The sequence below is a fragment of the Arthrobacter sp. BI5 genome (genome assembly GCF_056680065.1).
This window is the reverse complement of sequence record NZ_CM155264.1, coordinates 1362220-1418083: the sequence shown is the minus strand read 5'-3', so window position 1 is coordinate 1418083 and position 55864 is coordinate 1362220. Positions and strand designations below refer to the sequence as shown.

50 protein-coding genes, 3 tRNA genes and 2 riboswitches (2 of these 55 running past the window's edge) are annotated in these 55864 nt (G+C 67.8%); of the genes, 16 read left to right on the top strand and 37 right to left on the bottom strand.

What is annotated here, in order from left to right:
- A protein-coding gene (locus AC1MED_RS06400; protein ID WP_479786079.1) for a M23 family metallopeptidase crosses the window boundary here: on the top strand, nt 1-121 show its 3' end. Its footprint begins 410 nt before the window's first position; the window shows 121 of its 531 coding nt (coding positions 411-531); its start codon lies off the left edge, out of view; it ends in the stop codon at nt 119-121.
- Nucleotides 122-179: 58 nt separating this feature from the next.
- Here the strand turns inward: AC1MED_RS06400 and AC1MED_RS06395 are convergent, their stop codons facing one another.
- The 6 genes from AC1MED_RS06395 to AC1MED_RS06370 form a co-directional block, all read right to left on the bottom strand.
- Nucleotides 180-1370 (bottom strand): acyl-CoA dehydrogenase family protein, encoded by a 1191-nt coding sequence (locus AC1MED_RS06395; protein ID WP_479786077.1) that lies wholly within the window; start codon nt 1368-1370, stop codon nt 180-182.
- Nucleotides 1371-1808: 438 nt separating this feature from the next.
- Nucleotides 1809-1882 (bottom strand) — tRNA-Ile (locus AC1MED_RS06390).
- A gap of 103 nt (nt 1883-1985) precedes the next feature.
- Entirely contained in the window at nt 1986-3185 is a 1200-nt protein-coding gene (locus tag AC1MED_RS06385; protein ID WP_479786579.1) for a glycosyltransferase, read from the bottom strand.
- A gap of 108 nt (nt 3186-3293) precedes the next feature.
- Nucleotides 3294-4199: a DMT family transporter gene (locus AC1MED_RS06380; protein ID WP_479786076.1), complete on the bottom strand. Its 906-nt coding sequence runs from the start codon at nt 4197-4199 to the stop codon at nt 3294-3296.
- The gene (locus AC1MED_RS06375) at nt 4199-4906 is read right to left on the bottom strand and encodes a CDP-alcohol phosphatidyltransferase family protein (RefSeq protein WP_479786075.1); all 708 of its coding nucleotides are present in this window, start codon (nt 4904-4906) and stop codon (nt 4199-4201) included. Before AC1MED_RS06375 ends, AC1MED_RS06380 begins: the two co-directional genes overlap by 1 nt.
- A gap of 55 nt (nt 4907-4961) precedes the next feature.
- A complete protein-coding gene (locus tag AC1MED_RS06370; protein ID WP_479786073.1) occupies nt 4962-5885 on the bottom strand; it encodes a phage holin family protein in 924 nt (307 codons plus the stop codon).
- A gap of 342 nt (nt 5886-6227) precedes the next feature.
- On the opposite strand from AC1MED_RS06370, the gene AC1MED_RS06365 reads away from it, so the two are divergent.
- Complete coding sequence (locus AC1MED_RS06365) at nt 6228-7451, top strand: multidrug effflux MFS transporter (RefSeq protein WP_346959252.1); 1224 nt, start codon at nt 6228-6230, stop codon at nt 7449-7451.
- 163 nt (nt 7452-7614) lie between these two features.
- Nucleotides 7615-8022 carry a hypothetical protein gene (locus tag AC1MED_RS06360; RefSeq protein ID WP_479786071.1) on the top strand — a complete coding sequence of 136 codons (408 nt, stop codon included), beginning with the start codon at nt 7615-7617 and terminating at the stop codon, nt 8020-8022.
- Nucleotides 8023-8111: 89 nt separating this feature from the next.
- Here the strand turns inward: AC1MED_RS06360 and AC1MED_RS06355 are convergent.
- From AC1MED_RS06355 to AC1MED_RS06325, 7 genes are all read right to left on the bottom strand, one after another.
- A tRNA-Asn gene (locus AC1MED_RS06355) sits at nt 8112-8184 on the bottom strand.
- 136 nt (nt 8185-8320) lie between these two features.
- Nucleotides 8321-8393 (bottom strand) — tRNA-Asn (locus tag AC1MED_RS06350).
- 75 nt (nt 8394-8468) lie between these two features.
- On the bottom strand, nt 8469-10442 hold the full coding sequence (gene dnaG / locus AC1MED_RS06345; protein ID WP_479786070.1) for a DNA primase: 1974 nt from the start codon (nt 10440-10442) through the stop codon (nt 8469-8471).
- 52 nt (nt 10443-10494) lie between these two features.
- Complete coding sequence (locus AC1MED_RS06340) at nt 10495-11784, bottom strand: deoxyguanosinetriphosphate triphosphohydrolase (RefSeq protein WP_479786068.1); 1290 nt, start codon at nt 11782-11784, stop codon at nt 10495-10497.
- A complete protein-coding gene (gene dusB / locus AC1MED_RS06335) occupies nt 11777-12955 on the bottom strand; it encodes a tRNA dihydrouridine synthase DusB (RefSeq protein ID WP_479786066.1) in 1179 nt (392 codons plus the stop codon). The genes AC1MED_RS06340 and dusB overlap by 8 nt, the downstream gene beginning before the upstream one ends.
- Nucleotides 12956-13048: 93 nt before the next feature.
- On the bottom strand, nt 13049-14410 hold the full coding sequence (locus tag AC1MED_RS06330; protein ID WP_479786065.1) for a YibE/F family protein: 1362 nt from the start codon (nt 14408-14410) through the stop codon (nt 13049-13051).
- A gap of 66 nt (nt 14411-14476) precedes the next feature.
- The gene (locus AC1MED_RS06325) at nt 14477-15850 is read right to left on the bottom strand and encodes an FAD-binding oxidoreductase (protein ID WP_346959246.1); all 1374 of its coding nucleotides are present in this window, start codon (nt 15848-15850) and stop codon (nt 14477-14479) included.
- 329 nt (nt 15851-16179) lie between these two features.
- Between AC1MED_RS06325 and AC1MED_RS06320 the strand changes: the two genes are divergently transcribed.
- The 4 genes from AC1MED_RS06320 (at nt 16180) to AC1MED_RS06305 (ending at nt 20119) form a co-directional block, all read left to right on the top strand.
- Complete coding sequence (locus AC1MED_RS06320; protein WP_479786578.1) at nt 16180-16920, top strand: alpha/beta hydrolase; 741 nt, start codon at nt 16180-16182, stop codon at nt 16918-16920.
- Nucleotides 16920-17762: a DUF1295 domain-containing protein gene (locus tag AC1MED_RS06315; RefSeq protein WP_479786063.1), complete on the top strand. Its 843-nt coding sequence runs from the start codon at nt 16920-16922 to the stop codon at nt 17760-17762. Before AC1MED_RS06320 ends, AC1MED_RS06315 begins: the two co-directional genes overlap by 1 nt.
- A gap of 55 nt (nt 17763-17817) precedes the next feature.
- Nucleotides 17818-18606 carry a lysophospholipid acyltransferase family protein gene (locus AC1MED_RS06310; RefSeq protein ID WP_479786576.1) on the top strand — a complete coding sequence of 263 codons (789 nt, stop codon included), beginning with the start codon at nt 17818-17820 and terminating at the stop codon, nt 18604-18606.
- Nucleotides 18607-18679: 73 nt separating this feature from the next.
- On the top strand, nt 18680-20119 hold the full coding sequence (locus AC1MED_RS06305; RefSeq protein WP_479786062.1) for a short-chain fatty acid transporter: 1440 nt from the start codon (nt 18680-18682) through the stop codon (nt 20117-20119).
- Nucleotides 20120-20197: 78 nt separating this feature from the next.
- Here the strand turns inward: AC1MED_RS06305 and AC1MED_RS06300 are convergent, their stop codons facing one another.
- The 3 genes from AC1MED_RS06300 to AC1MED_RS06290 form a co-directional block, all read right to left on the bottom strand.
- Entirely contained in the window at nt 20198-21205 is a 1008-nt protein-coding gene (locus AC1MED_RS06300; RefSeq protein ID WP_479786059.1) for a GNAT family N-acetyltransferase, read from the bottom strand.
- Between the two features lie 2 nt (nt 21206-21207).
- Complete coding sequence (locus tag AC1MED_RS06295; RefSeq protein ID WP_479786057.1) at nt 21208-22593, bottom strand: glycine--tRNA ligase; 1386 nt, start codon at nt 22591-22593, stop codon at nt 21208-21210.
- Nucleotides 22594-22715: 122 nt separating this feature from the next.
- Nucleotides 22716-23717, bottom strand: coding sequence for a DMT family transporter (locus AC1MED_RS06290; protein WP_479786056.1), 1002 nt, complete (start codon nt 23715-23717; stop codon nt 22716-22718).
- A gap of 33 nt (nt 23718-23750) precedes the next feature.
- Here AC1MED_RS06290 and AC1MED_RS06285 point away from each other — a divergent pair, with 33 nt between their 5' ends.
- Nucleotides 23751-23987: an RNA-binding S4 domain-containing protein gene (locus AC1MED_RS06285; protein ID WP_479786054.1), complete on the top strand. Its 237-nt coding sequence runs from the start codon at nt 23751-23753 to the stop codon at nt 23985-23987.
- Nucleotides 23988-24047: 60 nt separating this feature from the next.
- Here AC1MED_RS06285 and AC1MED_RS06280 read toward each other — a convergent pair whose 3' ends face one another.
- Entirely contained in the window at nt 24048-24710 is a 663-nt protein-coding gene (locus tag AC1MED_RS06280) for an alpha/beta hydrolase (protein ID WP_479786052.1), read from the bottom strand.
- Between the two features lie 70 nt (nt 24711-24780).
- Here AC1MED_RS06280 and AC1MED_RS06275 point away from each other — a divergent pair, with 70 nt between their 5' ends.
- Together AC1MED_RS06275 and AC1MED_RS06270 are read left to right on the top strand one after the other, a co-directional pair.
- On the top strand, nt 24781-25656 hold the full coding sequence (locus tag AC1MED_RS06275) for an SGNH/GDSL hydrolase family protein (RefSeq protein WP_479786051.1): 876 nt from the start codon (nt 24781-24783) through the stop codon (nt 25654-25656).
- 117 nt (nt 25657-25773) lie between these two features.
- On the top strand, nt 25774-26295 hold the full coding sequence (locus AC1MED_RS06270; RefSeq protein WP_479786050.1) for a hypothetical protein: 522 nt from the start codon (nt 25774-25776) through the stop codon (nt 26293-26295).
- 12 nt (nt 26296-26307) lie between these two features.
- Here AC1MED_RS06270 and AC1MED_RS06265 read toward each other — a convergent pair whose 3' ends face one another.
- Together AC1MED_RS06265 and mmsB are read right to left on the bottom strand one after the other, a co-directional pair.
- Nucleotides 26308-27792: a CoA-acylating methylmalonate-semialdehyde dehydrogenase gene (locus AC1MED_RS06265; RefSeq protein WP_479786048.1), complete on the bottom strand. Its 1485-nt coding sequence runs from the start codon at nt 27790-27792 to the stop codon at nt 26308-26310.
- Nucleotides 27793-27823: 31 nt separating this feature from the next.
- Nucleotides 27824-28726 (bottom strand): 3-hydroxyisobutyrate dehydrogenase, encoded by a 903-nt coding sequence (gene mmsB / locus AC1MED_RS06260; protein WP_479786046.1) that lies wholly within the window; start codon nt 28724-28726, stop codon nt 27824-27826.
- A 168-nt stretch (nt 28727-28894) separates the two neighbouring features.
- Between mmsB and AC1MED_RS06255 the strand changes: the two genes are divergently transcribed.
- Complete coding sequence (locus AC1MED_RS06255; protein WP_479786045.1) at nt 28895-29794, top strand: LysR family transcriptional regulator; 900 nt, start codon at nt 28895-28897, stop codon at nt 29792-29794.
- A 53-nt stretch (nt 29795-29847) separates the two neighbouring features.
- Here AC1MED_RS06255 and AC1MED_RS06250 read toward each other — a convergent pair whose 3' ends face one another.
- From AC1MED_RS06250 to AC1MED_RS06230, 5 genes are all read right to left on the bottom strand, one after another.
- Nucleotides 29848-30900, bottom strand: a complete 1053-nt coding sequence (locus AC1MED_RS06250; protein ID WP_479786043.1) for a S66 family peptidase — start codon at nt 30898-30900, stop codon at nt 29848-29850.
- An 865-nt stretch (nt 30901-31765) separates the two neighbouring features.
- A complete protein-coding gene (locus AC1MED_RS06245) occupies nt 31766-32320 on the bottom strand; it encodes a GNAT family N-acetyltransferase (protein ID WP_479786042.1) in 555 nt (184 codons plus the stop codon).
- A 165-nt stretch (nt 32321-32485) separates the two neighbouring features.
- The gene (locus tag AC1MED_RS06240) at nt 32486-33526 is read right to left on the bottom strand and encodes a DNA polymerase III subunit beta family protein (protein WP_479786040.1); all 1041 of its coding nucleotides are present in this window, start codon (nt 33524-33526) and stop codon (nt 32486-32488) included.
- Between the two features lie 425 nt (nt 33527-33951).
- On the bottom strand, nt 33952-34257 hold the full coding sequence (locus AC1MED_RS06235) for a hypothetical protein (protein WP_479786038.1): 306 nt from the start codon (nt 34255-34257) through the stop codon (nt 33952-33954).
- Between the two features lie 643 nt (nt 34258-34900).
- Complete coding sequence (locus AC1MED_RS06230; protein WP_479786037.1) at nt 34901-35497, bottom strand: SGNH/GDSL hydrolase family protein; 597 nt, start codon at nt 35495-35497, stop codon at nt 34901-34903.
- A 148-nt stretch (nt 35498-35645) separates the two neighbouring features.
- Here AC1MED_RS06230 and AC1MED_RS06225 point away from each other — a divergent pair, with 148 nt between their 5' ends.
- Nucleotides 35646-36533, top strand: coding sequence for a hypothetical protein (locus AC1MED_RS06225; RefSeq protein ID WP_479786036.1), 888 nt, complete (start codon nt 35646-35648; stop codon nt 36531-36533).
- 33 nt (nt 36534-36566) lie between these two features.
- Nucleotides 36567-37253 carry a hypothetical protein gene (locus AC1MED_RS06220; RefSeq protein ID WP_479786035.1) on the top strand — a complete coding sequence of 229 codons (687 nt, stop codon included), beginning with the start codon at nt 36567-36569 and terminating at the stop codon, nt 37251-37253.
- Between the two features lie 139 nt (nt 37254-37392).
- Here the strand turns inward: AC1MED_RS06220 and AC1MED_RS06215 are convergent, their stop codons facing one another.
- The 3 genes from AC1MED_RS06215 to AC1MED_RS06205 form a co-directional block, all read right to left on the bottom strand.
- Nucleotides 37393-38775, bottom strand: a complete 1383-nt coding sequence (locus AC1MED_RS06215) for an MFS transporter (RefSeq protein ID WP_479786034.1) — start codon at nt 38773-38775, stop codon at nt 37393-37395.
- Nucleotides 38776-38947: 172 nt separating this feature from the next.
- Nucleotides 38948-40084, bottom strand: coding sequence for a homoserine O-acetyltransferase MetX (metX, locus tag AC1MED_RS06210; protein ID WP_479786033.1), 1137 nt, complete (start codon nt 40082-40084; stop codon nt 38948-38950).
- An 11-nt stretch (nt 40085-40095) separates the two neighbouring features.
- A riboswitch (SAM riboswitch) is annotated at nt 40096-40211 on the bottom strand.
- 84 nt (nt 40212-40295) lie between these two features.
- The gene (locus tag AC1MED_RS06205) at nt 40296-41612 is read right to left on the bottom strand and encodes a bifunctional o-acetylhomoserine/o-acetylserine sulfhydrylase (protein ID WP_479786032.1); all 1317 of its coding nucleotides are present in this window, start codon (nt 41610-41612) and stop codon (nt 40296-40298) included.
- A gap of 63 nt (nt 41613-41675) precedes the next feature.
- Nucleotides 41676-41791, bottom strand: a riboswitch (SAM riboswitch).
- A gap of 157 nt (nt 41792-41948) precedes the next feature.
- On the opposite strand from AC1MED_RS06205, the gene AC1MED_RS06200 reads away from it, so the two are divergent.
- Nucleotides 41949-42587: a VOC family protein gene (locus AC1MED_RS06200; RefSeq protein WP_346960144.1), complete on the top strand. Its 639-nt coding sequence runs from the start codon at nt 41949-41951 to the stop codon at nt 42585-42587.
- Nucleotides 42588-42679: 92 nt separating this feature from the next.
- Here AC1MED_RS06200 and AC1MED_RS06195 read toward each other — a convergent pair whose 3' ends face one another.
- Nucleotides 42680-43456 carry a CPBP family intramembrane glutamic endopeptidase gene (locus AC1MED_RS06195; protein ID WP_479786031.1) on the bottom strand — a complete coding sequence of 259 codons (777 nt, stop codon included), beginning with the start codon at nt 43454-43456 and terminating at the stop codon, nt 42680-42682.
- An 80-nt stretch (nt 43457-43536) separates the two neighbouring features.
- On the opposite strand from AC1MED_RS06195, the gene AC1MED_RS06190 reads away from it, so the two are divergent.
- Complete coding sequence (locus AC1MED_RS06190) at nt 43537-44193, top strand: histidine phosphatase family protein (RefSeq protein WP_479786029.1); 657 nt, start codon at nt 43537-43539, stop codon at nt 44191-44193.
- A gap of 33 nt (nt 44194-44226) precedes the next feature.
- Here the strand turns inward: AC1MED_RS06190 and AC1MED_RS06185 are convergent, their stop codons facing one another.
- From AC1MED_RS06185 to tdh, 5 genes are all read right to left on the bottom strand, one after another.
- Complete coding sequence (locus tag AC1MED_RS06185) at nt 44227-45633, bottom strand: phenylacetate--CoA ligase family protein (protein WP_479786028.1); 1407 nt, start codon at nt 45631-45633, stop codon at nt 44227-44229.
- A gap of 23 nt (nt 45634-45656) precedes the next feature.
- Nucleotides 45657-46868: an amidohydrolase family protein gene (locus tag AC1MED_RS06180; protein ID WP_479786027.1), complete on the bottom strand. Its 1212-nt coding sequence runs from the start codon at nt 46866-46868 to the stop codon at nt 45657-45659.
- An 11-nt stretch (nt 46869-46879) separates the two neighbouring features.
- Nucleotides 46880-47995, bottom strand: coding sequence for an NAD(P)/FAD-dependent oxidoreductase (locus AC1MED_RS06175; RefSeq protein ID WP_479786026.1), 1116 nt, complete (start codon nt 47993-47995; stop codon nt 46880-46882).
- A 104-nt stretch (nt 47996-48099) separates the two neighbouring features.
- On the bottom strand, nt 48100-49314 hold the full coding sequence (locus AC1MED_RS06170; protein ID WP_479786025.1) for a glycine C-acetyltransferase: 1215 nt from the start codon (nt 49312-49314) through the stop codon (nt 48100-48102).
- A 58-nt stretch (nt 49315-49372) separates the two neighbouring features.
- On the bottom strand, nt 49373-50419 hold the full coding sequence (tdh, locus tag AC1MED_RS06165) for an L-threonine 3-dehydrogenase (protein ID WP_479786024.1): 1047 nt from the start codon (nt 50417-50419) through the stop codon (nt 49373-49375).
- A gap of 147 nt (nt 50420-50566) precedes the next feature.
- Here tdh and AC1MED_RS06160 point away from each other — a divergent pair, with 147 nt between their 5' ends.
- Nucleotides 50567-51475, top strand: coding sequence for a LysR family transcriptional regulator (locus AC1MED_RS06160; protein WP_479786023.1), 909 nt, complete (start codon nt 50567-50569; stop codon nt 51473-51475).
- 3 nt (nt 51476-51478) lie between these two features.
- Here the strand turns inward: AC1MED_RS06160 and gatB are convergent, their stop codons facing one another.
- From gatB to AC1MED_RS06140, 4 genes are all read right to left on the bottom strand, one after another.
- Nucleotides 51479-52984 carry an Asp-tRNA(Asn)/Glu-tRNA(Gln) amidotransferase subunit GatB gene (gene gatB, locus AC1MED_RS06155; RefSeq protein WP_479786022.1) on the bottom strand — a complete coding sequence of 502 codons (1506 nt, stop codon included), beginning with the start codon at nt 52982-52984 and terminating at the stop codon, nt 51479-51481.
- The gene (gene gatA / locus AC1MED_RS06150; RefSeq protein WP_479786020.1) at nt 52984-54576 is read right to left on the bottom strand and encodes an Asp-tRNA(Asn)/Glu-tRNA(Gln) amidotransferase subunit GatA; all 1593 of its coding nucleotides are present in this window, start codon (nt 54574-54576) and stop codon (nt 52984-52986) included. The genes gatB and gatA overlap by 1 nt, the downstream gene beginning before the upstream one ends.
- A 4-nt stretch (nt 54577-54580) precedes the next feature.
- Nucleotides 54581-54877 (bottom strand): Asp-tRNA(Asn)/Glu-tRNA(Gln) amidotransferase subunit GatC, encoded by a 297-nt coding sequence (gatC, locus tag AC1MED_RS06145; protein WP_138769869.1) that lies wholly within the window; start codon nt 54875-54877, stop codon nt 54581-54583.
- A 138-nt stretch (nt 54878-55015) separates the two neighbouring features.
- Nucleotides 55016-55864 carry the 3' portion of a CitMHS family transporter gene (locus tag AC1MED_RS06140; protein WP_479786019.1) on the bottom strand. Its footprint extends 618 nt past the window's final position, so only the last 849 of its 1467 coding nucleotides appear in the window; the start codon falls outside the window, past its right edge; the stop codon is at nt 55016-55018.

Sequence of the window (55864 nt, the reverse complement as noted above, 5' to 3'; positions counted from 1 at the left end):
CCACTGGGGTGTGCGGCGCGGCGATGAGTACCTGAATCCGCTGGCTTTCGTGATGGACCTGCGGCCCTCCATCCTGCTTCCGCCCGTGAATCCCGGTTCGGGACTGGGCGGCTCCGGATGAAGGGCCGCAAGGGTGCGGCGCGGGACGTCCCTGATGTGCAGGGCCTACCCCGGAGCGGCTAGACGATGGCCGAGATCCCGGTGATCGCCCGGCCGGTCACGAGGGTGTTGATCTCGTGGGTGCCTTCGTAGGAGTAGATCGCCTCGGCGTCGGAGAAGATCTTGGCCATCTCGTAGTCCGTGACGATGCCGTTGCCGCCCAGCAGGCTGCGGCCAATGGCGACACTTTCGCGCATCCGGGCCGTAGTGAATGCCTTGGCGAGGGCCGACTGCTCGTCCTTGGCCTCGCCGGCATCCTCGAGCTGGGACAGGCGGACCATCATGCCCATGGAGCTGACAGCGTTGCCGAGGATCTGCACGAGCTGGTGCTGGACCAGCTGGAAGGAGGCGATCGGGCGGCCGAACTGGCTGCGCTCGACCGCATAGCGGCGGGCGACGTCGAACGCGGCCAGCTGCTGGCCGACGGCCTGCCAGGCGACGGCCAGGCGGGTGACCTTAAGGACCTTGTTGGTATCCCGGAAGCTGTTGGCGTTGGCCAGCTTGAAGAAGTCCGGCACCACGACGTTCTCAAGGGTGATGTCGGCGTTCTGGACGGTGCGCAACGAGATTTTGTTCTCGATCTTGGTCGCGGTGTAGCCCTCGGTCTTGGTATCCACGAGGAAGCCCTTGACCTGGTTGTCGGCCAGGTCCCGGGCGTAGATGACAACCCAGTCGGAAAAGGTGGCGTTGCCGATCCAGCGCTTGGCTCCGTTGAGGACCCAGCTGTCGCCCTCGCGCCCGGCTGTGGTGCGCGTGCCGCCGGCGACGTCGGAGCCGCCCAGCGGCTCGGTCAGGCCGAAGGCGCCGATCTTCTTCAGTGAGTAGATGTCCGGCAGCCAGGCGTCCTGCTGCTCCTGCGACGCAAGCGCCTCGATCGAGCCGGTGAAAAGCCCGTCGTGCACGCCCAGGAAGGTGGCGATGGAGGTGTCCGCGCGGGTCGCCTCGGCGTGCAGGATGCCGGCGAAGAGGTTGGAGTAGCCCTGGCGCTTGACCGGGCTGACCAGGTCGATCTCCGCCAGTTTGGGGATCAGCTCCATCGGGAATTCGCCGCGGTTCCAGCAATCCACCGCGATCGGCTTGACCTCGCGGGTGAGGAACTCGCGGACCTCCGCCAGCCGGTCCCGCTCCTTGCCGCTGAGCAGCTGCTCAAAGGCGAAGAAGTCACCGTCGGCGTAGGGGAGGTTGTTGATGTCGATTGCAGCTTTGGACATGTTGTTCCTTCACTTGTGATCAGCAGCGACCAAAAGGGCGCGGGCGTCGCGCCGCGGATATGTTACTCACCAGTAACATATCCCAGGATTCGGCCGGGTGGCAAGTGACGCGGCACACGCCCGGCAGTGGATCCGCTCCGCGCGGGCGCTGATGCACGCGGGTGCGCGGGCGCCGATGCAAGCGGGGTGCGGGCCGGGCGGGAACGCTCGCGGGGTGCCGGCCGGCGCGGGAATGCTAGCGGGTGCGCGGGCGCCGATGCAGGCCGGGCGGGAACGCCCGCGGGGTGCCGGGCGGCGCGGGAATGCTCGCGGGTGCGGGCGCCGATGCAGGCGGGGTGCGGGCCGGGCGGGAACGCAAAAGGGGCCGCCGCCGGCGTCGTACGCGCCTGCTGCGGCCCCGGAGACACCGCGGGTGTCCAGGTCATTCCACTTGCGATGTAGGGCTACTCGGACTTGAACCGAGGACCTTAGGATTATGAGTCCCGCGCTCTAACCAGCTGAGCTATAGCCCCAAGGGCCGGGACGACCGGCCCGGGCGGGCCGGACCGTTCCGGGCAAAAACACTCTAACAATAGTAGTCGCCCTGGCCCGGGCAACTCTCGCAGCCGGGGTGCCCTAGACGACGAGGTCGTCGTAGCTGGCGCCCCGGTAGATGTCCTCAAAGGTCTGGAGCGTGCGCTCAATGCTGTGGCTTTCCACCATGCTCCGGCTGGCCTTGCCCATGGCAGCCCGCTCGTCCGCGGGCAGCGACAGCACGCGTTCGATCTTGGCAGCCAGGTCGCCGCTGTCGTTCGGCGTAAACAGGTAGCCGTTCTCGCCGTCGTGCACCAGGTGCGGCAGGGCCATGGCGTCGGCCAGCACCACCGGTGTGGACGCGGACATCGCTTCCAGCGTCACGAGGGACTGCAATTCGGCCGTGCCGGGCATGCAGAACAGGTCGGCGCTCAAGTAAGCCCGGCGCAGCTCCTCGTCACTGGCCAGGCCAAGGAACTTCACCCTGTCCTGCAGGCCGAGGCGCTGCACCTGCGCCTCCAAAGCGGGCCGCACCTCTCCGCCGCCGACGATTTCCAGGTGGACGTCCAGCGCGGCCGGGGTCTTGGAAACGGCGTCGATCAGCACGTCAATGTGCTTTTCCTCCGCGAGGCGGCCCACGAACAGCACGGTGGGGCTGGCATGGTGCACCGCTTCCTCGCCAGGCTTCAGTTCGTAGGCGGCGGCATCAATGCCGTTGGACAGGGGCAGCACCTTGCGCAGGAAGGCGTGCTGGTGCATGGCCTTGGCGGCGAGCGGGGTCGGCGTCGTGACGACATCGGCCTGGCCCATCACCTTGCCCATGTCGCGCCAGGACACGCGGCCCACGATGTCCTTGAACCACTGCGGGAAGGGCAGGAACGGGTTCAGGTTCTCCGGCATGAAGTGGTTGGTTGCGACGATTCTGATGCCGCGTTTTACCGCCTCGTAGAGGACGTGTTCGCCGATCATGTAGTGGCTCTGGATGTGCACGACGTCCGGCTGGATCCGGTCGAACAGCAGGCTGATTTCCTTCTTGATCTCCCACGGAAAGGTGATCCTAAAGTACTCGTGGGTGGGTACCGAGTGTGAGCGCAGGCGGTGCACGGTGGCCTCGTCACGGAACTCGCTGAAGCTCTTGCCCTTCCCGGGCCGGCACGCCAGGACGTGGACGTCGTGGCCGCGCCTCGTCATGCCCTTCGCCAGGCGGTAGCCGAACTGCGCAGCACCGTTGACGTGCGGGGGGTACGTATCCGCCGCGATCAGGATGGTCAGCTTTTTGTCGGGTTGGTCGTTCTGGGGCATGGTCACGGGGATAGCTCCTGGTGGTCACGGTGCGGTCAGCGGGGCTGTGGTGGCCGGCTGGCCGTGGGCGCTGGCGAGGTGCCTGCGCCTGAAGTCTGCGGCGCCGCCCTAGGACAGCCGTCCCGCGGCCTTCCGCGCGTCCTTCTTGCGCTTGGTGACCTCGGGGTGGTGCCGGGAAAGAGCGATCACTCCCACGATAGCAAGGAGTGCCGCCGTGCCCATGGCAATTGCCGTCACGGCGTGGACGTCGGGCCGCAGTTCCCCCAGGATCACGATGCCGATCGCGATGCCGATGATCGGGTCGATGACCGTCAGGCCGGCGATCACGAGGTCAGGCGGCCCCCCGGAGTAGGCGCTCTGGACAAACCAGGAGCCCAGTCCGCCGGCGGCCACGATCGCGACCAGCGTGTACCACTGCACGTTGAGCAGGAACTGCCCGTTCGGGTCGAGCAGGTGCTTGCCAATGATGCGGGTCAGGACGGCCACGAAACCGAACAGCACGCCGGCGCCGAGGATATAGACAAAGGCGCTCATCCGGTGTTTGAAGAGCAGCGCCAGGGTGCCGAAGAGGCCCACGGCCAGGGCCAGCAACAGCACGATGGTCAGTTCGTCCGAGCCGCTGACGTGGTGGTTTTCCTGGGTGACGTTGACGGCGAGCACCACGAAGAGTGCCGATCCGGTGACGCAGGCGGTGATGGCCACGACGGTGGCCCGGTTCATGCTGAGCCCCTGGTCTTTGGCATTGATGATCGTGGTGATAACCAGGGCAATCGCACCGATCGGCTGGACCACGGTGAGGGGCGCCGAGACGAGTGCCACGGCGTTCATCGCCGTGCCGACGCCAAGCAGCAGCAGGCCGAGGACCCAGCGCGGGTTGCGGATCAGGCGGAGCAGCCCATGCGAGCTGAGCGCCAGGCCCCCGGTGTCCGCTTTGACGGCGCTCCCCTGCCGCTGGGCGCCGAAAGCCAGAAAGAAGGCGCCAAGGACCGCCAGGACTACTGCCAACCAGACCATCAGCGCAGGCCGCCGTCGTTCGTGCCGCCGTCGCCGGTGCCGCTTGCGTTACTGCCGCCGTCGCGAGCGGGCTGTCCGCCGGGATTCGCGGTGGCGGCGCTGCGGGACCTGAGTTCTTTGCCCTTGCGGATGATGGCCCAGAAGTAGTTGTAGGCGGCGATCCAGTGCCCCACCAGGCCCAGCCCCAGGAAGATCCAGGCAGCCACGAAGTAGGCATCCGTCCCCGGAATGGGCAGCTTGGACAGCACCAGCAGCGGCGTGCCCACCAGCAGCAGCGCGGTGCGGATTTTGCCGATCCGACTCACGGGCAGGTCGGGGTGGCTGTGGAAATAGAAGAGTGAAATGGAAAGCAGCACCAGGTCCGGAACGAGCAGGGCCGTCAGGTACCACCATTCGACGACGCCGGCGATCACGAGGGTCACGGCGACGGCGATGAGGGAGAGCCGGTCCGCAATTGGATCCATGATGCGGCCCAGCTTGGACATCTGGTTGAAGCGGCGGGCGATGTAGCCGTCCACCCAGTCTGTGCTGCCCATGATGGCCAGCACCAGCGCTGCGGTGCCGTACTCCTGCTTGGCGAGGACCAGCCAAATAAACAACGGGACGCCAAGGAAACGGACCACGGTCAGCAGGTTGGGAACGGTGAAGACCAGGTCGTGATGGATCTGGGGCTGCCCCGGCCGCGTGCCAGCGCCGATGAACCTCATCCGTTCCCCCTTTCCACAGCCGGCAACGAGTTAGCGTCGGAGTTCAGGGTGCGGCCTAGCCCTTGAGCAGTCGGCGCAGCATAACCACGAGGGCCGCCGTCGAGGCAGCGAGGGCCGCCAGCGGCTTCCAGCGCTTGGCGAGCTCGTCCGCCACGGCGGACACGCCAGTGTTCCCGGCGGTAGCGCCAGCGGAACCGGCGGTGCCGGTCGTACTGCCGGGGGTGCTGCCGGCGGCCTTGGCCTGGCTGCGGAACCCGGCGATCTTGTCGTCCACGAGCTCCTTGCCTTCTTCCAGCTTGTGCTGGGTGGCAGCGAGGAGGAGCTGGGCCTGGGTCTTGACGTCGAGTTCCTGCCCAAGCTCGTCGCGGACGCCGGTAAGGTGCTGGCGGCGCTGATCGAGGCGGCGGCGCAGCTCTGCCTCGGTGGGGGCGGGGCCAAGATCCGGCTGTTCGGCTGCTTTCTTGGCTTCCTTCTCGGCCTTGGCCTTGGCCGCGGCTTCATCCTTGGCTGCCTTCGCTGCCTTGGCCTGCGGGGAGTCGGGATCCAGGACGGCGGCGTCGAAGGACGAACCTTCCTTCGCGATGCCGAGATCGTACTTGAGGCCGCGGATGGTCTCCTCGGGGAGCAGCGGCATCGCCTTCTTGAAGCGGCTGTAGCCGATCAGGCCCACGATCAGGGCAACGACCAGGAAGGCGGCGCAGACCAGCAGGGCCGCGAGCCAAGCCGGCATAATCGTGGCCAGGCCCATGATGGCGGCCACGATGAGCCCGATCACCAGGAACACGACGAAGACGAGTGCGACCGCCAAGAAAGCCGCCGCGACGCCGAGCTGGATGCCCTTGCGCTTGAGTTCCGCCTTGGCAAAGGCAATCTCATCATTGAGCTGCCGGGGCGCCAGTTTAAAGATCAGTTTTACGGTCTTGGGCAGCGCGGAAAGGCGCAGTCCCCCGTTTGTCCTGCCGGTGTGCCGTCCGCTCATCGGGTCCGCCTAACTGGTTCCATCTGTGATTCCGCTTCCGCTGGATTGCCGGGGCGGCGCGGTTTCCCGCGCGCCTTGGTGTCAAAACTACCATTCAGGGTCCCGACGGCGACGCGCGGGCGGCCGCAACGGGGTGTGGCGTGCAGGCGCACCGCGGTTGCACGGACCGGCGGTGCGGACCGCCGGGCCCTGCGGGGGTCTTTCGACCGACTCCGCGGCGCGCTCCGGCGGTGTCCGGCGGCGGCCCGCGGCCTTCGCCGCGCGGACCGGGCCGGCTTCGCTTCGCGGACGACGGCGGGTGGGCAGTTTGTCCTGCGCGGCGCGGGCCTAGGATTGACCTCTGTGCATACACCCAGCAATCCCGGCGATTCCCTGACCCGTCGTCGTAAGCTCCTCTACATCCTGATGCTCGGCGCTTTGACGGCGCTTGGGCCGTTCACGGTGGACCTCTACCTCCCGGCGTTTCCCGCCCTGGAGGCGAGCCTTGGCGTCACCGAGGCCGCGGTACAGCTGACGCTGACCGGCACGACCGTCGGCTTCGCCCTGGGCCAGCTGGTGGTGGGGCCGCTGAGCGACAAGTTCGGGCGGCGGTTTCCGCTGATCCTGGCCACGGCGGTTCACATCGGTGCCTCACTCGGCGCCGCCCTGTCCACGGACATCGCCACGCTGGGCCTGTTCCGGGTGCTGATGGGAATCGGAGCCGCCGGTGGAGGCGTGGTGGCGATGGCGATGGTGCGTGACCTCTTCAGCGGCTACGCGATGGTCCGGATGTTTTCCCGGATGGCGCTGGTCAACGGGCTGGCCCCCATTTTGGCGCCGGTGATCGGATCGCAGTTGCTGCTGCTCATGCCGTGGCCGGGCATTTTCTTCTTCCTCGCCGGCTACGGCACCTGCGTGATCATAGCGGCCCTGTTTGTGGTGCGTGAAACCTTGCCGCGGGAACTGCGCGGCACCACCGGCCTGACCGTCCGCCAACGTTACGGCGTCCTCTTCGCCGACCGGATCTTCGTGGGCATGCTGCTGCTGGGCGGCATGAACTTTGGCGGCCTCTTTACGTACCTCTCGGCCTCGCCGTTCCTCTTCCAGGACGTTTACGGCTTCTCGCCGCAGCAGTACGGCCTGCTGTTCGGTGTTAACTCGCTGGGGATCGTGGCGGGCGTCCAGACCAGTTCCCGGCTGATCAAGCGCGTCCCGCCGCAGTGGATCCTGGCCTGCTCGACGGCGTGGATGTTCCTAATGGCGCTGCTGATCGTGGTCTTCGACCAGCTTGGCTTCGGCCTGTGGGGCGTTATGGTGCCGCTCTGGTTCTACATCCTGGGGGCCGGGTTCACCTTCCCGTGCGTTCAGGTGCTGGCCCTCGCCAACCACGGCGCGCAGGCGGGAACCGCGGCTTCCCTGCTCGGTGCCGCGACCTTCCTGATGGCCGGAATCATCTCCCCGGTGGTCGGCTGGCTGGGCCTTGGCTCGGCGACACCGATGGGCGCCGTCCAGGCCGGCTGCATCCTGCTGGCCGCTGCCTCCCTCTGGTTCGTGGTCCGGCCGCGGACGGTGCCCTCGATCCACTAACGAGGCCCACTCCCGGAGGGACATGCCCAGCCTCCGCGGCCAACAATGGACAAAACGGGCATATGCCCAGCCTTTGACTACCGGAAGGGGCATGTCCCCTGGGCAGGAGGCGCGGGACCATGCTGCCCTGTTCGCGGCCGGTGGCTGGGGATAAAGTTGTTGTGTGCCTGACTGGCAGGACCCTCCTCCCCTACCGGCCACGTGGCAGCGGTGCGACGACGGTATTCTGCCCCTGTGGTGGGAGCGACTGTGCTCGCAGACCAGCCCCCAGTCGGCGGCCCTCTATGCGGCCGGGCTGTTCACCGAGGACCGGCGTCGACCGATCGCCCAGTGGTACAACCCCGCCTATGATTCAGCCCTCCTGGTCGCCCCCGAGACCTCCCCCGAGTGGCCCGTGCAGCGTTTCGGCATCTTCTACGCGCCCCCGCGCGGCGGCTTCACCCGCGTGCATTCCTCCGCCCACGAATGGCATCCGCGGAAACCCCGGCAGTCCCCTACCGAAGACGAGGCCTTCCAGGCGGCCGTCACCGAGGCGGAGCGGTTCCTGCAGGTCGAGATGTTTTTTGTTTGATGTGCCGGGTCCGGCCTTGGTGTGGCGGGAATCGAACAGCAAGAAAAAAGGCCCCGCAGCCGGTTATCCACCGGCGCGGGGCCTGTTCGCTCCTCCTGCTGGACTTGAACCAGCAACCCTTCGATTAACAGTCGAATGCTCTGCCAATTGAGCTAAGGAGGAATGAAGCAGGTACGACATTAGCAAAGGTTTTACCGCTAAGGAAATCGGCCGGGCCCCCGCACTCCGAACCCGCAGCATACCCCTGCCGGGTATAGAAAAAGTCCCCGTCCCGGTGACCCGGAACGGGGACTGCGCGCTCCTCCTGCTGGACTTGAACCAGCAACCCTTCGATTAACAGTCGAATGCTCTGCCAATTGAGCTAAGGAGGAATGAAGCGGATATAAGCCTAGCAAACACCGTGCCGGGAAGTGAAATTGGCCCCCGGCGGGACGCTGCCTCCAGACTCAGGAGTCCATGCGGAGCGAACGCCGCTGCATCTCCAGCTCCATGAGCTCCCGGTTCAGCCGCTGGAACTCCTCGGGGTCGGCCGAGGCGTCCAGGCGCTGCAACTGGCCCATTTTGTCGGCCTTGACCCGGGTGATCTGCAGTTCGAACAGCCGCGCCAGAATGTCGCGGCAGTACCGCTGGACGGCTTCGGCGGTGCTCGCCGGCAGCGGCACGACGGCGAGCTCGGACACGAGCGGCCGGAGCGGCTCGGGGACTTCCTGCAGCAGCTGCTCCACCCACCGCGCAGGGTCACCGATGGAACCCTGTCCGGTGGCCCGGATGGCCTCGTGGATGGCCAGGTAGGCCGGGGTGGAGAACCGGGCCTCGGAGAAGCGCTGCCAGGTGGCCCCCTCGAGGATTGCCGGCTCCTGCAGCACGACTTCGAGCGCCTGGCGTTCCATCGCCGCCACCGGATCGCGCGGGTCCGGCCGGTTGAAGGCCGGCAGCGTGGCCGACGGCGGTAACGGCGCCACGCCCGGCGCTCCCCCGTGGCCCGGTCCGCCCCCGTGGCCCGTCCCGGCGGGCCGGGTCTGGTTCTGGCCGGCGTTCTGGCCGGCGTTCTGGCCGTAGCCCTGCCCGGAGCTTCCGGAGGGCCCCTGGGCGGCACGTTTGGCTGCGGCGCCGACCGCCCGGCTGACTTCCTCGACCGGCATGCCGAGCCAGCCGGCCAGTTCGCGCGCATAGGCGGGCCGGATGCCGGCGTCGCGGATCTGCGCCACCACGGGAGCCGATTCCCGCAGTGCGGCGATGCGTCCCTCCACGGTGTCCAGATTGTGCCGCCTCAAGGTTGCACGGATGGCGAACTCGAACAGGGGCCGCCGGGTGGCGATCAGGTCACGGACCGCGGAATCGCCCTTGGCCTGGCGCAGCTCGCAGGGATCGGACCCGCCGGGTTCCACCGCGACATAGGTCTGGGCAACGAAGCGCTGGTCCTCTTCGAAGGCCCGCAGCGCCGCCTTCTGGCCGGCGGCGTCGCCGTCGAAGGTGAAAATGACTTCTCCCCCGCTGCCGTCGTCGGACAGCAGCCGGCGTGCGATCTTGATGTGTTCGGTGCCGAATGCCGTGCCGCAGGTGGCCACCGCCGTCGGGATCCCGGCCAGGTGGCAGGCCATCACGTCGGTGTAGCCCTCCACCACCACCAACTGGCGGTCCTTGGCGATGTTCCGCTTGGCGAGGTCGATCCCGTAGAGGACCTGCGACTTCTTGTAGAGCGCGGTCTCGGGGGTGTTCAGGTACTTGGGCCCCTGGTCGTCCTCGTAGAGCTTGCGCGCACCAAAGCCGATGGTGTCCCCGGCAATGTCGCGGATGGGCCAGATCAACCGGCCGCGGAACCGGTCGTAAATCCCCCGGCCGCCTTCGGAAAACATGCCGGTAAGCCTGAGTTCTGCGTCGGTGTAGCCGCGGCCGCGGAGGTGCTTGAGCAGCGAGTCCCAGCCCTGCGGTGCGTAGCCGACGCCGAACTGTTCCGCAGCGGCCCGGTCGAAGCCGCGGCCGTAGAGGAAATTCCGACCCTCGGTCGCACCGGGGGTCAGCAGTTGAGCGCGGAAGAATTCATCGGCGATCTTGTGCGCGTCGAGGAGGCGCTGGCGGCGGCCGATTTCCTCGCGGTTCGGGCCCGAGCCGCCGTCCTCGTAGCGCAGTTCGTAGCCGATGCGGGCCGCGAGCTTCTCCACTGCCTCGTGGAAGGTGGTGTGGTCCAGCTTCTGGACAAAGGAGATGACATCGCCGTCTTCGCCGCAGCCGAAGCAGTGGTAGCGGCCCACCTGGGGACGCACAGTGAACGAGGGCGAGCGCTCATCGTGGAAGGGACAGAGGCCCTTGTAGGAGCCCAGGCCGGCGCCCTTGAGGGTCACGTAGCCGTCGACGACTTCCTTGATGTCGGTGCGCTGGCGTACTTCGTCGATATCTTCACGTTTGATCAGGCCGGCCACAGTGCCATCCTAGTCCCGGGGTACGACGCCGGGCGGCGGCTTATGGCGCCGGTCACCACAGCGACGGCAGGCTGCCGACGAGGCGTTCGTACATGGCCAGCGCGGAGCCGTCGGTCAGCGAGGCCACCTGGTCGATGACGACGCGCAGCCGGGCGCCGTCGTCTTCCGCGGCCCGCCAGTCGGCGGCGAACATCGGCTCCAGGTTGCGGTCACCGCTGGCGCTGAGCGCGGTCACCAGCGCGTGCAGGACCTCGCGCTGGCGCTCGTAGATGGGCTGCCGGTGCTCGGTGGTCATCACAAACGTGGTGGCCAGGCCCTTCATCACGGCGATCTCCATGACGGTCTCGTCCGGGACGATCAGTTCGGCGTTGTAGCGGGTCAGGTTCTCCGGGCCGTAGACGGCGCGGGTGGTCTCGAGTGCGCTTTGGCAGAACCGGCCGATCAGCTGGCTGGTCATGTCCTTCAGCGCGGCCATGGACTTGCGGCTGCCGTCGGCCTCGCGGACCCACACGCTGGTGGCCTCCAGCCGGGCCAGGGCGGCGTCGATGGCGGCGGGGTCGTTGTGCGGCAGGTACCACTGCTTGGCGTAGCCCACCACCCGGGCCCGGTGGTCCGGGTTGTCCATCCAGCGCAGCTGGAAGTGCCCGGCGACGATCGCGTCCTCGACGTCGTGCACCGAGTAGGAGATGTCGTCCGCGAGGTCCATGACCTGGGCCTCGAGGCAGGAACGGCGCTCGGGCGCGCCCTCGCGGATCCAGTCGAAAATCGGCAGGTCGTCCTCGTAGGCGCCGAACTTGCTGGTCCGCTGGCCGTGGATCACCGGGGCGTTCTCCGCCGACCACGGGTACTTCGCGGCCGCGTCGAGGCTGGCTCGGGTCAGGTTGAGGCCGGCGGGCCGGCCATCCGGGGCCAGGACCTTGGGTTCCAGCCGGGTCAGCAGGCGCAGGGTCTGGGCGTTGCCTTCAAAACCGCCGATCGCGTGCGCGACCTCGTTCAGGGCCGACTCGCCGTTGTGGCCGAACGGCGGGTGGCCGAGGTCGTGGCTCAAGCAGGCCGTGTCCACCACGTCGGGGTCGCAGCCCAGGGCGCGGCCGAGTTCACGGCCCACCTGCGCTACCTCGAGGCTGTGGGTGAGCCGGGTGCGGACGAAGTCGTCCGTGTCCGGGGCGACCACCTGGGTCTTAGCGCCCAGCCGGCGCAGCGCCGAGGAGTGCAGCACCCGGGCGCGGTCCCGTTCGAAGTCAGACCGGTAGGTGCTCTTGGGTGGTTCCTCCACCCAGCGGGCACAGTCTCGGTCCACGTAGCCGTCCAGCACGGGCGCGGACGTCCTGGTTTCAGCCACCGGAGACGTCCAGTTCGGCGAAGGAGATGTCCCGGGACTGCTCCGAGTCCAGGCTGCGGTTGAGCAGCCAGTCCTTGGGCAGTGCGGGCTTCTTGGGTGAACCGGCGCGGCCGCGGGGGCCCTCGGCGTCGGCGCCCGGGTAGGGCGAATCGAGGTCCAGCTCGTCGAGGGTGCCGCGCAGCACTTCGAGGCTGGTCACGAGCGCCAGCCGGTTGCGCAGTTCGCTGCCCACCACGTAGCCCTTGAGGTACCAGGCCATGTGCTTGCGGATCTCGCGGAGGGCCTTGCCCTCGTCGCCGAATGTCTCCACCATCAGCTCGGCGTGGCGGTAGATGCTTTCCGCCACCTGGCGCAGCGCCGGCGTGTGCCGGGCGTCGCTGCCCTCGAAGGCAGCCATGAGGTCCCCGAACAGCCATGGCCGGCCCTGGCAGCCGCGGCCCACCACAACGCCGTCCACGCCGGTTTCGCGCACCATCCGCACCGCGTCTTCGGCGGACCAGATGTCCCCGTTGCCGAGCACGGGGATGTCCGGGAGCGCTTCGCGCAGCCGGGCTATGGCGGACCAGTCGGCCTTGCCGGAGTAGAACTGCGCCGCGGTGCGGCCGTGCAGGGCGACGGCGGCGACGCCGGAATCGCGGGCGATGCGGCCGGCGTCGAGGTAGGTGAGGTGGTCGTCGTCGATGCCCTTGCGCATCTTGATCGTCAGCGGGATGTCGCCCTTTGACGCTTCCTTGACCGCGGTCTGGACGATCGAGGTAAACAGGTCGGTCTTCCAGGGCAGCGCCGAGCCGCCGCCGCGGCGGGTCACCTTGGGTACCGGGCAGCCGAAGTTGAGGTCGATGTGGTCGGCGCGGTCTTCCTCGACCAGCATCCGGACGGCCGCCCCGACCGTCACGGGGTCCACGCCGTAGAGCTGGACGGAGCGGACTTTCTCATCCTCGTCGTGCGAAATGATGCGCAGTGATTCGGGGGTGCGCTCCACGAGCGCCCGGGAGGTGACCATCTCCGCCACGTACAGGCCACCGCCGTATTCACGGCAGAGCCTGCGGAAAGCGGAGTTGGTGATGCCCGCCATCGGGGCCAGGATCACGGGGGTGTCCACCGTGAGGGGGCCCAGCTTCAGGGGCGGCAGTTCCAGCTTGGGGGCAGGAGGCGTTGCTACAACAGTCACCCGTCCATTGTCTCAAAGCCGGGCAAATCGGCGGGACCCCGGCCCGGCCATGTGGAAAACGCGGCGTGCACAGTACAGCGCGGAGCAGCCCGGTCAGCTGGGAATAGCGGCCCGCCGGCCGCGGCGGGTCGCCGTCGCCGGCCCAGCCCCGCCGTCGGGTGAGCCGACGGCGTCCGCAACGCCGCCGTCGTCGGTCGACGCGCCGCCCTTGAGTCCGGTGGCTTTCACGACGAGGACAGCAATCAGCGTGGTGACCGGAATCGCCAGGACCAGCCCGATGGAGCCGACGAGTGTGCGGATGACTTCCTCGGAGAGTTCGGCGCTGGTGAGCGTGTCGCCCAGCGGCCGCTCGTAGAGCATCACGATGATCAGGATTGGCAGGGCCGCGCCGGCGTAGGCGAACGCGATGGTGTACACGGTGGAAGCGATGTGGTCCCGGCCGATCCGCATGGCCGCGGCGAACAGCTTCCGCGCCGGCGTCCCGGGGGCGAGTTCCCAGAGCTCCCACACCGCGGAGGACTGGGTGATCGTGACGTCGTTGAGCACGCCGAGGCCGGAGATGATCAGCCCGCACAGGATGATCCCGGAGATGGAGATGTGGTCCGAGACGTTCGCGAGCGTGGCGGCGTCGTGGCTGCCCACGCCGGCGAGGTTCGCCGCGTCGGTGGCCCAGGCCGCGAGCGCGGCAGTGATGCCCAGGCCGAACATGGTGCCCAGCAGCGCGGTCGACGTGCGGGCGGTGAAGCCGTGGGCAAAGTACAGCACGCCGATCATGATCACCGTGGACCCGACGAGCGCCAGCAGCAGCGGCGGTTTGCCCTCGACCAGGCCCGGAAGCATAAAGGAGACCAGCACGGCGTAGGCGCCGACGAGGCCGATGAGGGCGCGCAGCCCCCGCCAGCGCGCCACCGCGATCACGACGACGGCGTAGAGCACGGCGAGCAGGATGATCGGGAGCGTCCGGACGAAGTCGACGAAGACGTAGGCGGGTGTGCCCTGCGCGGCGGCGCCCTGCGCCTTGGAGAGGTTCAGATATCGGATGTTGTCGCCGACCTTGACGCCGTGGGACTTGGCGACGTCGGGGTTGATCACCACCTTGACCGGGTTTCCGCCTTTGTCCGGTTCGGTGTAGGCGAAAGTGCACTGCGAACCCTGCCCGGCACCGGCCGGGGCACCGGCCGGGGCGTCCGGCTGGGCGCCCGTACAGCCTTCGACGACGACGCGCTGGATCCTGCCGGTGTCGAAGCTGACACCCGGGGCTGCCGCGTAGGGGCTGGAGAGCTTGATGCCCTCCTTGCTGCCGGACGGCCAGAGTGACACCATTGCGGCGAGCGTCAGCAGAGTCAGCGGAACCAGGATGGCGGCAAGGATCCAGTTGGCCTTCTTCCGTGCCGCGGCCGCCCGGGGCGAGGTGTCGAGGTGCCCGCCGGTGGTGTGTGAATGTCCGGCGCCCATCAGCAGTTCAACCTCATGCCGAAAACTCTACGGTGTCGGCGGCGTCGGGTGCGTCGGCGGTGTCGGTTAGGCCGGCGCGATGTTTTGGTTGACGTGGAACAGGTTCTGCGGATCGTACGTGGCCTTGACCTCCCGCAGCCTGGCGTAATTTGGGCCGTAGTTGTCCGGGACCCGGCCCTGGTCATCGCCGTCCATGAAGTTGATGTAGCCGGCGGTCTCGGAGAAGGGCTGCAGCGCCGCTGCGTAGTCACGCACCCAGGCGATGTTCGCTTCGCTGTCCGCCGGGTCCTCCCAATGGCAGGCGATCACCGGGGAGAACCTGGCTGTCCGGTTCGGAAACGCCGTGTCCGTGACACCCACCCGGTGCACTGCCCCGTCGATCGGGTAAATGTGCACGGCGGTCTGAAGGCTGGGCACCCGGCGGCCGTAGTCCAGGTGGGCGTCGATGGCTCCGTCGTTGAGCTCGGACAGGAACGCCGCTTTCCAGTAGGCCAGGAGCCCCTTGGGGTACATCCCGTCGAACGCCGAGTTCAGGGCCGGATACGGCATAGGGCCCACCATCGACCCGGCCACTGGCGCCGCGTCCAGGAACGGCTGCCACCGGGCTGGCCCCTCGGCGGGGTCACCGGTCCACATGCCGACCACTATGCAGACCGGCTTTCCGTGCCACTGCTCAGGGAGGAACGGGACGGGCGGACCCTGGTGGAAGGCGAGGAAGGCGCCGAACTCCTCCGGGGCTGCCGCGAGTTGTTCCCGGTAGAACTTCGCGACGGTTTCGGCGTGCTCCCCCGGGAAGATGATGATCCCGGCGTGGACCATGTCCACGGGATGCAGGCGGAATTCCAGCGAGGTCACGACGCCGAAGTTCCCCCCGCCGCCGCGCAACGCCCAGAAGAGATCGTCATGCTCGCTCTCGCTCGCCGTGACGAATTTGCCGTCCGCGGTGACGACGTCGGCCGAGATGAGGTTGTCGCAGCTGAGCCCGTATTTCCGGTCGAGGTACCCGATGCCTCCGCCGAGGGTCAACCCCGACACCCCGGTGGAGCCGACGACGCCGCCGGTGGTCGCCAGCCCGAAGGCGTGGGTGGCGTGATTAAAGTCCGCCCAGGTTGCGCCGGCCTCGGTCCGGGCCGTCTTGGCGGCCGGATCAACCCGGACGCCTCGGGTGTTGGCAAAGTCGATGACCAGCGCGTCATCCGCCGTGCCAAAGCCCGGTCCGCTGTGGCCGCCGCCGCGGACGGCCAGCGCGAGGCTGTTCTCCCGGGCGAAGTTGACGGCGGCGATCACGTCCGCCACCTGGGACACGCGGACCACCGCTGCGGGCCGCTTGTTGATCATGCCGTTGTGCACTGCCCGCGCCTCGTCATAGCCCGCGTCGCCGGCCGTGATGACGTGCCCGCGGACTTGCCCGCGCAGGCTGTCGAAGTCGGTTCCATCCATTTTCTGTACCGTCGATTTCGTCGTGGTTTCCGACCCGGACGGTGAATTGTGCTCCCAGCCGGCATGGCGCCCGGAGGTTTACGAACACAGGCCTACTCCTCCGCCCGGTCCGCGTCAAGGTGTCCGGACCGTTGCGTCTCGGGTTTGCCGCAGGAGGCCGGGCCACGCCCCGAGGGCCACGCCCATCCCGCGGGGGCACCGCTGCGAATGTCCTGAGGGAAGACCTGCGCAAACCAGCGGGTAGAGGCTGACGGGAACGCCTGCGGGCAACTTATTGTTGGTAATTGCAGGGACCAGACGAGGTGGAGGACGCGAACGTGGCCAGACGCATGACAGACGACCGGGAGCACCAGGCGGCCGGAGCCGGCCCGGCGGCCCGGGCCGAGCTCAGCATCGCCGACGCATCCGGGGAAACCCGTGGCGTCGCCCTGGTGCTGCACGGCGGCCGCGCGGACAGCTTCGAGGCGGTCCGTGCACGGCACCTCAGCCCCGCCAGGATGCTGCCCTTCGCGCAGGCTCTCCGGAACGAGGGCGGCCCGCACGGACTGGCCGTCTGGACCCTGCGGAACCGGTACCGGGGCTGGAACGGGCCGGACATGTCACCTGTCCAGGACGCCCGCTGGGCACTCGCCCAGATCAGCCGCGAGCACCCCGGCGTCCCTGTCTACCTGCTGGGTCACTCGATGGGTGGCCTCACGGCACTCTGTGTCGCGGACCACCCGCAGGTGCAAGCCGTGGTTGCACTGGCCCCCTGGCTGGACCGGTCCACCCCGGTGGAACCCGTCGCCGGGCGCCGCGTGCTGATCGTGCACGGCACCGAGGACCGCTGGACCAGCCCCAAAAACTCGCTGGCCTTTGCCCGGCGCGCGGAGGGTGTGGCCGCCTCGATCGACTACATCTCGCTCACGGGCGCCGGCCACTTCATGTTCCGCCGGGTCCGGCTCTGGAACTCGCTGGCCAACGGTTTTATCCTGGACTCCTTCGCCAGCCGCGCCGGCACCGAACTCCGCGGCACGGATACGCTCCGCCAGGTTCTGCCCGCCGCGGCCGGCCTCCCCGTGGTGCTCTGATGCCGGCCTTCCCGCTGGACGCTTTTCTGGCCAGCCTGCCCTGGGTGGCGCTCGGTCTGGTGGCCCTGCTGGCGGTGACGTTCGCCGTCGCCGTCCGCCAAAGCCGCCACTCGGTGATTGACACGGTGTGGGGGCTGGGCTTCGTGGTGGCGGCCGCGGTCTCCTGGCTGCTGTCCGCGGGCCACGGCGACGCCGGACGCCGCCTGCTGCTGCTGGCCCTCGTGGCTGTCTGGGGCATCCGGCTGGCCGTCCACATCGGCCTCCGGGCCCGCGGCGGCCATGAAGACCCGCGCTACGTGGACATGCTCTCCTCGGCGCCGGGCTCCCGCAACACCTACGCGCTGCGCCGGGTGTACCTGCCGCAGGGCATCGTGATGTTCTTTGTCTCGCTTACCATCCAGGTGGGCATGTTCAGCACCGGCGCCCTGGGCTGGCTGGCGCTGCTGGGCGTCCTGCTGTGGATTGTCGGCTTCGTCTTTGAGACGGTCGGCGACTGGCAGCTGGCACAGTTCAAGGCGGATCCGGCCAGGCGCGGCACCGTCCTGGACACCGGGCTTTGGCGCTACACCCGGCACCCGAACTACTTCGGGGATGCCGCCGTGTGGGCCGGGCTGTTCCTCGTCGCCGCGGATTCCTGGCCCGGTGTGCTGACCATCCTCTCCCCCGCCCTGATGATCTGGACACTGTCCGGCAAGACCGGCAAGCCGCTGACCGAGAAGGCCATGTCCGCCCGGCCCGGCTACAAGGAGTACGTCGAATCGACCTCCGGCTTCCTGCCCTGGCCGCCGCGCCGCCAGCCGCGGGCGCAGCAGCCGGGCCGGCAGCAGCCCGGCGGCCGCTGACGTGCCCGCGGCCGGACGCGGCTGGAGGCCGCTGCCGAACCACCGCTTTTACCGGATGATCGTCCGCACCGGCCAGGCGCTGCGTTGGCTGTTCCGGATCCGGGTCATCGTCACAGGCGCCGAACACCTCCCCCCGGCGCAACCGGACAGGCAGCCGGAAGGCGGCTCGCGGCGGGTCACTCCGGGGACGGGCGCCGTCGTCGCGATCACCCATTTCGGCTACCTCGATTTCGCCGTCGCCGAGCTGCTGCTGTGGCGGCACAACAAAGCCCAGATGCGCTTCCTGATCACCCAAGGCGCTGCCGACCACTGGTTCGCCGGGCCGGCCATCAGCGCCGCCGGGCACGTCGTCGTCGGCTATGACACCGGAGCGCACGCCTACGACGCCGCCGTGCAAAAGCTCCGCGAGGGGGAATACATCGCGATCCTGCCCGAGGCCGGGGTCAGCCGCAGCTTTACGGTGCGCGAGTGCAAAACCGGCGCGGTGCGGATGGCCGCCGAGGCCGGGGTGCCCGTCATCCCCGTCTCGGTCTGGGGCGCGCACCGGATCATGACCCGGCACCACGGCTTCTCCCCGCTGCGCGCCTGGCGCGCACCGGTCCGGGTCCACGTCGGCGAGCCCTTCACCCCGGACCCCGGGCTGGACGTCCCCGCCGCCACGGAGGCCTTGCGCGACGCGCTCCAGCGCGGGATCGACGCCGGCATCGCCGACTTCCCGCTCACGCCCGAACCGGGCGCCTGGTGGATGCCCGCAGCGCTCGGCGGCGGCGCCCCCACCGAGGAGGAACGCCGGCGGCTGGACCAGGCCGAAGGTCCGCGGCGCGCGCGCAGCCGGCGCCGATAAGCCCGGTTCACCCCAGCGGCTTGGCTACACTCCATCGGGTACAAAAACGCACTCAATGGAGAGGTACCCCTCTGTGGCAAACACAGTCCTGACCAAACACGGGATCGGCGAAGAACGCGGTCTCGCCCGGATAGCCCAACGGATGGCGGCGTGGACCGAGAAGTGGTTCCCGGACGCCTACATCTTCGCCCTGGCCGGCGTGATCATCATCGCCCTGGCAGCGCTGGCTATCGGCGCTTCACCCCAGTCCATCGCGGATTCGTTCGGCAACGGCTTCTGGGACCTGACCGCCTTCACCCTGCAGATGGCCATGGTGGTGCTCACCGGCTACGTCGTGGCGACGTCCCCGCCGGTGGCGCGCCTGATCAACCGCCTGGCCCTCGTCCCGGCCACTGCCCGCACCGCCGTGAGCTTCGTGGCCCTGATGTCGATGTCCGTCTCCTTCCTGAACTGGGGCCTGAGCCTGATTTTCGGCGGCCTGCTGGCCCGCGCCATCGCCCGCCGCAGGGACCTCACCGTGGACTACCGGGCCCTCGGCGCGGCGGCCTTTATGGGCCTCGGCGCCGTCTGGGCCCTCGGCCTGTCCTCCTCCGCCGCGCAGCTGCAGGCGACGGCGGCCTCCTTGCCGCCGGCCCTGCTGAAAATCACCGGGATCCTGGACTTCGGCACCACGATCTTCACCTGGCAGTCCCTGCTCACCCTGGTCATCCTGATGGCGCTCACCGCGGTGATCGCGCACTTCTCGGCGCCGCAGGGCGGGGCGATCCGCACCGCCGAGGACCTCGGCGTCGACCTTGACGACGAACCGAGCGAGCCGGCACCGCGGTCCCGGCCGGGCGAGTGGCTTGAATACAGCAGGATCCTGCCGGTCCTCGCCGGGATCCTGACCCTGGGCTGGCTGGTCTCCCAGTTCCTGACCAAGCCGTTCCTGAGCGTCGTCAGCAGCCTCAACGGCTACCTGCTGGTCTTCCTCATCCTGGGCCTGGTGCTGCACGGCACCCCGCGGAACTTCCTGCAGGCCGTGACCAAGGCTGTCCCGGCGACCGCCGGCATCCTGGTGCAGTTCCCGCTCTACGCGGCGATGGCCGCGATCCTCACCAAGGCCACCGGAAACGGCGGGATGACCATCTCCGCGCACCTGGCCGGTTTCTTCTCGGAGATCGGCAGCGGCGGCGGCTTCGCCGTCGTCATCGCGCTGTACACGGCGGTGCTGGGCCTGCTGGTGCCCTCCGGCGGCGGCAAATGGCTCGTCGAGGCGCCCTACGTGATGCAGTCCGCCACCGATGTGCAGATGAACCTCGGCTGGACCGTGCAGATCTACAACATCGCCGAGGCGCTGCCGAACCTGGTGAACCCGTTCTTTATGCTGCCGTTGCTCGCGGTGCTGAGGCTCCGCGCCCGGGACCTGGTCGGGTTCACGTTCCTGCAGTTCGTGTTCCACCTGCCGGTGGTCCTGTTGCTCGTCTGGCTGCTCGGGATGACGTTCCAGTTCGTCCCGCCGGTGCTCCCCTAGCCGCCGCTTAAGCCAACTGACCCGCAGTTGTTGTCGCGTCAAGGCGACAACAACTGCGGGTCAATTGCGTTAACGGGCTTAGGCGGGGTCCGAGACGATCAGCGTGTCCGCGCCGGCCTGCCGGGCCTTGCCGGTCTCCAGCAGCGGCTCGACGACGGCGCGCAGGGCCGTCATCGAATCGTCCAGTTCCAGCAGCACCGGGTACTGGTACGCAATCAGCGCCAGCAGGTCCCGGACTGCGGCCTGCGCCTCGTCGTCGGACAGCTCCGGGTCGTGGCCCAGGAAGACGTCCGAGGGATCGCCGGCCTTCGTGGCGTGGCCCTCTTCGGGGCCGCCCATCTCCGGGCCGCCCTGCGCGTAGCTGACCGCGAACGCCTGGAGCCGGCCCTTCTTGCTGGCCGGCACGCCCGCGCCGAACGCACTGGCCTTGGGCGCGCGCAGTACGATCGCGCCGTGCGCGCCGCTCAAATCGTCCAGGAAGAGCCGCTGCACGGTGGCGATGCTGAGCTCACCGGGGCTGTCCCAATGGTGCACGGCGGTGTAGTACCGGCCCACGACGTCGCTCAGCTCCACCGAGCCGGTGGCCAGATCCTCCACCTGCTCCGACGCCGCGGCCTCGGAGCCGTCGCCGAAGACCGGGAGCTTCAGGGCACCGGGCTCCACAACCACCAGGCGGGAACGCTGGATCGGGGCCAGGCCGGCCGCCTCGGCGAAGGCGGCGCCGGGCGTGCCCGGCTCCACCTTGGTCCGGAGCCGGGAAACGCCCGACGGCGCACGCCCGGCCTCGTGCCGGAGCATGGCCAGCAGCGTGGAGCCGATGCCGGTCCGGCGGTGGTCGCGGGCGACTTCCACGTACACCCAGAGGCGCTCCGGGTGCAGCGAGGCCTCGTGGACCACGCCGGCCGCGACGGGGATGGCGACGCCGTCAACGACGTCCTCGGCCACGATGCAGCGGCGCCAGGGGGCGTTGCCCGAGGGCGCGAGGGTGCCGCGGAACTGCCGGGCCTGGTCCGTTTCCGGCCCGCCCCAGATCTCCAGGAGGGCGAGGTCGTCGCCCTCGCGCCATTCGCGGTATCCGATCGCCATGCTCAGGCGCCAATCAGCCGTGCGGCCAGGTAACCCTCCACCTTGTCCAGGGACACGCGTTCCTGGCTCATGGTGTCGCGTTCACGGATGGTGACGGCCTGGTCCTCGAGCGTGTCGAAGTCCACCGTGATGCAGAACGGCGTGCCGATCTCGTCCTGCCGGCGGTAGCGGCGGCCGATCGCGCCGGCGTCGTCGAACTCGATGTTCCAGTTCCTGCGCAGCTGCGCGGCAAGGTCCTTGGCCTTCGGGGACAGGTCCTCGTTGCGGCTCAGCGGGAGCACCGCCGCCTTGACCGGTGCCAGCCGCGGGTCCAGCTTGAGCACGGTGCGGACGTCGACGCCGCCCTTGGCGTTGGGTGCCTCGTCCTCGGTGTAGGCGTCGATCATGAACGCCATGAAGGAACGGGTGAGGCCGGCGGCGGGCTCGATCACGTACGGGGTGTAGCGCTCGTTGGTGGCCTGGTTGAAGTAGCTCAGGTCCTGGCCGGAGGCCTTCGAGTGCGTGGAGAGGTCGAAGTCGGTGCGGTTGGCGATGCCCTCGAGCTCGCCCCACTCGGAGCCCTGGAAACCGAAGCGGTACTCGATGTCCGTGGTGCCCTTGGAGTAGTGGCTGAGCTTCTCCAGCGGGTGCTCGAAGAAGCGCAGGTTCTCCTCGCGGATGCCCAGGCCGGTGTACCAGGCCATGCGCTCCTTCATCCAGTACTCGTGCCACTGCTCGTCGGTGCCGGGCTCGACGAAGAATTCCATCTCCATCTGCTCGAACTCGCGGGTGCGGAAGATGAAGTTGCCCGGCGTGATCTCGTTGCGGAAGGACTTGCCGATCTGGCCGATGCCGAACGGCGGCTTCTTCCGGGAGGTGGTGAGCACGTTGTTGAAGTTCACGAAGATGCCCTGCGCGGTTTCGGGGCGCAGGTAGTGCAGGCCCTCTTCGCTGGCCACCGGGCCCAGGTAGGTCTTGAGCAGGCCGGAGAACTCCTGCGGCTCGGTCCATTCGCCGCGGGTACCGCAGTTGGCACAGACGATGTCCTTGAGGCCGTTCTCGGCGGGGCGGCCCTTCTTCTCCTCGTACTCTTCCTCGAGGTGGTCGGCGCGGTAGCGCTTGTGGCAGGAGAGGCACTCGACCAGCGGGTCGGAGAAGACCTCGACGTGGCCGGAGGCTTCCCAGACCTGGCGGGGCAGGATCACCGAGGAGTCGAGGCCGACGACGTCTTCGCGGCCGCGGACCACGGACTGCCACCACTGGCGCTTGATGTTTTCCTTCAGCTCGGCGCCGAGGGGGCCGTAGTCCCAGGCAGAACGGGAGCCACCGTAGATTTCACCGGCCTGGAAGACGAAACCCCGTCGCTTTGCGAGGGAAATGATCTGGTCGAGTACGGATTTTGCTGCCATGGGAACTCCAATTTCTACAGGGCCGCTGGGTGCGGTCCGTGCTGTCAGCCCCGGGTCACCGGCTGGTTGCCGGGCGGGGTAGTGCTTACGGTGTGATGCAAACTCCTAGCCTACCCGCGCTGCTATCGCTTCAGGGCCCCGCGGGACCAGGGCAGGCTGGCCAGGACAATGGCTGCCAGCGTCAGCAGGGTGCCCAGCACGGTGGGCAGCGCGACGACGGTCCCGGGCGCGGGCAGCACCAGGTCGAGCCCGAGTGAGCCCAGCAGTTGCCCGGCGATCATGCCCAGCCCGGTGATCAGGACCCCCAGGCTGCGGACCAGGAGGGCAGCGACGCCGATGAAGATACAGCCCATGGGGCCGCCAAGGTAGTACCACCACTCTGTAGGAAGAGCGTGGCCGGGCCCGGCGATGGCCAGTTTGATCAGCCAGGCGAGCCACAGCACCACGCTGCCGGCGATGAAGTTCACCAGGGTGGCGGTGATGGGCGTGCGGTAGCTCACGGTGGCCGTGCCGTTCATCGCCTGCTGGAAACTCATCAGGAACCCGGCGAGAACCGGCAGCAGCACCGGCAGCAGCAGTTGCAGCGGGCCGGCCTCCGCTCCGGAAGACGCGCCTGCGCCGGCCGCCGCACTGCCGTCGAAGCGCGGCGACACGGCCCAGGCGACGGCGGCGACGGTCAGCACGCTGCCGAGTACGCGGATGCCGGTGACCGGCCTCTTGCCCGCCGGGCCGATCCCCATCCGGTCCACCAGCAGTCCGCTGAGCGTCTGCCCGGTAACCGCGGCGACCGTGAACAAGGCGACGCCGAGCAGCCCGACCGTGAAGGACTGGGCGAAGACGAAGAACGCGCCGATGCCTCCGGCCAGCACGTAGTAGCGCGGGAAGCGGCGCTCCCGCAGCGCCGGCAGGACTTCGGCGAACCCGGCACGGCCCTTCGGCAGGACCAGCGAGACGACGATCATCAGCGCCAGGCCGACGCTGAAGCTGACCACCGCGGCGGCGAGGCCGTCGGCCAGGACGCTTCCGAGGGCGCCGTTGATCCGGCCCTGGACGGGGACGAAGAGTCCGGCCGCAACGGCAAGGAGCAGTCCGACGGGCAGAGGGATCCGCGGTGCGTGGGTCATTGGTGCCACCTTTGGTCAGGCATTATTGCTTGTATGAGCAACCCGGAAATTGAAGACATTCCCATCCGCGACGACATGATCCGGCTGGGCCAGCTGCTGAAGCTGGCCAACCTGGTCGAGGACGGGGTGGAGGCTGCCGAGCTGGTCAAGAACGGCCTGGTCAAGGTCAACGGCGAGATTGACGACCGCCGCGGACGCCAGCTCCACCACGGCGACACGGTCACGGTGAACGGGCAGACCGTCCGGATCATCACCCCCAGCGGAGCCTAACAGCCACTGGCAGCGCCCGACAGCGCGCAGCCGCTCCCGGCAGCGCCGGCCGCTCCGGGCTTATTTGTTGAGTACCTCGTGGGTGAGGAACTCGCCGACGTGGCCGACCTCCTGCTGGTTAATGCCGTGCCACATGCCGGTGTAGAGCACCTTGGTGAGCTTGACGTGCTTGCGCACCCAGCCCATGGTGAATTCGATCTTGTCCGGCGTGATGACGGGGTCCTGCTGGTCGCGGCCCCAGAACATCGGCACTGTTCCGTCCAGTTCCGCGTCGCGGAAGCTGGGGTCCCCGCCGGCGTCGACCGCGAACCCGGAGAGGCCGACGACGGCGGCGTAGCCGTCCGGACGCTGCCGCAGCAGCGTGGTGGCCATGGCCATGCCCATCGAGAAGCCGAGCAGGGTGACCGAGGGGTGGTTCGCCCTGGCCGAGTCGATCCAGTCCTGCGCGTAGGCGGCGGCGTGCTTGACGGCGTCGAGCGAATACTCAATGGATGCGGTCAGCGGGAACCAGGTGAAGCCCGGTCCGGAGACCAGCGGGGCACGCAGCGAGGCCACCACAAACTCCTCGGGCAGCATGTCCGCCAGGCTGAGCAGATCCTGTTCGTTGGCTCCGTAGCCGTGCAGCAGCACCAGCAGCGGCTTGCCGGCGCGCTCCTCCTCGGGCCGGGACCACAGGACAACGGGGGCGGGAAAGGCAGCGGGAAAGGACGGGGCTTCAGTCATGGCTCCATTCTTACAGTTACCTAGGAGTAACAAGCTACGGTGGCGCCGCTTTGCGGGAACAGTGCAGGATATGAAGGTGAGCGAAACAGAAGCGATGGAGAATTTCCCGGACCGGACTGTCAACCACCCCTGGACCCGCTACGTCGCGATGGGCGACTCCTTTACGGAAGGCATCGGCGATCCCGAGCCGGCCAGCCCGGGCGGGCACCGCGGCTGGGCGGACCGGGTGGCAGAGGAACTGAGCCGCGGCCACGACGATTTCGCCTACGCCAACCTGGCCGTCCGGGGCCGGCTGCTACAACAGATCGTGGACCAGCAACTGGCCCATTGCCTGTCCCTGAAGCCGGACCTGGTGACCCTCTCCGCGGGCGGGAACGACTTGATCCGGCCCGGCGGGGACCCCGATGTCCTCGCCGAACGGCTGGACTCCGTGGTGCAGATCCTGAGTATGGGCGGCGCCACCGTGGTCCTGTTCAACGGCCCGGACACGGGCTCCTCGGTGCTGGGCCGGATCCGCAGCAAGGTGGCCATCTACAACGAGAACCTGCGCACCGTGGCCGCCCGGCACGACGCCGTCATCGCGGACATGTGGTCACTGCGTCAGCTCAACGATCCGCAGATGTGGGACGCGGACCGGCTGCACTTCTCGCCGCTGGGCCACCACACAATCGCGGCCATGGTGCTGGATTCGCTGAATGTGCAGCACACCCTGGAGCCCCTCTCCCCCAAGCCGCTGCCGCAGCGCAGCTGGCGGGAGGCCCGCACCGGGGACCTGATCTGGGCCCGGGAGCACTTTGTCCCGTGGGTGGTCCGCCGGCTCCGGCACCGCTCCTCCGGCGACGGGATCACGGCCAAGCGTCCGCTGGCCGGACCGGTGTTCGGCCCCGGCGTGCCGCTCGGCTCGGGTGAGGGCCCGCCCGGCGCCGAGGACGCGTTGCGGTCCTGAACGGCCCGGGCGAAGCCGGCCAGGCATCCGACCCGGCAACCCTCCCCGCCTTTCCCGGCACCCGGGGCGGGGCGTGCGCGTTAAGCTGGAAAGACACCTTTTGAGAGGCCCGGTACCGTGAGTATTTTCTTTTGGATCATCCTGTTGTCCTTCCTGGTTCCGGCGGCGATGCGCCTGTACCGGAAATCCGTCCGCGGACGAAACCAGGACCCGGGCCTGCCGGGCCAGTTCCCGGGGCAGTTTCCCGGCCAGTACCCCGGCCAGCAGAGCAACCAGCCCCGGGACGGATTCACCCAGCGGGACTACTTCGGCGGCTTCGGCCAGCTGGGCGCCCCGCGGCCCCCGGCCAACCAGCCGCCCGCGAACCAGCAGTACCCCGTCCCGTATGAGGACAGCCCGGAATACCTGAACAACCCGCCGCAGCCCACCGGACAGCAGTGGCAGCAGCCCTGGCAGCAGCCGGCCCAGTCCCAGGCGCCCGCTCCTTCGCCGACTCCCGTCCCGGAGGTTCCGCCGGCGCCGTCGGGGCCGCAGGGCTACCGCGCACGCAAGCTCGCCGAGCTGGACCAGAAGTACAGCAACGGCGAGCTCGCCATGGAGGATTACATGGCCCAGCGCGCGGAGATCATGAAGGGCTAGGCGGCGGCAGCCCTAGTCGACCTGCGGGAAACCGAGGTCGATCACCGAGGTGGAGGGATCCGGCCAGCGGGTGGTGACCACCTTGCCGCGGGTGTAGAAGCGGATGCTTTCCGGGCCGTACATGTGGGTGTCGCCGAAGAGCGAGTTCTTCCACCCGCCGAAGGAGAAGGTCCCCACCGGCACCGGGATGGGCACGTTGACGCCCACCATGCCGGCCTCGACGTCGAACTCGAACTGCCGGGCAGCGCCGCCGTCGCGGGTGAAGATCGCCACGCCGTTGCCGAACTCGTTGTCGTTGACCAGCTTCACGGCGTCGGCGTAGCTCTCGACGCGGACCACCGAGAGCACGGGGCCGAAGATCTCATCGTCGTAGACCTTCATGCCGGGCTTGACGTGGTCGATCAGGCTGACGCCGATGAAGAAGCCGTTGGAGTCGAACTCCTGTTCGCGGCCGTCCACCACCACGGAGGCGCCCTCGTCAGCGGCGCCGGCCACATAGGAGGCCACCTTGTCGCGGTGGTCGGCGGTGATCAGCGGGCCCATCTGGGAGGCGGGGTCGGTGCCGGGGCCGATCTTGAGGGTGGCCATCCGGGTCTTTATCGCGTCCACAAGCTCGTCCGCGATGTTCCCGACTGCCACCAGGACGCTGACGGCCATGCAGCGCTCGCCAGCGGAGCCGTAGGCGGCGGAGACGGCGGCGTCGGCGGCCATCTCCAGGTCCGCGTCCGGAAGCACCACCATGTGGTTCTTGGCGCCGCCGAGTGCCTGGACGCGCTTGCCGTGGTCCGCGGCGCGCTTGTAGATCGACTGCGCGATCGGCGTCGAGCCAACAAAGCTGACGGCCTTCACGTCCGGGTGCTCAAGCAGCACGTCCACGGCTTCCTTGTCGCCGTGGACGACGTTGAGGACGCCGTCGGGCAGGCCAGCCTCGGCGAAGACCTGGGCGATGAAGACGGCGGAGGAGGGGTCCTTTTCGCTCGGCTTGAGCAGCACGGTGTTGCCGCAGGCCAGGGCGCTGCCAATCATCCAGAGCGGCACCATGGCCGGGAAATTGAACGGCGTAATGCAGGCGACAACACCGACCGGCTGCCGGACGGAGTGGACGTCGACGCCGCCGGAGACCTGCTCGGAGCGTTCGCCCTTGAGCGCGTGGGACAGGCCGGTGGCGAATTCGATGTTTTCCAGGCCGCGGGTGATCTCGCCCTCGGCGTCGGAGAGGACCTTGCCGTGTTCGCTGGTCAGCAGGGCGGCCAGTTCGGGCCGGCGCTGCATCAGAAGCTCGCGGACCTTGAAGAAGATGCTGGTGCGCTTGGCCAGGCTGGTGGCGCGCCAGCCGGGCAGCGCGGCGCGGGCGGCGGCGATGGCTTCCTCGACCCGGGCGGCGGAGGCGAGCGCCACTTCCTTTTCCTGCTCGCCGGTGGCGGGGTTGAAGACGGGGCCGTAGCGCTCGGCGTCCGACACGAGGGCGCCGTTGATGAGGTGCGGAATGCGTTCCATGGGGAGGATCTCTTTCTAAAAGGTTTGGGGGCTACTTGGCGGACTCGAACGAGCCGTCGACCAGTTTGACGATGGCCGAGCAGTCCGTGCCGGACTGGCCGCCGTCGATGAGGCGCTGGAAAAGCTGCTGGACGTGCTCGCCGATCTCCAGCGGTGTGTTGGTATCGCGGGCGGCGCTGATGGCCAGGCCGATGTCCTTGTTGGCCAGCTCGGCGGTGAACGTCGGCGCGAAGTCGTTGTTGGACGCGGCGGTGGGAACGACGCCGGCCACCGGGTACCAGGTGCGCAGCGCCCAGCTGTCGCCGGAGGAGACGGAGGCGATGTCCCAGAAGACCTGCTTGTCCAGGCCCAGGCGGTCCGCGAGGACTGCTCCCTCGGCGGTGGAGGCGAGGTTGATGAAGAGCATCAGGTTGTTGCAGATCTTGGCGGCCTGGCCGGTGGTGGCGCCGCCGGTGGGGATGATGTTGGCGGCCATCGGGCGGATGTATTCGGTGGCGTCGGCGACGGCGCCGGCTTCCCCGCCGACCATGAAGGTCAGGGTGGCGGCCTTGGCGCCGCTCATGCCGCCCGAGACGGGTGCGTCCACAAAGCGGAAGCCGGCCTCCGCGGCGGCGTCGTGCAGGGCCTGAGCCGACGCGATATCGATGGTGGAGGAGTCCACCAGCAGGGTGCTTGTGTCGGCGTGGGCCAGCACGCCGTCTTCGCCGAGGTAGACGGCCCGGGCGTGCTCGCCCTTGGGGAGCATGGTGAAGACGACGTCGGCGCCTTTCACTGCCTCGGCGATGCTGCCGGCGGGCTTGACTCCCCCGGCCTCGGCTGCCGCCACGGCCTCGGGGTTGAGGTCGAAGCCGCGGACCTCGTTTCCGGCTGTGGCGAGGTTCACGGACATGGACCCGCCCATGTTTCCCAGTCCAATCCAGGCGACAACTGCCATGGCATAAGCTCCTTTGCTTTGCATTGTGTCCGGCGCAGTTGCCGGACCTTTCCGTGTCAACCATCACACCCTGTTACAGTGCAATCAAGGGGAAAAAGTGAAGATGCCATGTGCAGTGATGCACATTGGTCCGACGACGTGCGCTGCTAGGAAAGGCCAAGGGTGGACTTGAAACGGCTTCCCAGTCCGGACGACCTGCTGATCCTGCTGACCGTGGCCCGGCTGGGCCGGTTCAACGCGGTCGCGGAGACCCTGGGCACCACGCACACCACAATCTCGCGCCGGATCCTGGCGTTGGACAAGCAGCTGGGCGGCCGGACGCTGGAGCGCAGCCCGCACGGCTGGGAGCTCACCGAGCTCGGGTCCCAGGCGGTGGCGGCCGCCGAGGCGATCGAAGCCACCCTGGGCGCCCTGTCCGGCCGGATCGCCCGGACCGAGGACGTGCTCTCCGGTCTGGTCCGGATCAGCACCCCGGACGGCTTCGGCGCGGAATTCGTCGCCCCGGCCCTGGTCCGGCTGCAGCAGCAGCATCCGTTGCTGAACGTGGAGATGCTCAGCGCCACCCGCAAGGTCAGCCAGAACCGCTCCGGGGTGGACCTTGAGGTGGTGGTCGGCAACATGGAGGTCAGCAACGCGCAGACCATTTTCCTGTCCAACTACTTCCTGCGGCTGTACGCGAGCCCGGAGTACGCGCGTGAGCACGGGCTGCCCGGGACGCTCGACGACGTCCGGCAGCACGGCTTCGTCTCCTACGTGGAGTCTGCACTGCAAGTCGCCGAACTCGGCCACCGCTCCACCCAGCTGCCGATGCCGCGGTCCAGCTTCCAGGCCACCAGCATCTTCGCCCAGCTGGAGGCCGTCCGCCGGGCCGCCGGGATCGGGCTGCTGCCCAACTTCCTCGTCGTCGGCAAACCCGGGTTCGTGCCCGTGCTGCCGGACGATTTCCAGCGGCAGCTGCCGATCTGGGCAGTGGCGCGGGCCGAATCGCTGCGTTCGGCGCCGGTGCAGGCCGTGCTGGCGGCGGTCCGCGCCGAGGTCGCCGAACGCCAGGACGTGCTGGCGGGCTGAGCCGGGCATGCTGCGACGGCGGCTGCCGGCAAGGGGCTGCGTCGCGGGGCGCCTCAGCGGTAGTCAGCGGTAACTGTTTGGGCGATTCCGTCGAGTCGGATCAGTCCGCCGTGGGGAAGGATCCATTGGGGTCGGGTGTGGCCGAAGGGAACTCCGACGCAGACGACGGCGTTCGGGTTGTACGCGCTGACCTGTTCGATGATCGCCTCCCGCTGTTCTGCCCTGAGCCGGGCTCGTTCTTCCGCCGCCGGGACCGGTTCCCCGAGGCAGCTTACCGGCGGGCGGGCGGCCAGCACGCCGGCGGCGGTCTCAAGGATTCCCCTTTCGCCCAGCGCCCGCACCCATCTCCGCACTTCGTCTGCGGCTGGCAGCTCCTCGCTGGTTTCGAAGAGCAGGATCGCCCCTTCGAGGTCGGCCACAGCCGGCATCCGGTCAGCCATCGCAATCTGGTCAATGACCTCCAGGCAACCGCCCCACGACCGTCCTTCCACAACCTCCTTGGGACCCGACCAGGACCAAGGCTCCGTCGCTTCACGGTCACCGAACCGGGTCAGAGCGCGGGGGTCCGTCCAAGGGATGCCGTAGTCTTCCGACTCGCCAGGATCGGCTAACTCTATGGTTCCGCCCTCGATGAGTGCGGCGCGAAGCGAGGCCAGGTGCACGTCATCCACGCGTGGGCCTGCGCCCAGGTGTACCTGCGTGGAACCGCCGTAGAAGCTGGAAATCCCGAGGCCCCACAAGAAGTTGTGCAGGTTCGTGTTGTCGCTGTAGCCGAGGAACGGCTTCGGGTTGTCGGCGATGACAGCGGCGTCGAGGTGTTTGATGACGGTGATCTGGTCGTCACCGCCGATGGTCGCAAGTACGGCCCGGATCGTTGGATCGGCGAACGCCGCAGTGATGTCAGCGGCCCGCGCCTGGGCGCTTGCACCCAGTTGCCGGGTGGTCGGGTACTCGACCGAGATCAACCCGGTGATCTCCGTCAAGCGCTTCATCGCCTGTTCATGAACGGCTTCTGAGACAGCTGGTGCGGCAAATGCCGGGGAGAGTATCGCAACGCGATCGCCCGGGCTTACCTTCGCTGGCGCAGTGAGGTTCTTTGGCGTCATCTGATCATTAGAGCAGTCAGCCATCGGATCCGGTCGCCTCCACGCCGGTCCGAACGCGGCGCTGCTAGCGTTTGTCGCGTGGATGCATACACCTGGCACGTGCCCGCTCCGTCCGAAGGGGGCAGGACCTGGACTCGCCTTGCCAAACTTGTCGCAAGCAACGAATTCGTGCTGCACGGGTCGCAGACACCGGGCCTAACGTTGCTTGCCCCAAGGGCGCCAGTCGACTCCAGCCCTGACGAGTTTTCCAAGACGACCGCCGTCTACGCGACTGAGGACCCGTCCTGGGCGGTCGCGTACGCGATCCGTTCATCGGCATGCCGACGTTTCCTGAACGCCTGCTTCTATCCAGGCGCCGTGGCCGGAGGATGGTCCGAACGGCGGATCTTCCTCTCGTACGCTGCAACCGAGGACGGCCAGGCTCCAACCAGGGCGGGGGTGGTCTACGTTCTTCCGCGGAACAGTTTCACAAGGATGCCCAGCTACACGGATCCCGTTCTTGGCCCGATTACCGAGTGCCAGTTCATTAGCACCGAGCCTGTTCCTGTCCTGGCCGAAATAGCAGTTGAACCCCAAGACCTGCCGCTCACTCCGGCGCTCCACGACTTCGAGGCCGTGTCCGGCCGCGCTTCTGCCATGCCTACGGGATTCCCTTGGCTCGGCTGAAGAGTCGTTCGTCTCCGACGCGTGCGTAACCCGATCCCGCCGTCGGGCACTTGCCGTGTCGGCAACCTTGGGAGGTTGCTCCGGGCGAGGCTGGGCGTTGGAGCCGGCGCTGAAGAGGCGATCGGTTAGGATCGGCGTCGAACGAGTCGGCGGGGGCCCGGCCATCCACCCGAGTCACGTTCAGCTTCGGGTCTTGAGATCACCAGGGTGTGCCTCGCAGATCGATGTCGCCGTTCGGCCACTCGCTCGCGTCGCGGGTCGACGAGCAGATAAGCGTTGGCCCTCCTTCGGACACGATGACCGAGCTCTGGTCCGCTCGGGACAGACACCGTTCAGTGGCACGCACCTGAACCCATCCCGCCGACGCGTAGAAGGGGACCACCTCTTTTCGACATCCGAGGAGACCAAAGTCGGCTCCGGCTTCGTCGCGCATCGCCACTTGGGCGTGACGCATCGCTCGGCTGCCGAGGCCAAGACCTCGAAAGCGTAGATCCACCAGCACGCCTCCTGCGCCAGCCACAAGGATGTCGCTGGCGCCTACCGAAATCACCCGACGCTGAAAGCCCACGTGCGCCGCCAGTTCAGACCCCCGGAACGCCAACACATGGAAATCCGCCGGCGAGTAGCCGTACGGCGCGTCGGGATCCCACCGGCCGTGGTCGCTTAGGTACTCACTGTCGAAAAGCACTTCCAGGGCCGCAAGTTCCCTCCTGCTGAGATCTCCATGCCGCCGCAGCTCCAGGGTTTCATTCATTGTCCGAGCCTATGCCTTCGTATCGGGAACCTGGACGCACCGGCCCGAGTGGCCGTGCTTCGGATCCCGGATCACCGCGTTCCCCAGTTGGGCACAGACCGCGAACTGGGACGCGCCGGACGACAATTTGGCGCGTCCCACGGCGGGCAAGTAGAGGCGTTGGACTCAGACCGGCTGATCGAGGCGGACAGGCATGAGGATCGACAGGGTGCCGTCTCGGTCCGGGTTACGGATGGCCAGCGGCGCAATCGGATCGTCCAGACCGAGGGTGAGCTGGCTGCCGGTGCCGAGCGCCTCCAGGAGGAACGCGCGGTTCACCCCGATGACCAGCGCGTCGGGGTCGTCGGATGAGCCGACCTCGACCCCCCTTGAAGTGATGCTGAGTCGGCTGACGTCGTAAGCGACGCCGTCGTTGTCTCGAGTGAAGGTCTCGGTCGTACCCGCAGTTAGTGCGGCTCTCAACGCAGCGGCATCCACGGGGACTTCGCGGTTGCCGAGGCCGAGCCAGCTGCGATACGACGGGAAGTCGACGTCGGCGAGCTCCGCATGGATGGTGCCGGCATCACCGGTCAAGGTGATCGTGTCGCCGGTAACGACGACGTCCAGGAATCCCGTGTGGTTACCGGCGAGCAATTCGTTAACCGCTGCCGTGGGCAGAAGCACATGCAGTTCGGCCTGCTGCGACATGGGTACCGTGCTGGCGGCGAGTCGGTACCGGTCCGTAGCAACCACACGCAACCGGCCGGGCTCGCCGTCGAGGAACACCCCATTCAGGCGCGGCTGTTCTGGGTCGTCACTGATGGCATACCGAACTTCTCCGAGCGCTCGAATGAGTTCGGCGGCAGCCAGCGTGCATCGGGTCATGGTGATCTCCTGGTGTTCTAGTAGTTGATGAACGATGGAGATCTCCCTGCGGGCGTCGGCCAGGCCTGCTTCCAGCCGTCCGAGATGAGCTGCCACGATCGGCCGAGCCTGGGAAGGTTCGGCCAGGATCGTCCGGATGTCATCCAGCGGAAGGCCTACCCGCCGCAGGTGCGCCGCCAGCCGGGCGTGAACCACCTGACTCGGATGATAGAAGCGATACCCAGAGGAAGGGTCGACCACCGACGGCGGCAAAACACCGGCGCCGTCGTAGAAGCGCAGGGCGCTCACTGGCAGCCCGCTGAGTGCTGCCAGCCGGCCGATGCCGAGCAATTCGTTCTCCATGTATGCACTCTCCCGTCTCTACCTAGTTGAGGGTCAATCCCGAATATTCTTCGCATTTCCCTGCTTGCCCGGCGGAGGATCTTCGCGTCTAGCCTTGCGGAGGTACGAGATTAATACAGTGATGAAGAGAAGCACTGTGCAGCCAATGAGGGCCCAGGACAAAATGTGCGTGCCGCGGGTTCCGCTGATCGTAAAGAGTTGACCGGTAATTATCAGTGCACAAGTAACAGCGACCCAGATGACTGCGGTCTTGGTGGGTTGTCTTCGCGTTCGGGCCATGACCGGAACCCTACCGGGCAGGTTTTGCATCTCTAGGGCAACACGAACGCGAGCCGCTGTTCTGGCGCCCACACGTATGTGTCATCGCACCGATAGCCCCTTAGCCACGGCCGCCCATCCACGACACGGAGGTAGAAACCCTTGGGCTACTCCACGCCCTTGCTCAGCGGTTCGGAGGCGACGTGGATCGCTCCGGTCGGGGCGCGGCCTGCGGACAGGACGGAGTCCGGCGCGTTGGGCTGCTCCGTAATCGCCAATCGGAGGTAAGGGCCCGTCACCACGGGGCAAAGTTCGAGCCCTTGGTTCCTCGCCGCGGTGAAGACCCGTGACTGAATGGCGCCACGCTCAAAGCCAAGCTCCCCCACCTGTCGTTCCACGATTCGTATGCTTCGAGCCTCTGGAGCGTCGAAGGCGGGGTGGTCGAGCAACGTCTCGGCGTGAACATTGAGCATGACGTCCGCTGCGTGCAGTAAGTGTGTGAGCTCAGCTCGCGAGTGGCTCCCCACTTGAACCACGAAACCGTCACCATGAACTGTGCTGACCATGCACCGATTCTCCATCACTACCCATGGATGACGCCTCACCGCAGTCGCAGTTCTTAGGCCAACTTGCGCCAATCGGCCGGGCCGGCCTTGGCGATCTCCTCGTCATTGAGCGTGGCGCTGATATAGGGGCTCTGCGTCGCAACCGGAGCTAAACTCGGGATTGCCAGCTTTTTGGGGGCGTTTCTACGCGGTACCCGTAGCGTCGCACTGTCGGATACGGCCTGGGGTGACACGACTGCAAAGGGGAAGCAACAGTGAGCGACCTGAAGCTAACACTCATCATCCTCGTCATAGTAATTTCCGCGGCAGTCGTCGGGGCCGTCTTGGGTCAGCTTTTCCCGCGGTCGGGCGTGCTGTATATGGTTCCCACAGGAATCGGTGTCGGCATATCCGTTCGCTTATTCGCACGACATCTGGCGCGCAGACGAGAGAACTAGACCGGGTGATCGCGGTGTTTCGGAGTGTTGTGCTTCTGGTGGCATTCAATGCCCGGAATAGGACGCCATCGATTGGTGAAGGTGTGATCAGGCGGCAGCACCCCGGAGGTGAGTCAGCCGGCGGCCCGGGCCTTGGCGACGTATGGTTCGAGTGCTTCCGTCATGACCTCCGCCAGCTTGGCGTGGCCGAGATCGTTCGGGTGGATCTGGTCCGGTTCCGGGTAGAAGAACGGCGTGGGATCGTCGGCGAAGACGCCGTACTGGGCCAACAGGAACGGCAGACCTGTTTCCTCGGCGCACTCTGCATGGAGATCAAAGACGCGGCGGATTCGAGGCGGTTCTTCCCGGAAAGGCCAGTAGGGCTCTACGACGAGCACCTGGGAATCCGGGAGTGAATCGCGCAGCCTCGACATGTCCTGGATGATGGTCCGACGGAGTTGGTCATCGTTGTCAGGCAATTGCGGGTAGTCGTTGGCACCGAGCGCAATCAGAGCGATGTGTGGGTCGGCGTCAATCACCATGTCCAGCGGATGCTTTTCGAATGCGTCGGTGTCGCGCTTGGTAAGAAATCCCAGGCCGTTGACGGCGAAATTGTGCTCCTCCAACCCAAGGTTCCGGCTCACAATGGACGTCCACCGCTTGCCGACGTGGGAAATCCCCCGCCAACCCGTGGAAATGCTGTCTCCGTACACCCCAAGTCGCAAAGTCATTCCAGGACCCTAGCACCGCTCGCGTCCTCGGTCTTGTCAACATTGCCGGCGCGGACGGGCGCCCTCACAGGGTCGCGCCAGCTTCAATCCGGCCGCGTTTCGCAACCTTTCCCAGTGCTTGCCCCGCGCCGACTATTAGGCTGGCGCCATGGAATCGTTGCCCAATGCTGCGCCCGGTGAATGGCTGAAGCCTCTGGTGGATCCCGTGTGGCATGACATGCATGTCGTGGTGCCACGGGGCTTCCCCGCCTACGCCAGAATCTTCCATCCGGCGACCCGGGACCGCCCCAAGGACACCGGTTCCTGGCACGGACATTCCCGAGCAGGCGTCTTCCCCCTCGTCGAGCAACAGGTCCGCTGGTCTGAGGTGGCGGGTGCTGTCGGGACCAAGATGCACCCATTGGCCCAATTCCACCGAATTCGTGGGCAACTACCGAACGGGCAGGAACTCTTCGACAGCGAAGGCTGGCGCTACGCTGAACCCCTAACCGGCAACCTCGCACCGAACATACTGGCAGCACTGGTTGCCCGTCTCTGTGAACATACGTCCACGCCAAACGAGGGTGTGACCGCCATTTGGGAAGGATGGGGAGGACTTACAAGCTCCATCGGCTATGCCCAGCTCACTTTTTCGGACGACTCGACGCCCGTGGAGAATACTTCCGCCGCCGCGCTGGACACGGATCTCGGTCGCGGCCTGCTGCCATCGGAGGTGATCAAAGGCGAGACACTGACCCTGCCGGGCCGCGACTATTACCTGTTCGATGCCGCGCCACAGTTTTACCGTCACACCGCGTGGGTGGATCAAGTGCCCTGGCACCATTCCCCACAATTCCCGCAGTCACCGAGCATCCTATGGCCGGCAGACAGAAGCTGGGTCATGGTGACCGAAATTGACTTCGACTCCACGGTGGTCGCCGGCAGTCATGAACTCGTATCGGCACTAGTGCGGGACCCCGCCATCGAAGCGCTGCCATTGAATGAGGGCGCAGACCTGACATGGGACGCCGACGTTCCAAACCGTCCGGCGCAATAGCCCAGCCTTTCGCTTCAAGGCCATAATCGTGGCATGAGGATGACTGGAATTCTCCCCGAGGACGCGCCCGATCCCCGGGTCGAGCAGGCCAAGCGACTGAAACTCATGCCCATCCCCGTGATGGGACTCGTGTCCCAGCCCTCGCTGGAGGATGCGGATACCGTGAGTCTGACATCCGGCGAGGACGATCGTGGATACAGCGAAATGGCAGCGAGTGTCACCTACACCCTCTGGCGAAACCCAGCTGACCGCTCGGACCCAATTAATCTCGCCGACCCCAACGAGCAGGCTCGCAGAGCGATCGACGTCGTTCCGCCATGGCCCCGACCCGCATGGCTAGTCGAGCAGGTGCAGCGCATGCTATATCCGCAGCTGTGGGAGGCCGTGCGAACTACCTGGCACCGTGACCCATCCCCGCGCACTTCGCTCCACAGCGTGCTGGTCGAACACGTCAACCACATCCTCACGAACCGGTACCGGCAGGAGCTCGGACTGAGCGAAGGTTCCTGGGACCAACCCGCACTCGCAGTGACGGACCGGATGGTCAACGCTCAGGCCGGTGTCTTGGTGAATGGGGTCGAAGTACCCGGCGCTGAGGTCGATACTAATCCGATTGTATATGGCATTGGCGCGGAACTAGCGGGCGGCGGCGTCGTCACCGCCGTGCTTCCACGCGCCGAGCTCAAACTCATACAGGTGCAGTTCGCTACACGGGCGTAACGCCCCGCTGGCTCCGTGAACCGGTCCCCTGCCGATGCGAGCGGCGTCCACGATCTCCCGATCCCAACGACAGCAGCCCCCGTCCCCGCAATGCGGGGACGGGGGCTGCCTGGTCTTGACTCGTGCAGTTGTCTGCCGGTTACTTCTTACCGGCGGCCAGGAGGTCGGCAGTGCCCTGGGCGTCGGCGGCGTCGACGTCGTGGAGCGAGATACCGCGGGTTTCCTTCAGGAAGTAGACCGCCACGATGGTGACCAGGCAGGCGCCCAGCAGGTAGATGGCAACCGGGGTGGAGGACTTGTACTGGCCCAGCAGCGAGCTGGCGATGATCGGGGCAAGCGACCCGGCCACGATCGAGGTGACCTGGTAGCCCAGGGAAACACCGGAGTAGCGCATCCGGGTCGGGAACATCTCGGCCATGATGGCCGGCTGCCCGGCGTACATCAGGGCGTGGAAGAGCAGGCCGATGGTGATGGCGGCGAGGATGATGAGGTCGTTCTTGGTGTCCATCATCGGGAAGGCGAAGAAGCCCCAGGTTCCGCCCAGGACGGCGCCGGCCATGTAGACCGGCTTGCGGCCGAAGCGGTCGGAGAGCTTGCCGACCATCGGCACCACGGAGAAGTGGATGAAGTGCGCCACGAGGAGCAGCAGCAGGATGCGCGAGGTGTCGGCCTGGACGATCACCTTCAGGTAGGTGATGGAGAAGGTGACGACGAGGTAGTACAGGACGTTTTCGGCAAAACGCAGGCCCATGGCGGTGAAGACGCCGCGGGGGTAGCGGCGGAAGACCTCGGCCACGCCGTAGCCCTTGTTTTCCGTAACAACTTCCTTCTGTGCCTCGAGGAAGATCGGGGCGTCCTGGACTTTGGTGCGGATGTAGTAGCCAATGACCACGATCACGGCGGAGAGCCAGAACGCGATGCGCCAGCCCCAGCCGAGGAAGTCCGCCGAGGACAGGATGGAGGAGAGCAGGAAGAGCACGCCGGTGGCGAGCAGGTTGCCCATCGGGACCGCCGACTGCGGCCAGCTGGCCCAGAAGCCGCGGGACTTGCTGGGGCTGTGCTCGGCGACGAGCAGGACGGCGCCGCCCCACTCACCGCCGACGGCGAAGCCCTGGGCAAAGCGCAGGAAGACCAGGAGCGCCGGAGCCCAGTAGCCGATCTGCTGGAAGCTCGGCAGGCAGCCCATCAGGAAGGTCGAGACACCGACCAGGATGATGCTGAGCTGCAACAGCTGCTTGCGGCCGAACTTGTCGCCGAAGTGGCCAAAGACGATGCCGCCGATGGGGCGGGCAACGAAGCCCACCGCGTAGGTCAGGAACGCGGCGATGATGCCGTCCAGTTCCGTTCCGGAGTTGGGGAAGAACATCTTGCCAAAGACCAGCGTCGCCGCCGAGGCGTAGAGGAAGAATTCATACCACTCCACCACCGTGCCGGCCATCGAGGCTGCCACTACTTTCTTGAGACCTGACGTCTTGACGTCGGTGTCCTCTGCGCGCCTTGCGGCGGCGTTTTCCGTGCTCATGCGAACTCCTTCGGTGTCGCCTTCGACACCCTGTGGACCATTGGGCTGACTAACGTGTGTGTGAGTTGGGACACACGGCGTCATTCTCCACGAGTATGGACTGCGGGCGCGGAAGGCTCAACGACCAATCGCGCAGAGGGCGTCTGCAAAAATGCACACGAGCTGGTGCCGGCTAGGCGAAGAAGTTGCCGCGGAGCTGTTCGCTGAGCTGCCCGATTTCGGTCAGGAAGCCGTCATGGCCGATCGGCGCCTCGATGACGTGCACAGGCACCTCGCCCGGCAGCGCGCCGGCGAGTTCACGGGACTGGGCCGGGAAATACAACCGGTCCGAGTCCACGGCCGCCACAAAGAACTCCGCGGTGGCCCGCGAAACAGCCTGCTCCAGGCTTCCCCGGCCGCGGCTGACGTCGTGGCTCATCAGCGCCTCGGTGATGGCGATGTAGCTGTTGGCGTCGAAGCGGCGGACCAGCTTGTTGCCCTGGTGGTCCAGATAGCTCTCCACCTGGTAACGGCCCCGGCCGGCCAGCGACCCGGCTTCCAACGGGTCCTCCGCCGCCTGGGCGTTCCGGCCAAAGCGGGCGTCCAGCTCCGCGGCGGAACGGTAGGTGATGTGGGCGATCCGGCGCGCCAGGGCCAGGCCGGCGTCCGGTTCCGGGCCGCCGTAGTAGTCACCGCCGTTGAAGTTGGGGTCCTGGCGGATCGCCAGGGTCTGGGCCTGGGCGAACGCGATCTGCTCGGCGGTGCTGCGGGCGCCTATCGAAATCACGGCGCAGCGCCGGACCCGGTCCGGGTAGCTGACCGCCCACTCCAGCGCACGGGCTCCCCCGAGCGAACCCCCCAGCACGGCATACCAGCTGCTGATTCCCAGCGCGTCGGCGAGCCGCGCCTCGGCGGCGGTGCTGTCCCGCAGGGTGACCAGCGGAAACCGCGAGCCCCAGGGCCGTCCGTCGGGGGCCGGCGTGGACGGCCCGGTGGAGCCGTAGCAGCCGCCGAGGATGTTGATCGAGACCACAAAGTACTTGTCCGTGTCCACCGGGGCGCCCGGGCCGGCCAGCTGTTCCCACCAGCCCGGCTCTTCGCCGGCGCCGCGGGTGACGTGGGTGTCGCCGGTCAGGGCGTGCTCGATCAGCACGGCGTTGGAGGCGTCGGCGTTCAGCGTCCCCCAGGTCTCGTAGGCGAGGGTGACCTCCGGCAGGGTGGCACCGGATTCAAGGGCCAAAGAACCGAGCGGGAGGTACTGCACCGTCCCATCAGGAACAGTGGAGGGTTTGCATTCGGGTACACCCGTGCGGGTGACGGCAATCGTCATGTGAGGACCTAACTTCGCGCTTGCCCGCCGTCAGCTGACCGGCAGGCCAGGTCTTCACCCGGGGCACCCCGCCGCAAATGGAGGGTTGCCGGCCAGCAAGCCGGGGCTGTCGCTGGCACTCATGACCTGCCTCGATTCTACGAAACCCGGCGGCGCAAGCGCGAAGATTGTGACGGCTGTGTGACAGCCGGTCCCGTCGGCGCCGCCCGCCTCAGGCGTTCTTGGCCGCGCGGAAGCCGGCGTCGAGGTCCGCGATGATGTCGTCGATGTGTTCGAGTCCCACCGAAAGCCGCACCAGGCCGGGGTTGACGCCGGCCACCGCCTGCTGCTCCGGCGAGAGCTGGCTGTGCGTGGTCGACGCCGGGTGGATGACCAGCGAGCGCACGTCGCCGATGTTCGCCACATGGGAGTGCAGTTCGAGGGCGTCGACGAAGCGCTTGCCGGCCTCCGCTCCCCCGGCCAGGTTGAAGGAGACGACGGCGCCGGTGCCCTTCGGCCCGTACTTGCGGCCGCGCTCGTACCAGGGGCTGGACGGCAGCCCGGCGTAGGCGACGGATTCGACGTCGGCCCTGGCCTCCAGCCATTCGGCAACCCTGACGGCGTTGGCAACGTGCCGCTCCATCCGCAGGCTCAGCGTCTCGATGCCCTGGGCGATCAGGAAGGCGTTGAACGGCGAGACGGCGGAGCCGAGGTCGCGCAGCAGCTGGACCCGGGCCTTGAGGATGTAGGACAGGTTGGCGCCCAGCGCACCGTCCGCGCCGAGGTCTCGGGCGTAGACCAGGCCGTTGTAGGTGGGGTCAGGGGTGTTGAAGCCGGGGTAGCGCTCCGGGTCCTTGCCGAAGTCGAAGTTGCCGGAGTCCACGATGACGCCGGCAATCGCGGTGCCGTGCCCGCCGAGGTATTTGGTGGCCGAGTGGACCACAATGTCGGCGCCCCACTCGATCGGCCGGATCAGGTAGGGGGTGGAGAGCGTGTTGTCCACGATCAGCGGCACCCCGGCCCGGTGCGCCACGTCCGCGATGCCCTCGATGTCCAGCACGTCCTGCCGGGGGTTGGACACCACCTCACCGAAGAACAGCTTGGTGTTCGGCTGCACGGCGTCGCGCCACTGCTCCAGGTTGTCCGGGTCCGCGACGAAAGTTACCGAGATGCCGAATTTCTTCAGCGTGTGGGCCAGCAAGTTGTAGGTGCCGCCGTAGAGGCTGGGGCTGGCCACCACATGGTCCCCGGCCTCGGCGATGTTGAGGATCGCAAGGGTTTCGGCGGCTTGCCCGGAACTGAGCAGAAGCGCCCCGAGGCCGCCCTCGAGGCTCGCCACGCGCTGCTCCACCGCGTCCTGGGTGGGGTTTCCGATCCGGGTGTAGATGGGGGCGAGTTCGGCGAGCGCGAAGCGGTTGGCCGCGCTTTCCGCGCTGGGGAAGACGAACGACGTCGTCTGGTAGATCGGCAGCGACCGCGCACCGGTGGCGGAATCCGGCTCCTGGCCGGCGTGGATCTGGCGGGTTTCAAAGGACCAGGCGTTGGACATCGGGGATCTCCTGAGTGACTGGGCACAGGCCCTTCCGGTCCTCCCGGGACCGGAACGGCTCTGCCGCCGCGCTTGCCTCCCGGCGGGCGCCGGAGGGCCAGGTCTTCACCCGGGGCACCCCACCGCGCAAGGAGGGTTGCCGGCCAGCAAGCCGGGGCTTGGTGCTGGCACTCATGACCTGGCTCCAGTTTAGGAAGGCTCGACGGCGGCTGGATAGCTTTGTGACGAATATGAATTTGGCCCGTGGACCGGCCCTGGAGCCCTGGAAAATGACATCCCATCAGGGTTAGGACAGCCTAAGCTGAGAGCTCCATCACAAAGTGCCAAGATGAGGGCATGCGCATGGATCACGTCTCTTACGCCTGTGAACAAGATGGCCTCGCTGCCACCACCGAACGTATCGCGTCCGCCCTCGGGGTCGAAGCCGTCAAGGGCGGAGTCCACCCCCGGTTCGGGACCCGCAACATGATTATCCCGCTCGCCGGGCACAAGTACCTGGAGGTCGTGGAGGTCCTGGACCACCCTGCCTCGGACAAGGCGCCGTTCGGCCAGGCCGTCCGGGCCCGTTCCGCCGCCGGCGGCGGCTGGATGGGCTGGTGCGTTGAGGTTGACGACCTGGCACCCTTCGAGGAGCGCCTGGGCCGGTCGGCCGTCAACGGCAACCGCAAGTTCCCCGACGGCCGCGAACTGGTCTGGAAGCAGATCGGCATCCTGGGCCTTATCGCGGATCCGCAGGTCCCCTACATGCTCAAGTGGGAGGGCGATCCCGCCCTGCACCCGTCCAACGCCTACGAGAGCGGCGTCAAGATGTCCGCGCTCACCATCGCAGGCTCCGCCGAGCGGGTCACCGAGTGGCTGGGCGAACCGGTGGAGAAGCCGCTGGAGGATGTGGACGTGAACTGGCTGGCCCCGCACGGTACGCCGGGCATCCTGTCCGTCACCTTCGAAACCGATTCCGGAGCCGTCACCATCTGACGCTTCCTGCCCGAAAAACTTCGGCCGCCAGCAGCGGGTGCCAATGATGCCACCCACCGCTGGCGGCCGAATCCTTTTAAGGCCTGGTGCGCCTAGCCGAGGCCGATCGCCTTGCCGAAGAGGCTGAACCCGACGAAGGCCACGATGTCCAGCAGCGCATGGGCGATCACCAGCGGCATCACGCGTCGCGTCTTCGTATAGATCAGCGCGAAGATGACGCCCATGATGGCGTTGCCGATGAAGGGCCCAAAGCCCTGGTAGAGGTGGTAGCTGCCGCGCAGCATGGAACTGGCGAAGATGGCCAGCGGCATGCCCCAGCCGAACTTGCCGAGCCGGTCGAGCAGGTAGCCGACCACAATGACTTCTTCCACGATCCCGTGCCGGATCGCGGAGAGGATCAGCACCGGGACGGTCCACCAGTAGGAGTCCAGCGCGCTGGGGATGATCGCCGTCGTGATCCCCAGCGCCCGGCCGGCCGCGTACAGGCCCAGCGAGGGTATGCCGATCAGGGCGGCGAGGCCGAGGCCCTGGGCCAGGTCCTTGCCGGGCCGGGCGAAGTTGAAGCCCAGCTTCCGGAACGCCGAGGTCCCGGTGCCGGCGGCCAGGCCGGCGGGCCGGTGTTCGGTCAGGAAGTAGATCACCAGCACCACCGGCACCAGGGCGAAGATGATGTCCAGCAGTTGGTAGGTGAGGTCGAAGTACTCGCGGGTGCTCTGCGAGCGGTTCAGCGTCGAGGTGCCCTGCGCCAGCGGCGCACGGGTCAGTTTGTCCAGCAACTGCACCACCGAGTACACCGCCGACTGCCCGAGCGACAGCCCCAGGACGATCCAGACTTCTAGCCGCAGCCGACGGCGGGAGGGAACCAACATGTTTCTATCTTGCCTGCCGTTGCCGGGAGTTGACTGCACGTGCCTATGCTGGGGCTGTGAGTGCGCCCGGGAGAATTTTTATGATCCGGCATGGCCAGTCCGCCGCCAACGCCGACACCTCGATCTACAACCGGGTGCCCGATTACCGGATCCCGCTGACGCCGCTGGGTGTCGAGCAGGCCACGGCCGCCGGTGAGCAGCTGCGGCGGCAGCTGGACGGTCAGCGGGTGTGCGTGTACGTCTCCCCCTACCTGCGGGCCTACCAGACGCTGGAGGCGCTGCAGCTGGGTTCCCTGACCGAACGCGTCATCGAAGAGCCGCGGCTGCGCGAGCAGGACTGGGCGAACTTCCAGATCGCCGGCGACATCGAGGACCAGAAGGAGCTCCGCAACGCCTACGGGCACTTCTTCTACCGGTTCCGGGAAGGCGAGTCCGGTTCCGACGTCTACGACCGGATCTCCTCGTTCATGGAAACCCTGTACCGGCACTGGTCCAAGCCGAACTACGCCCCGAACGCGCTGTTCGTGACGCACGGGCTGACCATGCGGCTGTTCTGCATGCGCTGGTTCCACTGGTCGGTGGAGTACTTCGAGTCGCTGAACAACCCGGACAACGCCGAGATCCGCACCCTGCTGCGCACCCGGCAGGGCAAGTACGAGCTGGACAAGCCGTTCAGCCAGTGGGAGGACCGCCGGGTGGATGAGACCGTGCTGGACGCCCCGCCGATGTTCTTCTAAGCGACGCCCGGTCTTCTAGGCGCTGCCCGGTGTTTAAGGGACGCCCGGCGCGCGCTTGAGGGCGATGACCTGATGGAACTTGCCGCTCCGGCCGGTCTGCTCCGGCGCCTCACCGGCACGGACCAGCTCCACGTTCGCCAGGCCCTGGCCGGCCAGGAAACCGGCGAGCCTGGCCGCCACGTCCTGCCACACCTCATCCGCCGCGGCGCCGGGCTCCAGTTCAAGCCGGACCCGCAGCTGCGCCGGGCCGGACTGGACCAGCTGGCAGCGGTGCACCCCGGGCGCGCCGTCGATCGGGGCGGTGACGGCCAGCGGCAGGATACTCACCGTGCGGCCGCTGGCGTTGTCCAGGTGCAGCACGTCGTCGTGCCGGCCGGCCACCCGGACGGCGGGCAGCGGGTTGCCGCATTCGCAGGGACCGGGCTTGGCGAGGACCGAATCGCCCAGGTCGTAGCGGATCAGCGGCTGGACCCGGTTGGCGAGGTTGGTCAGCAGCACCGTGTGCGATGCCTTCCCCGGAGGCGTGGGCCGGTAGTCCTCCTCCACCGGCTCCAGGATCACCCAGTCGCTGTTGACGTGCAGCCAGCCGCGGGGACAGTCCAGGGCGATGGGGCTGAACTCCGAGGCGGCGTAGACGTTGTGGACCCCGCAGCCCAGCGACGCGGCCAGCCGGGCCGGGTCGCCGAGGGACTCGCCGCTGGACTCCACCACCGCGGGCCGGATCCGCAACCGGCCCGCGTCCTGCTCCTCGGCCAGGAGTTCGAGGGCGCTGGGATAGCCCACCACGAGGGCCGGGTCGAAGTCGTTGAGCGCCTGCACCAGCGCCTCCAGCGGCTGCTGCACGGAAAACAGGCGGTAGGCGCGGCGGCGGCCCCGGCTGCGGCGCCGCTCGGACTCAAGCCACACGGCGCCGGCGAAGTGGCCGCCGGTACCCACCACCACGGCGGTGCGGATGCCGCGCCGCAGCAGGGCAGGCAGCACGCCGGCGTTGACGGTGCTCCGGACCGCCCGGATCCCCTGCGCCCGGTAGCACGCGACGGCGGCGGGGTCGTGCACGAACAGTCCCGGGTGTCCCGTGGTCCCGGAACTGGAGCACGCGAAGTACCGGCCGCGGTAGCGGCTGCCGACCAGGGTCGGATCGGCGACGAAGGCCTCCAGATCGGTCCGGGTGACATCGGGGTCGGTTACCCAGTCGTCGAAGCGGGCCATCAGCTGCGGTTTGGTGACCGGCGGCAGGTCGCGAAGCGAGACGTCCCCGCGCGTGACGTCCCCGGCTGGGAGCCCGCGGTACAGCTCCCGGTAGAACGGGGAGCTGGCACGGGCGTGCACCACAAGCGCGGCCAGCCGCGCATCCCGCCGCCGGGCAAGGGCCCGCGGGCCGCCGTGTTCGGCCCTCAGGAGATCGAGCATGATGCCCAGCTCCCTCGCAAACCCCGCCATGGCGTGCCTCCTATGTCTGCGCGTCAGCGGGCGCGCACCCCGGCGCGCCAGACGGCGTGGGTGAGCGGCATCCCCGGCCGGTAGGCCAGGTGGGTGGCGGACGGGGCGTTGAGCAGGTGAAGGTCAGCCCGGTGCCCGACGGCGATCGAGCCAACCGCGCGCTGCCCGTCGACGTCGTTCCCGGACTCCCGGCCCAGCGCCAGCGCACCGCCGTACGTCGCCGCACGGACCGCCTCGTGCACACTGAGCCGCATCTGCAGCACCGCGGTGGTGACGCAGAACGCCATCGAGCTGGTGTAGGAGGTGCCCGGGTTGCAGTTGGAGGCGAGCGCCACCTGGACGCCGGCGTGCAGCAGTTCCCGGGCCGGGGCCAGCGGCTGCCGGGTGGACAGGTCGCAGGCCGGCAGGCAGGTCGCGACGGTGCCGCGCTCGCCCGCGCCGGCCGCCGATTCCCAGCCGGACCAGCTGTCCGCGAGGGCGTGGACGTCGGCGCGGGATAGGTAGTTCACGTGGTCCACGCTCGCGGCCCCGAATTCCACCGCCAGCCGCACGCCGGGGCCCTCCCCGAGCTGGTTGCCGTGCACGCGCAGGCCCAGCCCCGCGTCCCGGCAGGCCGCCAGCACGCGGCGGGACTGGTCCTCGGTGAAGGCGCCGCGCTCGCAAAAGACGTCGGCCCAGCGGACATAGGGCCGGACCGCGGCGAGCATCGGGCCGCAGACCAGGTCCGTGTACTCCTCGGCGTCCATGCCCCGGGGGACCAGGTGCGCGCCGAGGTAGGTCACCTCGTCCGCGACGGTGGAGGCGATCCGGGCGCTGCGGGCCTCGTTGTCCACGTCGAGTCCGTAGCCCGTTTTGGTTTCCAGATAGGTGGTGCCCTGGGCGACAGCCTCGGCGACGCGGCCCAGCGCGAGCCGGGTGAGGTCGAAGTCGCCGGTGGCCCGGGTGGCGCCGGTGGTGACCGCGATGCCGCCGGCGCTGTAGTCCTCCCCCGCCATCCGGGCCTCGAACTCAGCGGTCCGGTCGCCGGCGAAGATGAGGTGCGTGTGCGAGTCCACCCAGCCGGGCAGGAGCGCGCGGTGCCCGGCGTCGACGGCGTCGTCGGCGGCCGGGGCGTCCGCGGCGGACCCGAGCCAGGCGATGCGTTCGCCCTCGATCACCACGGCCGCATCCGTCAGGACCCGGTGCTCCGCATCCTGGGTCATCAGTTCGGCGATGTTGGTGATGAGGGTGCTCATGGGTCCATTCTTCAGCGCCGGATCGACATCCGGGTCGCTGCCAGTGCCGCGGCTGTCCGGGATGCCGGACCGTCGGCCGGGAGCGGCTCCGCGGCGCCCTGGCCGGCCAGGATGAGCTCGGCAGCCAGCTCGGCGATGCCGGAGGAGGTCTGGAAGCCGTAGCCGCCCTGGCCGGCGAGCCAGAAGAATCCGGTGGCCTCGGCGTCGAACCCCACCACCGGGACGCCGTCGGACGCCTCAGTCCGCAACCCGGTCCAGGCCCGGCGGACGTCACCGATGCCCATCGTGGTGACGGAATTCAGCCGGGTGATCAGCGCCTCGATGTCACCCGGGTACGGCCGGGCGTCCTCCGGGCCGCTGGGCACGGTTTCGGACGGGGAGATCAGCACCTGCCGCCGCCCGTCCGGCCGGAAGTAGAAGCTGCCGGCCGACGCCACCATCGGGCAGCCCTGCGGGAGGGGGTGTTCGACGTCGACGATTGCCGCGGTCCGGCGGTAGGGCTGGAGTCCGAGCTTCTCAACTCCGGCGAGCACGGCGAATTCGTCCGCCCAGGCGCCGGCGGCATTGACCACGACGGCGGCCTCGAACCCTTCCTGCCCGGCGCCGAGTTCCCAGCCGGAGCCGAGGCGCTGCGCCGAGTGGACCCTGGCGCCCGTGATGATGTCCACGCCGCCCTCGACCGCCCGCTCCCGGTGGTCCTCCAGCAGCAGGGACGCGTTGCAGGCGAAGGATCCCGAGTCCAGGCCGGCGGCCTCAAAGGAATCCGGCTTGAGCGCGGGGCAGATGTCCAGGGCCTCGGCGTGGCTGATCCGGTGCATAAAGCCGCTGGCCTGCTGCTGGACGTCTGCCTCGTTGCCGATCAGCATAAAGCGGCGCGGCGAGAGCACGGGTTCAGGCCGGGTGCCCTCCTTGGTGCCGATGAGCTCCAGGGTGCGCAGGGTGAGCTCCTGGACCACGGGCGGGCCGTAGCTGGGGATCAGCTGCCGGGCCGAGCGCGCGGAGGTGTGGTAGCCCAGTGACTGCTCGGCTTCGACCAGGGCCACGCGGCATTTGCCGGCGAGGGCGGAGGCAAGGGACAGGCCGGCAATGCCGCCGCCCACAATCACGACATCGTAATTAGCTGACATGCCTCCATCCTTGCACCCGGCAGGAGGCCGCGTCAGTACTTTCCGGCGGCGGCTCCCCCGGTCGGACGCCGGACAGACGGCGGCGGCTCCCCCGGGCGTTCCCGCTACGAGGCCGCGGCCACCGCCGCGCGGCTAGCCACGAAGGCCTGGACGCAGCTCTCGACGTCGTCGGCGCTGTGCGCGGCGGAGAGCTGGACCCGGATGCGGGCGGCGCCCTTGGGCACCACGGGGTAGCTGAACGCGGTGACGAACACGCCGTTGGCGAGCATCGCATCCGCCACCTTGGCCGCCATCACGGCGTCGCCGAACATGACTGGGACGATCGCGTGTTCGCCGTCGAGCAGTTCGAAGCCTTCATCGGCCATCCGGCGGCGGAAGAGTTCCGCGTTGGCGAACAGCTTGCTGCGCAGTTCGCCGGAGTTCTCCACCAGGTCCAGGGCCTTCAGCGTAGCGGCGACAATGGCCGGGGCCAGCGAGTTGGAGAACAGGTAGGGGCGCGCCTTCTGGCGGAGCATGGCGATGACCTCGCGCCGGCCCGACACATAGCCGCCGGAGGCGCCGCCCAGGGCCTTGCCGAAGGTGCCGGTGTAGATGTCCACCCGGTCCGAGACGCCGGCATGTTCCGGGGTGCCGGCACCGGTGGCGCCCATAAAGCCGACCGCGTGCGAATCATCCACCATGACCATGGCGTCGTACTTCTCCGCGAGGTCGCAGATCGCCTCCAGCGGGGCCAGGAAGCCGTCCATCGAGAAGACGCCGTCGGTGACGATGATCTTGCGGCGGGCCGGGTTTTCCTGGGTGCTGGCCTCGATCAGCCGGGACTCGAGGTCCGCCATGTCCTGGTTGGCGTAGCGGAAGCGCTGAGCCTTGCACAGCCGGATGCCGTCGATGATCGAGGCGTGGTTCAGCGCGTCGGAGATGACGGCGTCTTCCGGGCCGAAGAGCGATTCGAAGACGCCGCCGTTGGCGTCGAAGCAGCTGGAGAACAGGATGGTGTCCTCAGTGCCGAGGAACTTCGAGACGCGTTCCTCCAGGGCCAGGTGCAGGTCCTGGGTGCCGCAGATGAAGCGCACGCTGGCCATGCCGAAGCCGCGGGAGTCCATGGCCTCCTTGGCGGCCGCGATGATCTCGGGGTGGTCCGCAAGGCCCAGGTAGTTGTTGGCGCAGAAGTTCAGTACCTCCGAGCTGCCCTGGCCGAGCTGGCCGGCTTTGATGTGGCTGGCCTGCGGGGAATCGATGTGCCGTTCGGTCTTGAACAGGCCGGCGCCGCGGATCTCGTCGAGTTCGTGCTGCAGCTGGTCCTTGATGGCTGAATACATTGCGGTGGCTCCTCAGCAGGGGGATGAATTTTTGTACGGTACCGGAAACGGGCGGGGGCTAGAAGCCGGTCCAGTCGAGGACGACCTTGCCGCCGACGCCGGCGCGGGCGATCTCGAAGCCCTTCTCCCAGTCCGAGGCGGGCAGGGTGTCGGTGACGACGGCGGAGATGTTGGCGTGCAGCACGGGGTTGGAGGAGAGCATGGCGCTCATGGCATACCAGGTCTCGAACATCTCGCGTCCGTAGATGCCTTTCATGGTCAGCATGTGCGTGACCACCTTGCCCCAGTCGATGTCGATGGACTGGCTGGGCAGCCCCAGCATCGCGATCCGGCCGCCGTGGTTCATGTTGTCGATCATCTCAGGCAGCGCGGTGGGGTGCCCGGACATTTCCATCCCGATGTCGAAGCCCTCACGCATGCCCAGTTCGCGCTGGGCGTCCTTGACGCGCGTGGTGGAGACGTCGATCGCGAGGTCGACGTCGAGCCGGCGGGCCAGTTCCAGGCGCGGGGCGGATACGTCGGTAATGGCGATCTTGCGCGCCCCGGCGTGGCGGGCGACGGCGATCGCCATCAGGCCGATGGGTCCGGCGCCGGTAATGAGCACGTCCTCGCCCACCAGCGGGAAGCTCAGCGCGGTGTGCACGGCGTTGCCGAACGGGTCGAAGATGGCGCCGAGCTCCGGGGTCACGGACGGATCGTGGTGGACCCAGACGTTGGTTTCCGGGATGACGACGTACTCGGCGAACGCGCCGTCGCGCTGGACGCCGACGCTGACAGTGTTGATGCACATCTGCTTGCGGCCGGCGCGGCAGTTGCGGCAGATTCCGCAGACGATGTGACCCTCGCCGGAGACCCGGTCGCCGACATTGACGTCCAGGACGTCCTCGCCGGTCTCCACGACTTCACCGTAGAACTCGTGGCCAGCGATCAGCGGCGCATTGATGATGCCCTGCGCCCAGGCATCCCAGGACTGGATGTGCAGGTCCGTGCCGCAGATTCCGGTGGTCATGACGCGGATCTTGACGTCCCCGGCCCCGGTCTCCGGCTCCGGGCGGTCGACCAGTTCGAATCCCGCGTGGGCGCCGGACTTGTAGAGAGCCTTCATGGGCCTGCCTAACTGTGCTGGCCGCTCCCTAGATTCGGAGCGGTGGTGTGGGACAACTCACCTCATTAGACCCGGCTGAAAGCATTAGCACAATCGGATTCTTCTCAATCGACGATTTAGCTTTTGCTTGCCCATAAGATGGTGGGCATGGAAATCCACCAGCTCGAAATGCTCCGCGAACTCGGCGCCCTGGGCAGTGTCAAGGCCGTCGCCGAAACGCTGCTGGTCACGCCCTCGGCGGTGTCCCAGCAGCTCGCCGCCCTGCAGAAATCCGTGGAGGTCCCGCTGACCCGGAAGGAGGGCCGGAACCTGGTCCTCACCGAGGCCGGGCAGGTGCTCGCGGACGCCGGGGCCGCCGTCGTGAGCGCAATGGCGGACGCGAGGACGGCGATCGGCGCGTACCACGGCTCGCCGGTGGCGCCGGTGACGCTGAGCGGGTTCCACAGCGCCGGCCAGGCCTTGTTCGCGCCGTTGGCCCGGCTGCTGGCCGGGCCGGGGCAGCCGAGGATCCAGCTCTCCGACGAGGACGTCGCCCAGCAGGATTTCCCGGCGCTGACCGCCCGCTACGACCTGGTCCTCGCACACCGGATGGACCACAGCCCGCGGTGGCCCCAGGAACGGGTGGCGGTGATCCCGCTCGCGCACGAGCCGCTGGACGTGGCGCTGCCGGCCGGGCACCGGCTGGCCGCGCAGCGGGCGGTGACGGCGGACGACGTCGTCGGCGAACCCTGGGTGACCAGCCACACCGGCTACTCCCCCGCCGACGTGCTCTCCGCCGTCGCGGCCGTGTCCAGCCGCGAGCTGAACATCGTGCACCGGATCAATGACTACTCCACGGTAGCGGCGCTGGTGGCGACCGGCAGCGTGATCGGGCTGCTGCCCCGGCATACCGCACGGCCGGTGCTCAACCCGGAGATCGTGCTCAAGCCGCTGGAGGGCATCAGCACCCGGCGCCGGATCGACATCCTGGCCCGGCCGGAGAACCTTAAACGCAAATCGGTCATGATGGTCTGCGAAGCGCTGCAGACCATCATGACCGATTTAGTGGGTGGCTAGGGACTAGCCTTCGACGCCGAGGCGCTGCAGGATCAGCTCGCGGACGCGGCCGGCGTCGGCCTGCCCGCGGGTTGCCTTCATCACGCCGCCGACGATCGCGCCGATCGCCTGGATCTTGCCGCCGCGGATCTTGTCCGCGACGCCGGGCTGCGCGGCGAGGGCCGCGTCGATGGCTTCCAGCAGGGGCCCGTCGTCAGAGACTACGGCGAGGCCGCGCTTCTCCACGATTTCCGCCGGGGTGCCCTCGCCGGCGAGCACGCCGTCCAGGACCTCGGAAGCCATCTTGTTGTTGATCTTGCCGTCCTCGACCATCTTGTTCAGTTCCACGATGGTGGCCGGATCGACGCCGAGCTGGCCGGGGTCGACGTCGGCGTTCTTGGCGCGTCCGACAATCTCGCCCATCCACCACTTACGGGCCACCGTGGCGGTGGCGCCGGCGGCGACGGTTTCCTCGATCTCGTCCATCACGCCGGCGTTGACGACGTCGCGGAACTCCAGGTCGGAGTAGCCCCAGTCGGCCTGTAGGCGCTTGCGGCGGGCGGCCGGCGGCTCGGGCAGCGTGGCCCGGAGCTCCTCGACCCACTCACGTGAGGCGACGATCGGCACCAGGTCCGGTTCCGGGAAGTAACGGTAGTCGTCGGCGTCGGACTTGGGCCGGCCCGAGGTGGTGGAGCGGGTGTCCTCGTGCCAGTGCCGGGTTTCCTGGATGACCGGCTGGCCGGACTCCAGTACCGCGGCGTGCCGCTGGATTTCGTAGCGGACGGCGTGTTCGACGGCGCGCAGCGAGTTGACGTTCTTGGTCTCGGAGCGGATGCCGAAACGTTCGCGGCCGTGCGGGCGCAGCGAGACGTTGGCGTCGCAGCGGACGTTGCCGCGCTCCATCTTGGCGTCCGAGACGCCGAGGTTTTTGACGATCTCGCGGACCGCGGCGACGTACGCCTTGGCCAGCTCGGGGGCACGGCTGCCGGCGCCCTCGATCGGCTTGGTGACGATCTCCACCAGCGGCACACCGGAGCGGTTGTAGTCCACCAGCGAGTAGTCCGCGCCCTGGATCCTGCCGGCGGCGCCGCCCATGTGGGTGAGCTTTCCGGCGTCCTCCTCCATGTGGGCGCGTTCGATCTCGACCCGGAAGACAGTGCCGTCGGAGAGCTCGATGTCCAGGTAGCCGTCGTAGGCGATCGGCTCGTCGTACTGGGAGGTCTGGAAGTTCTTCGGGGTGTCCGGGTAGAAGTAGTTCTTCCGGGCGAAGCGGCAGGTCTCGGCAATCTTGCAGTTCAGCGCCAGGCCGATCTTGATCGAGGATTCGATCGCGGTCTTGTTCACGACGGGCAGCACGCCGGGCATCCCGAGGTCCACCTCGTTGACGTTCGTGTTCGGCTCGTCACCAAAGACGTTCGGCGCGGAGGAGAACATCTTGGTCTTGGTGTTGAGCTCCACGTGGACCTCGAAACCCAGGACGGGGTCGTACTTCTCCATCGCCTCTTCGAAGCTGAGGGTTGCGTCAGTCATTAGTGTGAACCTCCGTGGCTCGCGGGGGCGCCGGCAGCAACCGCCGGTGCGGAATCAGTCAAGGAAGGCTCCGTCAGGGAGGGGGCACGGTCCAGCAGCGGTCCGCCCCACTGCGCCTCAAGCAGCGACTCGAGCACGGCGCCGACGCGGTAGAGCCGGGCATCCTGGCGTGCCGGGGCGAGCAGCTGGACGCCCACCGGCAGTCCATCCTCGTCGGCGAGGCCGCCGGGCAGCGACAGCCCTGGGACCCCTGCCATGTTGGCCGGGATGGTGGCGACGTCGTTGAGGTACATCGCAAGCGGGTCGTTGAGCTTCTCACCGAGCTTGAACGCCGTGGTGGGCGCCGTCGGGGAGATCAGCACGTCAGCCTGGGCGAACGCGGCGTCGAAGTCGCGCTGGATCAGGGTGCGCACCTTCTGGGCCGAGCCGTAGTAGGCGTCGTAGTAGCCGGCGCTGAGCGCATAGGTGCCCAGGATGATACGGCGCTTGACTTCGTCGCCGAAGCCGGCGGCGCGGGTGGCTCCCATCACGCGCTCGATCGTCAGCGGGCCTTCTTCGGGCAGCACCCGCAGGCCGAACCGGACGCCGTCGAACTTGGCCAGGTTGGAGGAGGCCTCGGAGGGCATGATCAGGTAGTAGGCACCCAGGGCGTACTTGAAGTTGGGGCAGGAGACCTCGACGATCTCGGCGCCGGCGCCCTTGAGCAGTTCAAGGGCCTCGTTGAAGCGGTTCTCGACGCCGGCCTGGTAGCCCTCGCCGTGGAGCTCCTTGATGATGCCGATCTTCATGCCCTCGACGTTGCCGGTCCGGGCCGCGGCCACAAGGTCCTCCAGCGGGTCCGGCAGCGAGGTGGAGTCGCGCGGGTCGTGGCCGCCGATCACCTGGTGCAGCAGGGCCGAGTCCAGCACGGTGCGGGAGACCGGGCCGATCTGGTCCAGCGAGGAGGCCATCGCGATGGCGCCGTAGCGGGAGACACCGCCGTAGGTGGGCTTTACGCCGACCGTGCCGGTGACGGCGCCGGGCTGGCGGATGGAACCGCCGGTGTCCGTGCCGAGCGCGAGCGGGGCTTCGAACGCCGCGACGGCGGCCGCGGAGCCGCCGCCGGAGCCGCCGGGGATGCGGTCCAGGTCCCAGGGGTTGTGGGTGGGGCCGTACGCGGAGTGCTCGGTGGAGGAGCCCATGGCGAACTCGTCCAGGTTGGTCTTGCCCAGGATCGGCATCTTGGCGGCGCGGAGGCGCTCCACCACGGTGGCGTCGTAGGGGCTGTGCCAGCCCTCGAGGATCTTGGAGCCGGCCGTGGTGGGCTGGCCGATCGTGACGATGAGGTCCTTGACGGCGATCGGGACGCCGGCGAGCACGTGCAGTTCCTCAGCAGCGGCGCCGCCGGCGGCGCGGATCGCGTCCACCTCGGCGGCGACGGCGAGGGCTTCCTCTGCGTTGACGTGCAGGAAGGCGTTGACCTTGCCGTCGACGGCGGCGATCCGGTCCAGGTGCGCCTGGGTGACCTCGACGGCGGTGACCTCGCGCGCGGCCAGCTTCTCGGCGAGCGCGGCTGCGGTGAGGCGGAAGAGTTCGGGGCGGGTTTCAGTCATGGTCTTAGTCCTCATCCAGGATTGCCGGGACCTTGAAACGGCCCTCATACGCGTCGGGGGCTCCGGAAAGCGCCTGCTCGGCCGTGAAGGTGTGGCCCACAACGTCCTCGCGGAACACGTTGGTCAGCGGGATCGGGTGGGACGTGGCCGGGACGTCATCACCGGCGGCTTCACTGACGGACTTAACCGACTCCACGATGACGGCGAGTTCGCCGGCCATCCTGTCCAGCTCTTCAGCACTCATCTCGATGTGCGCGAGACGCGCGAGATGCGCGACGTCGTCGCGGTTGATCGCAGCCATGGATCTCCCCTGCAAGTTCGGATTATTTTCCGTCCCAGTCTACGTGGGTTGAGTTGCTGTTACCGTCGGGCGCGAGATGACAGTTCGCGGCAATGTTTTGTGCAAACACTGCCGCGAACTGTCATCTCGCGCGGGTGGTTAGCCGATGCCGATGGCTCCGGTGAGGACTCCTACTCCCAGCATGACCAGGGAGATGACGGCGGTGCGCCAGAGGACCTTCTTGTGGTGGTCGCCCAGGTCCACTTTGGCGAGGGATACCAGGAGCAGGATGGCCGGCACCAGCGGGCTCTGCAGGTGGAACGGCTGGCCGGTGATCGAGGCGCGGGCCATGTCCGCGGCGCCGACGCCGTAGTGGGCCGCCGTCTCGCTGAGGACCGGCAGGACGCCGAAGTAGAAGGCGTCGTTGCTCATGAAGAACGTCATCGGGATGCTCAGCACGCCGGTGATGACGGCCATGAACGGGCCCATGTCCGCCGGGATGATCGCCACGAGCCACTCGGACATGGCCTTGACCATGCCGGTGCCGTTGAGGACACCGGTCAGGACGGCGGCCGCCATGACCATGCTGACCACGGCCACGATCGACGGGGCGTGCGCGATCAGCTGGGCCCCCTGGTCCTTGACCTTCGGGAAATTGACCAGCAAGGCGACGGCGGAGGCCACCATAAAGACGAACGGGAGCGGGATGATGTTGGCGACCAGCGTCACCATGACGGCCACCGTCAGGCCCAGGTTGAACCAGAACAGCTTGGGACGCAGCGTCTTGCGGTTGGGATCCAGCGCGGTGTCCGCCATGGCGGAATCGTGCTCGTCGACGAGGTCTTCGGTGCGTTCCAGCACGGCGACGGAGGACCCTCCGCCGGTGGTGGGGACTCCGCCGGCGGGGGTGGTGCCCGTGCGGGTGGTGCCCGTGCGGGTGGTGGAGGCGGTGCGGCCGGTGGAGGAACCGCCGTCGAACTCAACGCCCTCGGCCCAGATTTCCGGGGC

Excerpts from the sequence above, each read along its gene's own strand:
- AC1MED_RS06395 (WP_479786077.1), bottom strand. The coding sequence starts at position 1,370 with ATGTCCAAAGCTGCAATCGACATCAACAACCTCCCCTACGCCGACGGT.
- AC1MED_RS06385 (WP_479786579.1), bottom strand. The coding sequence starts at position 3,185 with ATGCCCCAGAACGACCAACCCGACAAAAAGCTGACCATCCTGATCGCG.
- AC1MED_RS06380 (WP_479786076.1), bottom strand. The coding sequence starts at position 4,199 with ATGGTCTGGTTGGCAGTAGTCCTGGCGGTCCTTGGCGCCTTCTTTCTG.
- AC1MED_RS06375 (WP_479786075.1), bottom strand. The coding sequence starts at position 4,906 with ATGAGGTTCATCGGCGCTGGCACGCGGCCGGGGCAGCCCCAGATCCAT.
- AC1MED_RS06370 (WP_479786073.1), bottom strand. The coding sequence starts at position 5,885 with ATGAGCGGACGGCACACCGGCAGGACAAACGGGGGACTGCGCCTTTCC.
- AC1MED_RS06330 (WP_479786065.1), bottom strand. The coding sequence starts at position 14,410 with ATGGGCGCCGGACATTCACACACCACCGGCGGGCACCTCGACACCTCG.
- AC1MED_RS06325 (WP_346959246.1), bottom strand. The coding sequence starts at position 15,850 with ATGGATGGAACCGACTTCGACAGCCTGCGCGGGCAAGTCCGCGGGCAC.
- AC1MED_RS06320 (WP_479786578.1), top strand. The coding sequence starts at position 16,180 with ATGACAGACGACCGGGAGCACCAGGCGGCCGGAGCCGGCCCGGCGGCC.
- AC1MED_RS06315 (WP_479786063.1), top strand. The coding sequence starts at position 16,920 with ATGCCGGCCTTCCCGCTGGACGCTTTTCTGGCCAGCCTGCCCTGGGTG.
- AC1MED_RS06310 (WP_479786576.1), top strand. The coding sequence starts at position 17,818 with ATGATCGTCCGCACCGGCCAGGCGCTGCGTTGGCTGTTCCGGATCCGG.
- AC1MED_RS06300 (WP_479786059.1), bottom strand. The coding sequence starts at position 21,205 with ATGGCGATCGGATACCGCGAATGGCGCGAGGGCGACGACCTCGCCCTC.
- AC1MED_RS06295 (WP_479786057.1), bottom strand. The coding sequence starts at position 22,593 with ATGGCAGCAAAATCCGTACTCGACCAGATCATTTCCCTCGCAAAGCGA.
- AC1MED_RS06290 (WP_479786056.1), bottom strand. The coding sequence starts at position 23,717 with ATGACCCACGCACCGCGGATCCCTCTGCCCGTCGGACTGCTCCTTGCC.
- AC1MED_RS06285 (WP_479786054.1), top strand. The coding sequence starts at position 23,751 with ATGAGCAACCCGGAAATTGAAGACATTCCCATCCGCGACGACATGATC.
- AC1MED_RS06280 (WP_479786052.1), bottom strand. The coding sequence starts at position 24,710 with ATGACTGAAGCCCCGTCCTTTCCCGCTGCCTTTCCCGCCCCCGTTGTC.
- AC1MED_RS06275 (WP_479786051.1), top strand. The coding sequence starts at position 24,781 with ATGAAGGTGAGCGAAACAGAAGCGATGGAGAATTTCCCGGACCGGACT.
- AC1MED_RS06265 (WP_479786048.1), bottom strand. The coding sequence starts at position 27,792 with ATGGAACGCATTCCGCACCTCATCAACGGCGCCCTCGTGTCGGACGCC.
- mmsB (WP_479786046.1), bottom strand. The coding sequence starts at position 28,726 with ATGGCAGTTGTCGCCTGGATTGGACTGGGAAACATGGGCGGGTCCATG.
- AC1MED_RS06250 (WP_479786043.1), bottom strand. The coding sequence starts at position 30,900 with ATGACGCCAAAGAACCTCACTGCGCCAGCGAAGGTAAGCCCGGGCGAT.
- AC1MED_RS06245 (WP_479786042.1), bottom strand. The coding sequence starts at position 32,320 with ATGAATGAAACCCTGGAGCTGCGGCGGCATGGAGATCTCAGCAGGAGG.
- AC1MED_RS06240 (WP_479786040.1), bottom strand. The coding sequence starts at position 33,526 with ATGGAGAACGAATTGCTCGGCATCGGCCGGCTGGCAGCACTCAGCGGG.
- AC1MED_RS06235 (WP_479786038.1), bottom strand. The coding sequence starts at position 34,257 with ATGCTCAATGTTCACGCCGAGACGTTGCTCGACCACCCCGCCTTCGAC.
- AC1MED_RS06230 (WP_479786037.1), bottom strand. The coding sequence starts at position 35,497 with ATGACTTTGCGACTTGGGGTGTACGGAGACAGCATTTCCACGGGTTGG.
- AC1MED_RS06225 (WP_479786036.1), top strand. The coding sequence starts at position 35,646 with ATGGAATCGTTGCCCAATGCTGCGCCCGGTGAATGGCTGAAGCCTCTG.
- AC1MED_RS06220 (WP_479786035.1), top strand. The coding sequence starts at position 36,567 with ATGAGGATGACTGGAATTCTCCCCGAGGACGCGCCCGATCCCCGGGTC.
- AC1MED_RS06215 (WP_479786034.1), bottom strand. The coding sequence starts at position 38,775 with ATGAGCACGGAAAACGCCGCCGCAAGGCGCGCAGAGGACACCGACGTC.
- metX (WP_479786033.1), bottom strand. The coding sequence starts at position 40,084 with ATGACGATTGCCGTCACCCGCACGGGTGTACCCGAATGCAAACCCTCC.
- AC1MED_RS06205 (WP_479786032.1), bottom strand. The coding sequence starts at position 41,612 with ATGTCCAACGCCTGGTCCTTTGAAACCCGCCAGATCCACGCCGGCCAG.
- AC1MED_RS06200 (WP_346960144.1), top strand. The coding sequence starts at position 41,949 with ATGCGCATGGATCACGTCTCTTACGCCTGTGAACAAGATGGCCTCGCT.
- AC1MED_RS06195 (WP_479786031.1), bottom strand. The coding sequence starts at position 43,456 with ATGTTGGTTCCCTCCCGCCGTCGGCTGCGGCTAGAAGTCTGGATCGTC.
- AC1MED_RS06190 (WP_479786029.1), top strand. The coding sequence starts at position 43,537 with ATGATCCGGCATGGCCAGTCCGCCGCCAACGCCGACACCTCGATCTAC.
- AC1MED_RS06185 (WP_479786028.1), bottom strand. The coding sequence starts at position 45,633 with ATGGCGGGGTTTGCGAGGGAGCTGGGCATCATGCTCGATCTCCTGAGG.
- AC1MED_RS06180 (WP_479786027.1), bottom strand. The coding sequence starts at position 46,868 with ATGAGCACCCTCATCACCAACATCGCCGAACTGATGACCCAGGATGCG.
- AC1MED_RS06175 (WP_479786026.1), bottom strand. The coding sequence starts at position 47,995 with ATGTCAGCTAATTACGATGTCGTGATTGTGGGCGGCGGCATTGCCGGC.
- AC1MED_RS06170 (WP_479786025.1), bottom strand. The coding sequence starts at position 49,314 with ATGTATTCAGCCATCAAGGACCAGCTGCAGCACGAACTCGACGAGATC.
- tdh (WP_479786024.1), bottom strand. The coding sequence starts at position 50,419 with ATGAAGGCTCTCTACAAGTCCGGCGCCCACGCGGGATTCGAACTGGTC.
- AC1MED_RS06160 (WP_479786023.1), top strand. The coding sequence starts at position 50,567 with ATGGAAATCCACCAGCTCGAAATGCTCCGCGAACTCGGCGCCCTGGGC.
- gatB (WP_479786022.1), bottom strand. The coding sequence starts at position 52,984 with ATGACTGACGCAACCCTCAGCTTCGAAGAGGCGATGGAGAAGTACGAC.
- gatA (WP_479786020.1), bottom strand. The coding sequence starts at position 54,576 with ATGACTGAAACCCGCCCCGAACTCTTCCGCCTCACCGCAGCCGCGCTC.
- gatC (WP_138769869.1), bottom strand. The coding sequence starts at position 54,877 with ATGGCTGCGATCAACCGCGACGACGTCGCGCATCTCGCGCGTCTCGCG.